57 protein-coding genes and 1 pseudogene (2 of these 58 cut by a window edge) are annotated in these 55,476 nt (G+C 71.6%); 42 read left to right on the forward strand and 16 right to left on the reverse strand.

All coding sequences use genetic code 11. The annotated features are described in order from the left end of the window. The 8 genes from OG371_RS18175 to OG371_RS18210 all read left to right on the forward strand — a co-directional run. Window positions 1–247, forward strand: the 3' end of a protein-coding gene (locus OG371_RS18175; protein ID WP_329070755.1) for a thioesterase family protein. Its footprint begins 584 nt before the window's first position; 247 of the gene's 831 nt are visible here — the last part of the coding sequence; its start codon lies beyond the left edge, outside the window; its stop codon occupies window positions 245–247. A gap of 23 nt (window positions 248–270) precedes the next feature. Further along, window positions 271–1,086, forward strand: a complete 816-nt coding sequence (proC, locus tag OG371_RS18180) for a pyrroline-5-carboxylate reductase (protein ID WP_329070757.1) — start codon at window positions 271–273, stop codon at window positions 1,084–1,086. 103 nt (window positions 1,087–1,189) lie between these two features. Continuing rightward, entirely contained in the window at window positions 1,190–3,025 is a 1,836-nt protein-coding gene (locus OG371_RS18185) for a plasmid pRiA4b ORF-3 family protein (protein WP_329070759.1), read from the forward strand. Window positions 3,026–3,286: 261 nt separating this feature from the next. Continuing rightward, window positions 3,287–3,502 (forward strand): helix-turn-helix domain-containing protein, encoded by a 216-nt coding sequence (locus OG371_RS18190; RefSeq protein ID WP_037353555.1) that lies wholly within the window; start codon window positions 3,287–3,289, stop codon window positions 3,500–3,502. A 237-nt stretch (window positions 3,503–3,739) separates the two neighbouring features. Then, window positions 3,740–3,841 (forward strand): 30S ribosomal protein bS22, encoded by a 102-nt coding sequence (locus OG371_RS18195; protein WP_007030867.1) that lies wholly within the window; start codon window positions 3,740–3,742, stop codon window positions 3,839–3,841. Window positions 3,842–4,100: 259 nt separating this feature from the next. Then, window positions 4,101–5,147, forward strand: coding sequence for an NAD-dependent epimerase/dehydratase family protein (locus OG371_RS18200; protein ID WP_329070761.1), 1,047 nt, complete (start codon window positions 4,101–4,103; stop codon window positions 5,145–5,147). Further along, window positions 5,144–6,178: a lysophospholipid acyltransferase family protein gene (locus OG371_RS18205; RefSeq protein WP_329070763.1), complete on the forward strand. Its 1,035-nt coding sequence runs from the start codon at window positions 5,144–5,146 to the stop codon at window positions 6,176–6,178. Before OG371_RS18200 ends, OG371_RS18205 begins: the two co-directional genes overlap by 4 nt. A gap of 100 nt (window positions 6,179–6,278) precedes the next feature. Then, window positions 6,279–6,632, forward strand: a complete 354-nt coding sequence (locus OG371_RS18210; protein ID WP_329070765.1) for a hypothetical protein — start codon at window positions 6,279–6,281, stop codon at window positions 6,630–6,632. A gap of 7 nt (window positions 6,633–6,639) precedes the next feature. Here the strand turns inward: OG371_RS18210 and OG371_RS18215 are convergent, their stop codons facing one another. Continuing rightward, a complete protein-coding gene (locus OG371_RS18215) occupies window positions 6,640–7,533 on the reverse strand; it encodes an HAD family hydrolase (protein WP_177231444.1) in 894 nt (297 codons plus the stop codon). A gap of 172 nt (window positions 7,534–7,705) precedes the next feature. Between OG371_RS18215 and OG371_RS18220 the strand changes: the two are divergent. Continuing rightward, window positions 7,706–8,177, forward strand: a pseudogene (locus OG371_RS18220) (DinB family protein); the annotation flags it as partial. Window positions 8,178–8,198: 21 nt separating this feature from the next. Here the strand turns inward: OG371_RS18220 and OG371_RS18225 are convergent. Together OG371_RS18225 and OG371_RS18230 are read right to left on the reverse strand one after the other, a co-directional pair. After that, on the reverse strand, window positions 8,199–9,275 hold the full coding sequence (locus OG371_RS18225) for a DUF5667 domain-containing protein (protein ID WP_329070768.1): 1,077 nt from the start codon (window positions 9,273–9,275) through the stop codon (window positions 8,199–8,201). Window positions 9,276–9,384: 109 nt separating this feature from the next. Beyond that, a complete protein-coding gene (locus OG371_RS18230; protein ID WP_329070769.1) occupies window positions 9,385–10,080 on the reverse strand; it encodes a sigma-70 family RNA polymerase sigma factor in 696 nt (231 codons plus the stop codon). A 313-nt stretch (window positions 10,081–10,393) separates the two neighbouring features. Between OG371_RS18230 and OG371_RS18235 the strand changes: the two genes are divergently transcribed. The 3 genes from OG371_RS18235 (at window position 10,394) to OG371_RS18245 (ending at window position 13,928) form a co-directional block, all read left to right on the forward strand. Further along, complete coding sequence (locus tag OG371_RS18235; RefSeq protein ID WP_329070771.1) at window positions 10,394–11,887, forward strand: AMP-binding protein; 1,494 nt, start codon at window positions 10,394–10,396, stop codon at window positions 11,885–11,887. Between the two features lie 128 nt (window positions 11,888–12,015). After that, complete coding sequence (locus OG371_RS18240) at window positions 12,016–12,231, forward strand: glutaredoxin family protein (RefSeq protein WP_329073149.1); 216 nt, start codon at window positions 12,016–12,018, stop codon at window positions 12,229–12,231. 119 nt (window positions 12,232–12,350) lie between these two features. Beyond that, window positions 12,351–13,928: a molybdopterin-dependent oxidoreductase gene (locus tag OG371_RS18245; RefSeq protein ID WP_329070773.1), complete on the forward strand. Its 1,578-nt coding sequence runs from the start codon at window positions 12,351–12,353 to the stop codon at window positions 13,926–13,928. Here the strand turns inward: OG371_RS18245 and OG371_RS18250 are convergent. Next, entirely contained in the window at window positions 13,915–14,544 is a 630-nt protein-coding gene (locus OG371_RS18250; RefSeq protein WP_329070774.1) for a hypothetical protein, read from the reverse strand. The genes OG371_RS18245 and OG371_RS18250 overlap by 14 nt on opposite strands. A 750-nt stretch (window positions 14,545–15,294) precedes the next feature. Between OG371_RS18250 and OG371_RS18255 the strand changes: the two genes are divergently transcribed. The 12 genes from OG371_RS18255 to OG371_RS18310 all read left to right on the forward strand — a co-directional run bounded on the left by OG371_RS18255 (window position 15,295) and on the right by OG371_RS18310 (window position 26,902). Next, window positions 15,295–16,092, forward strand: coding sequence for a redox-sensing transcriptional repressor Rex (locus OG371_RS18255; RefSeq protein WP_329073151.1), 798 nt, complete (start codon window positions 15,295–15,297; stop codon window positions 16,090–16,092). Then, on the forward strand, window positions 16,092–17,405 hold the full coding sequence (locus OG371_RS18260; protein ID WP_329070776.1) for a glutamyl-tRNA reductase: 1,314 nt from the start codon (window positions 16,092–16,094) through the stop codon (window positions 17,403–17,405). Before OG371_RS18255 ends, OG371_RS18260 begins: the two co-directional genes overlap by 1 nt. A 3-nt stretch (window positions 17,406–17,408) precedes the next feature. Then, on the forward strand, window positions 17,409–18,356 hold the full coding sequence (gene hemC, locus OG371_RS18265) for a hydroxymethylbilane synthase (protein ID WP_329070779.1): 948 nt from the start codon (window positions 17,409–17,411) through the stop codon (window positions 18,354–18,356). Between the two features lie 85 nt (window positions 18,357–18,441). Next, on the forward strand, window positions 18,442–19,974 hold the full coding sequence (locus OG371_RS18270; RefSeq protein WP_329070781.1) for a bifunctional uroporphyrinogen-III C-methyltransferase/uroporphyrinogen-III synthase: 1,533 nt from the start codon (window positions 18,442–18,444) through the stop codon (window positions 19,972–19,974). Window positions 19,975–20,179: 205 nt separating this feature from the next. Beyond that, a complete protein-coding gene (hemB, locus tag OG371_RS18275) occupies window positions 20,180–21,151 on the forward strand; it encodes a porphobilinogen synthase (protein ID WP_329070783.1) in 972 nt (323 codons plus the stop codon). 76 nt (window positions 21,152–21,227) lie between these two features. Beyond that, window positions 21,228–22,121 carry a hypothetical protein gene (locus OG371_RS18280; protein WP_329070785.1) on the forward strand — a complete coding sequence of 298 codons (894 nt, stop codon included), beginning with the start codon at window positions 21,228–21,230 and terminating at the stop codon, window positions 22,119–22,121. Beyond that, window positions 22,118–22,570 (forward strand): hypothetical protein, encoded by a 453-nt coding sequence (locus OG371_RS18285; protein WP_329070787.1) that lies wholly within the window; start codon window positions 22,118–22,120, stop codon window positions 22,568–22,570. Before OG371_RS18280 ends, OG371_RS18285 begins: the two co-directional genes overlap by 4 nt. Before the next feature lie 58 nt (window positions 22,571–22,628). Beyond that, entirely contained in the window at window positions 22,629–22,967 is a 339-nt protein-coding gene (locus OG371_RS18290) for a hypothetical protein (RefSeq protein WP_329070789.1), read from the forward strand. Between the two features lie 85 nt (window positions 22,968–23,052). Further along, the gene (locus OG371_RS18295; RefSeq protein WP_329070791.1) at window positions 23,053–24,357 is read left to right on the forward strand and encodes an efflux RND transporter periplasmic adaptor subunit; all 1,305 of its coding nucleotides are present in this window, start codon (window positions 23,053–23,055) and stop codon (window positions 24,355–24,357) included. After that, a complete protein-coding gene (locus OG371_RS18300) occupies window positions 24,354–25,058 on the forward strand; it encodes an ABC transporter ATP-binding protein (protein ID WP_329070794.1) in 705 nt (234 codons plus the stop codon). Before OG371_RS18295 ends, OG371_RS18300 begins: the two co-directional genes overlap by 4 nt. Further along, window positions 25,055–26,257, forward strand: coding sequence for an ABC transporter permease (locus OG371_RS18305; RefSeq protein WP_329070796.1), 1,203 nt, complete (start codon window positions 25,055–25,057; stop codon window positions 26,255–26,257). The genes OG371_RS18300 and OG371_RS18305 overlap by 4 nt, the downstream gene beginning before the upstream one ends. A gap of 12 nt (window positions 26,258–26,269) precedes the next feature. Continuing rightward, a complete protein-coding gene (locus tag OG371_RS18310) occupies window positions 26,270–26,902 on the forward strand; it encodes a hypothetical protein (RefSeq protein ID WP_329070798.1) in 633 nt (210 codons plus the stop codon). Here the strand turns inward: OG371_RS18310 and OG371_RS18315 are convergent. Next, on the reverse strand, window positions 26,899–27,327 hold the full coding sequence (locus OG371_RS18315; protein WP_442876165.1) for a TspO/MBR family protein: 429 nt from the start codon (window positions 27,325–27,327) through the stop codon (window positions 26,899–26,901). The genes OG371_RS18310 and OG371_RS18315 overlap by 4 nt on opposite strands. Before the next feature lie 153 nt (window positions 27,328–27,480). On the opposite strand from OG371_RS18315, the gene hemL reads away from it, so the two are divergent. The 7 genes from hemL (at window position 27,481) to OG371_RS18350 (ending at window position 34,897) form a co-directional block, all read left to right on the forward strand. After that, window positions 27,481–28,785: a glutamate-1-semialdehyde 2,1-aminomutase gene (gene hemL / locus OG371_RS18320; protein ID WP_329070802.1), complete on the forward strand. Its 1,305-nt coding sequence runs from the start codon at window positions 27,481–27,483 to the stop codon at window positions 28,783–28,785. Continuing rightward, the gene (locus OG371_RS18325) at window positions 28,782–29,408 is read left to right on the forward strand and encodes a histidine phosphatase family protein (RefSeq protein ID WP_329070804.1); all 627 of its coding nucleotides are present in this window, start codon (window positions 28,782–28,784) and stop codon (window positions 29,406–29,408) included. Before hemL ends, OG371_RS18325 begins: the two co-directional genes overlap by 4 nt. Continuing rightward, the gene (locus OG371_RS18330; RefSeq protein ID WP_442876166.1) at window positions 29,408–29,986 is read left to right on the forward strand and encodes a TlpA family protein disulfide reductase; all 579 of its coding nucleotides are present in this window, start codon (window positions 29,408–29,410) and stop codon (window positions 29,984–29,986) included. The genes OG371_RS18325 and OG371_RS18330 overlap by 1 nt, the downstream gene beginning before the upstream one ends. Before the next feature lie 149 nt (window positions 29,987–30,135). Then, the gene (locus OG371_RS18335; RefSeq protein ID WP_329070808.1) at window positions 30,136–30,909 is read left to right on the forward strand and encodes a cytochrome c biogenesis CcdA family protein; all 774 of its coding nucleotides are present in this window, start codon (window positions 30,136–30,138) and stop codon (window positions 30,907–30,909) included. Then, window positions 30,906–32,513: a cytochrome c biogenesis protein ResB gene (gene resB / locus OG371_RS18340; protein WP_329070810.1), complete on the forward strand. Its 1,608-nt coding sequence runs from the start codon at window positions 30,906–30,908 to the stop codon at window positions 32,511–32,513. The genes OG371_RS18335 and resB overlap by 4 nt, the downstream gene beginning before the upstream one ends. A gap of 3 nt (window positions 32,514–32,516) precedes the next feature. After that, window positions 32,517–33,494, forward strand: a complete 978-nt coding sequence (gene ccsB / locus OG371_RS18345; RefSeq protein ID WP_329070812.1) for a c-type cytochrome biogenesis protein CcsB — start codon at window positions 32,517–32,519, stop codon at window positions 33,492–33,494. 89 nt (window positions 33,495–33,583) lie between these two features. Next, window positions 33,584–34,897, forward strand: a complete 1,314-nt coding sequence (locus OG371_RS18350; RefSeq protein ID WP_329070814.1) for a MinD/ParA family ATP-binding protein — start codon at window positions 33,584–33,586, stop codon at window positions 34,895–34,897. A gap of 81 nt (window positions 34,898–34,978) precedes the next feature. On the opposite strand, the gene OG371_RS18355 is transcribed toward OG371_RS18350, so the two are convergent. Both OG371_RS18355 and OG371_RS18360 read right to left on the reverse strand, forming a co-directional pair. Next, a complete protein-coding gene (locus OG371_RS18355) occupies window positions 34,979–35,164 on the reverse strand; it encodes a hypothetical protein (RefSeq protein ID WP_091618381.1) in 186 nt (61 codons plus the stop codon). A gap of 152 nt (window positions 35,165–35,316) precedes the next feature. Further along, complete coding sequence (locus tag OG371_RS18360) at window positions 35,317–35,529, reverse strand: BldC family transcriptional regulator (protein ID WP_033291096.1); 213 nt, start codon at window positions 35,527–35,529, stop codon at window positions 35,317–35,319. Between the two features lie 361 nt (window positions 35,530–35,890). On the opposite strand from OG371_RS18360, the gene OG371_RS18365 reads away from it, so the two are divergent. From OG371_RS18365 to OG371_RS18375, 3 genes are read left to right on the forward strand one after another with little or no spacing between them, the layout of a single operon-like run. Continuing rightward, on the forward strand, window positions 35,891–36,364 hold the full coding sequence (locus tag OG371_RS18365; protein WP_329070818.1) for an Lrp/AsnC family transcriptional regulator: 474 nt from the start codon (window positions 35,891–35,893) through the stop codon (window positions 36,362–36,364). Window positions 36,365–36,384: 20 nt separating this feature from the next. Continuing rightward, window positions 36,385–36,711: a DUF4229 domain-containing protein gene (locus tag OG371_RS18370; RefSeq protein WP_329073153.1), complete on the forward strand. Its 327-nt coding sequence runs from the start codon at window positions 36,385–36,387 to the stop codon at window positions 36,709–36,711. Beyond that, the gene (locus tag OG371_RS18375; RefSeq protein ID WP_329070820.1) at window positions 36,708–37,784 is read left to right on the forward strand and encodes a PLP-dependent cysteine synthase family protein; all 1,077 of its coding nucleotides are present in this window, start codon (window positions 36,708–36,710) and stop codon (window positions 37,782–37,784) included. The genes OG371_RS18370 and OG371_RS18375 overlap by 4 nt, the downstream gene beginning before the upstream one ends. On the opposite strand, the gene OG371_RS18380 is transcribed toward OG371_RS18375, so the two are convergent. From OG371_RS18380 to OG371_RS18395, 4 genes are all read right to left on the reverse strand, one after another. Next, a complete protein-coding gene (locus OG371_RS18380) occupies window positions 37,781–38,650 on the reverse strand; it encodes a 1,4-dihydroxy-2-naphthoate polyprenyltransferase (RefSeq protein ID WP_329070822.1) in 870 nt (289 codons plus the stop codon). The two genes, OG371_RS18375 and OG371_RS18380, sit on opposite strands and share 4 nt — an antisense overlap. Before the next feature lie 136 nt (window positions 38,651–38,786). Then, window positions 38,787–38,918 (reverse strand): hypothetical protein, encoded by a 132-nt coding sequence (locus OG371_RS18385; protein WP_329070824.1) that lies wholly within the window; start codon window positions 38,916–38,918, stop codon window positions 38,787–38,789. A gap of 52 nt (window positions 38,919–38,970) precedes the next feature. Further along, window positions 38,971–40,113, reverse strand: coding sequence for an o-succinylbenzoate--CoA ligase (gene menE / locus OG371_RS18390; protein ID WP_329070826.1), 1,143 nt, complete (start codon window positions 40,111–40,113; stop codon window positions 38,971–38,973). Window positions 40,114–40,186: 73 nt separating this feature from the next. Further along, window positions 40,187–41,110 carry a 1,4-dihydroxy-2-naphthoyl-CoA synthase gene (locus OG371_RS18395; RefSeq protein WP_329070828.1) on the reverse strand — a complete coding sequence of 308 codons (924 nt, stop codon included), beginning with the start codon at window positions 41,108–41,110 and terminating at the stop codon, window positions 40,187–40,189. A 66-nt stretch (window positions 41,111–41,176) separates the two neighbouring features. Here OG371_RS18395 and menD point away from each other — a divergent pair, with 66 nt between their 5' ends. Beyond that, window positions 41,177–42,850, forward strand: coding sequence for a 2-succinyl-5-enolpyruvyl-6-hydroxy-3-cyclohexene-1-carboxylic-acid synthase (gene menD / locus OG371_RS18400; protein WP_329070830.1), 1,674 nt, complete (start codon window positions 41,177–41,179; stop codon window positions 42,848–42,850). Window positions 42,851–42,869: 19 nt separating this feature from the next. Here the strand turns inward: menD and OG371_RS18405 are convergent, their stop codons facing one another. From OG371_RS18405 to OG371_RS18415, 3 genes are read right to left on the reverse strand one after another with little or no spacing between them, the layout of a single operon-like run. After that, window positions 42,870–43,523, reverse strand: coding sequence for a TetR/AcrR family transcriptional regulator (locus OG371_RS18405; protein ID WP_329070832.1), 654 nt, complete (start codon window positions 43,521–43,523; stop codon window positions 42,870–42,872). Window positions 43,524–43,560: 37 nt separating this feature from the next. Beyond that, window positions 43,561–45,942, reverse strand: coding sequence for a glycoside hydrolase family 3 protein (locus OG371_RS18410; protein ID WP_329070834.1), 2,382 nt, complete (start codon window positions 45,940–45,942; stop codon window positions 43,561–43,563). A 23-nt stretch (window positions 45,943–45,965) separates the two neighbouring features. After that, window positions 45,966–47,240, reverse strand: coding sequence for an MFS transporter (locus OG371_RS18415; protein WP_329070835.1), 1,275 nt, complete (start codon window positions 47,238–47,240; stop codon window positions 45,966–45,968). A 267-nt stretch (window positions 47,241–47,507) separates the two neighbouring features. Between OG371_RS18415 and OG371_RS18420 the strand changes: the two genes are divergently transcribed. Next, window positions 47,508–49,025 (forward strand): M1 family metallopeptidase, encoded by a 1,518-nt coding sequence (locus OG371_RS18420; RefSeq protein ID WP_329070837.1) that lies wholly within the window; start codon window positions 47,508–47,510, stop codon window positions 49,023–49,025. 64 nt (window positions 49,026–49,089) lie between these two features. Beyond that, entirely contained in the window at window positions 49,090–49,572 is a 483-nt protein-coding gene (locus OG371_RS18425; protein ID WP_329070839.1) for a DUF3592 domain-containing protein, read from the forward strand. A 13-nt stretch (window positions 49,573–49,585) separates the two neighbouring features. Here OG371_RS18425 and OG371_RS18430 read toward each other — a convergent pair whose 3' ends face one another. Then, the gene (locus OG371_RS18430; RefSeq protein ID WP_329070841.1) at window positions 49,586–50,422 is read right to left on the reverse strand and encodes an inositol monophosphatase family protein; all 837 of its coding nucleotides are present in this window, start codon (window positions 50,420–50,422) and stop codon (window positions 49,586–49,588) included. A 215-nt stretch (window positions 50,423–50,637) separates the two neighbouring features. On the opposite strand from OG371_RS18430, the gene OG371_RS18435 reads away from it, so the two are divergent. Together OG371_RS18435 and OG371_RS18440 are read left to right on the forward strand one after the other, a co-directional pair. After that, window positions 50,638–51,717, forward strand: a complete 1,080-nt coding sequence (locus OG371_RS18435; protein WP_329070843.1) for a glycosyltransferase family 4 protein — start codon at window positions 50,638–50,640, stop codon at window positions 51,715–51,717. A 3-nt stretch (window positions 51,718–51,720) separates the two neighbouring features. Next, entirely contained in the window at window positions 51,721–52,824 is a 1,104-nt protein-coding gene (locus OG371_RS18440) for a glycosyltransferase family 4 protein (protein ID WP_329070845.1), read from the forward strand. Window positions 52,825–52,865: 41 nt separating this feature from the next. Here the strand turns inward: OG371_RS18440 and OG371_RS18445 are convergent, their stop codons facing one another. Continuing rightward, complete coding sequence (locus OG371_RS18445; RefSeq protein ID WP_329070847.1) at window positions 52,866–53,327, reverse strand: MarR family winged helix-turn-helix transcriptional regulator; 462 nt, start codon at window positions 53,325–53,327, stop codon at window positions 52,866–52,868. An 80-nt stretch (window positions 53,328–53,407) separates the two neighbouring features. On the opposite strand from OG371_RS18445, the gene OG371_RS18450 reads away from it, so the two are divergent. The 3 genes in view from OG371_RS18450 to OG371_RS18460 are tightly spaced (at most 24 nt apart) and all read left to right on the forward strand, a layout consistent with a single transcriptional unit that may run on beyond the window. Beyond that, window positions 53,408–54,073 (forward strand): DUF4386 domain-containing protein, encoded by a 666-nt coding sequence (locus OG371_RS18450; RefSeq protein ID WP_329070849.1) that lies wholly within the window; start codon window positions 53,408–53,410, stop codon window positions 54,071–54,073. Between the two features lie 24 nt (window positions 54,074–54,097). Next, the gene (locus tag OG371_RS18455) at window positions 54,098–54,802 is read left to right on the forward strand and encodes a demethylmenaquinone methyltransferase (RefSeq protein WP_329070851.1); all 705 of its coding nucleotides are present in this window, start codon (window positions 54,098–54,100) and stop codon (window positions 54,800–54,802) included. Next, on the forward strand, window positions 54,799–55,476 hold the 5' portion of the coding sequence (locus OG371_RS18460) for a geranylgeranyl reductase family protein (RefSeq protein ID WP_329070853.1). Its footprint extends 612 nt past the window's final position; the window shows 678 of its 1,290 coding nt (coding positions 1–678); the start codon lies at window positions 54,799–54,801; the stop codon falls past the right edge of the window. The genes OG371_RS18455 and OG371_RS18460 overlap by 4 nt, the downstream gene beginning before the upstream one ends.

The raw sequence follows: 55,476 nt of genomic DNA on the forward strand, positions 1-55,476 counted from the left end.
CGCGCTGCTGGCCGGGGACCTCAACCCGCCCCTGGTCGCGAACCTCGGCCGGCTGGGCTGGGCGCCGACCGTCCAGCTCACCGCGCTGGTGCGCACGCGCCCGGCGCCGGGCTGGCTGCGGGTGGTCGTCGAATCCCGCTCGGTGAACGAGGCCTGGTTCGACTCCGACGCGACGGTCGTCGACGCGCAGGGCCGGCTCGTCGCCCAGACGCGCCAGCTGGCCCTCGCCCCGGCCCCGGGGCCCTGACGGCGGTTTGGCACGCTGGCGCCATGACGGTGATCGCGGTGCTGGGAGCTGGAAAGATCGGGGAGGCCCTGCTGTCGGGGCTGCTGCACGGCGGCCACGCGCCCGGGGACCTGCTCTTCATGGAGCGCTACCCGGCGCGGGCCGAGGAGCTGACGCAGCGGTACCCGGGGCTGCGCTCGGTCACCGTCGCCGACGCCGCCAAGCAGGCCGACGTCCTGGTGGTCGCCGTGAAACCGCAGGACATCGACCCGGTGCTGGACGTGCTGGCGCCGCTGCTCGGGCCGTCCTCGCTGGTCGTCTCGCTGTGCGCGGGGCTGCCGACGTCGCTGTACGAGCGGCGCCTCGCCGAGGGCGTGCCGGTGGTCCGGGTGATGCCGAACACGCCGATGCTGGTCGGCGAGGCCATGAGCGCGATCTCCGCGGGCCGGCACGCGACGGCCGGGCACCTGGCCGTGGTGAAGGAGCTGCTCGCGCACGTCGGCCAGGTCGTCGAGGTGCCCGAGGGCCAGCAGGATGCGGTGACGGCGCTGTCCGGCTCCGGCCCCGCGTACTTCTTCTTCCTGGTCGAGGCCATGATCGACGCCGGCATCCTGCTCGGCCTGCCGCGCGCGCTGGCGGGGCAGCTGATCATCCAGTCGGCCGTCGGGGCGGCCAAGATGCTGGCCGAGTCGGACGAGCACCCGGCGCTGCTGCGCGAGGCCGTCACCTCGCCCGCCGGCACGACCATCAACGCCATCCGCGAGCTGGAGAAACACGGCGTCCGCGCGGCCCTGCTCGACGCGATCGAAGCGGCCCGCGACCGGTCCCAGGAACTCGGCCGCGCGCACGACGAGCACTGACCCGCACCGACCCGGGCTGCTCCCGAGGCGGCCGCGTCGTGGCTGAGGGCTGTCACCAAGACCCCGCTGTGTGCCGTGCCACGAGGATTCGTACGGTGGCGATATGTCCTCTCGTACCGCAGCGCTTCCGGTGGAACCTGCGCCGCAACAGCTCGCGTTGGCAGCCCGGAGCTGCTCGATCCTCACGGCGGCGAGCACCTTGGCCGAATGGGTCGGGACCGGCCGCCCGGTCACCACGCGCGGAGTGCTCAAGCCCGCCGCCGCCGTCGAAGCCTGTGATCTGCTGGGCATCGAACTGTCCTCACGCAAGCCCCGCAGTGCGCTGGACATCAGCTCGCTGATGGTCGCGTGGACAGCGGCGGGCATTGCCGGGTTCATCGAGGTGGACCGGGCCCGGGCGGCGGCAAGGCCGCCGCTTCGGTCCTGGCTGGGCGGGACACCGGAGGAGGTACTGGTCATCTGGGCCCGGTGCGCGGCGGAGTTCCTCGGCCTGGCCGGTGAAGGCGGCGAGACCGACTTGGACGCTCTGGTCGTACTGGCATTCCTGCACCAGCACGAGGACGCGGTCTCGCTGGATGAGCTGGACGAGGCCGTTCTCCAGTACCTCGACGGCGGTGCACCGGACTGTTCTTGCCCGGACTGCACGTCGCTGCCCGCTGACCTGGCCGGGATGGAGGCGGTCGAGAACATAGTGGCGGTCCTGAACGAGTTCGGGATGGTCGTCCTGCGGGAGGACACCGCCGAGCTGACCCCGCTGGCCCGCTGGTTCACCGACGTCATGTTCCGCCAGAGTGCCCCGTCCGCCGATGTCGATGCGGGCGCGCTGGTCAATGTGTTGAGCGGGCTTCCGGACACGGTCGCCTCGCTGATGTGCCGTCCGTGGCTGGCCGCCCGTGCTCCGGTCGCAGCTGCCCGCGAGCTGCTCGCCTTCGGGCAAGCCGCCTCCGGGCCGCTGCGTCTCACCGCGTTCAGCCTGGCGCGCGAATGCGGCCCTGATGCGGCACCCGCGTGGCAGGAACTGGCGACGCTGAAGGGGGCCGGCGCCTACGCCAGGGTCTGGCTGGCCGAGCAGGAGAACGCCGAGCCTGCCGAGGCCGACCTGACGTGGATCTTCGTGGACACGGTGTCCAGCATGCTGGACGCGATGCCCGACGGCCTGCCCCCGGACCTGGTTTCCGCTCTGCTGCAGGCTCAAGGCGATGCCGAGCTTGCCGAGGTCTTGCCGCTGCTCGGCGACTGCGATCATCCGGGCGCCGCTCGGCTGGTCACCCTCCTGACCGCCCACCTGGCGAACCCGTTTCCCGGGCTGGGCGTTCCCGGGCTGGGTATGGCTCCCCTCAGCCGCCCGGTTCTGCCCGAGCGCCCCGAACGTGCCGATGCCCGCTTCCGGATCAAGGTCCAGCTGCGGGGCGTGACGAAACCGCCGGTATGGCGGCGCATGGAGGTGCCGGCCGCACTGAGCCTCGACCGGCTTCACGGGGTGATCCAGGCCGCCATGGGCTGGGGCGACAGCCACATGCACGCGTTCTCCGACGGGCAGTACGAATACGGGCTCCCCGACCCCGAACTGGGCCATCACGACGAACGGGAGGTGTATTTGTCCCAGCTGCTCGGCGGCGCCGGCGACCGGATCCAGTACGCCTACGATTTCGGTGACGGCTGGGAACACGACATCGTCCTGGAGCGGATCCTGCCGGCCGATCCTGGGGTGACCGGAGCGTTGTGCACGGGCGGCAAAGGGGCCTGCCCTCCTGAGGACTGCGGCGGCATCTGGGGTTACGAGCAGCTGAAGGACACACTGGCCGACCCCGCAGCCGAGGAGCACGACACCTTGCTCGACTGGCTGGGCCTGAAGTCGGGTGCCGATTTCGACGCCGGCGAGTTCTCGGTGGAGGAAGTCAATCAGCGGCTCGCCCACGGCGCCTCGGCGCGTCGCTGAAGCCCCGCTGAGTCGTCGGTCCGGACGAGAACCGGAGCGATGACTCACCAGGCCGAACCGTTCCACAGGAGCGGGCAAACCGCTCGTATCACCCGAATGCCCCACTCAGGGTGTGCGCTACGGCCCTGGTGAGGGCCCATCCCGGTGACAGGCGTCGCACTAGTCCCACCTGTCCCGCTACTCTCGTGAAGAGCACGTGCGTGTCGATACCACAGGTGGGGAAGCCTCGTGGCGCGACACGTGTCGAAGGACGCGGTAAACATGTCGCCGAACAAGAAGGAGGATTTGCCCGCCGTAGGGCAGGTCCAGTTTTTGACCGTCGCCGAAGTGGCCACGCTGATGCGGGTCTCGAAGATGACCGTCTACCGCTTGGTGCACTCGGGTGAGCTGCCCGCCGTACGCGTCGGGAAATCGTTCCGGGTGCCCGAGAAGGCAGTGCACGAGTATCTGCAGGGTGCCTACTTCGACGTGGGCTGATCGGTCGCCGGGCATGCGTAGCCAATCCGGCCAAAAGAAGGCGGTCGAGTGGTGACCGTCGGGCACAGCCGATTCGCCGTAGCTGTGGTCGGATTGGCGATGGCCAGCAGCAGAGTCATGCCCGCCGACCGGCCCGCGTCGGCACGCGGGTAACCTGGTAAACCGCTCGTGCCTGTGCGCTCCACCCGTTGGACGCTGCGCCGGGCAGCGTTACCGACGACGACCTAAGGAGCGCCCATGGGCTCTGTGATCAAGAAGCGCCGTAAGCGCATGTCCAAGAAGAAGCACCGCAAGCTTCTGCGCCGCACGCGAGTGCAGCGCCGTAAGGCCGGTAAGTGAGCCTTACGCTCACTGAACTGTCGTGGCCCGTCCAGCGTTTGGACGGGCCACGTCCATTTGGCGGGCCTTTTCCCCCGTTCGAGTGAGGCACGTGCCGCAATCCGGGCCTCCGGCGTTAATACCAGGTAAGACCTGGTCAGGGCACCCCTCATGGCCGGTAACATGGCCGGTGCGTCCGCGCGATGCTTCCAGTGAGTGCAGGTTCGCGCGCTCCGGGTGATCGCCCGCCCCCACGCTCCAGCCGCCCCCAGGGAGTCTCATGCCGTCGAACATCGTGCTCGTCACCGGGGTCGCCGGCGACCTGGGCGGAAAGCTGCTCGCCCGGCTCGGCAACAACCCCGGGTTCGAGCGGGTGATCGGCGTCGACACCGCCCCGCCGGCCAAATCGGTGCTGCAGCGCATGGGCAACGCCGAGTTCGTCCGCGCCGACATCCGGAACCCGCTGATCGCCAAGGTGATCAGCACCGCCGAGGTGGACACGGTGGTGCACACCTCGTGCACCGCGCACCCGGCCGGGCCGAGCCGGCGCGCGGCGGTCAAGGAAGTCAACGTCATCGGCACCATGCGGCTGCTGGCCGCGTGCCAGCGCTCGCCGCTGGTGCGCAAGCTCGTGGTCAAGTCCAGCGCGGCCGTGTACGGCGCGGGTGCGCGCTCGCAGGCCGTCTTCAGCGAGGACTCGGAGCTGATCCCGGCGTCGTCCAGCGGTTACGCCAAGGACGCCGTGGAGATGGAGGGTTACGTGCGCGGCCTGGCCCGGCGCCGTCCCGACATCACGGTCACGCTCTGCCGGTTCGCCAACATCATCGGCCCCGAGGTGGACACCGTGCTCTCGCGCTACTTCGCGCTGCCGGTGATCCCCACCGTCTTCGGCTACGACGCGCGGCTGCAGCTGCTGCACGCGTCGGACGCGCTGTCGGTGCTGGAGCTCTCGACGCTGGAGGACCATCCCGGCGTGTTCAACGTGGCGTCGGAGGGGGTGCTCACGCTCTCGCAGGCGATCCGCCGGGCGGGCCGGGTCGGGCTGCCCATGCCGAGCGCCGTGGTGCCGTCGGTGGGCAAGGTGCTGCGCGGGGCCCGCGTGGTCGACTTCTCCGCCGACCAGGTCCGGCTGCTGAACTTCGGCCGGGTGGTGGACACCACGAAACTCAAGCAGGAGTTCGGTTTCACGCCGCGCTGGACCACGCGTGAGGCGTTCGACGACTATGTCGCGGGCCGCGGCCTGCGCCCGGTGCTCGACGGCGGCCGGCTCGCCGGGCTGGCGGGCAAGGTGCTCGTGGCCGCCGCGACCGGGCAGGCGAGCCGATGAGCCGCGCGAGGGCCGAGAGTGAGGCGCACACCGTGAACGGTGCCCAGGCACAGGTGATCCCCCTGCACGGTCCCGGCCGGGAGAAGCCCGTGGCCGACGAGCCCGAGGCCGCCCCGTCGGCGGCCGAGCCGCGCGCGGACGCGCCCGTGGTGGCGTTCCCCTCGGCGCCTTCGCCCGCTGCCGCGGCCGAGGAGCCGTTGCCCGAAGCCCTGCTGACGGCGCTGGACTTCCTGCGCCACCGGCTGACCGGCGACTACTCCGTGGACGAGTTCGGCTTCGACGCGGAGCTGACCGACACCCTGGTGCTGCCGCCGTTGCGCGCGCTGTACGAGAAGTGGTTCCGGGTGGACACGCACGGCGTCGAGAACCTGCCGAAGACCGGCGGCGCGCTGCTGGTGTCCAACCACTCCGGCACGCTGCCGCTCGACGCGCTGATGACCGCCGTCGCGGTGCACGACGAGACCGGCGGGCGGCACCTGCGCGGCCTCGGTGCCGACCTGGTGTTCAAGCTGCCGCTGGTGGGCTCGTTCGCGCGCAAGGCGGGCCAGACGCTGGCCTGCAACGCCGACGCCGAGCGCCTGCTGACCGGCGGCGAGCTGGTGGGCGTCTGGCCGGAGGGCTTCAAGGGCGTCGGCAAGCCGTTCTCCGCGCGCTACAAGCTGCAGCGCTTCGGTCGCGGCGGCTTCGTGTCCGCGGCGATGCGCGCCGGCGTGCCGATCATCCCGGTGTCGGTCGTCGGCGCCGAGGAGACGTACCCGAAGCTGGGCGACATCCGGCTGCTCGCGCGCCTGTTCGGACTGCCGTACTTCCCGGTCACGCCGTTCTTCCCGCTGCTGGGCCCGCTCGGCGCCGTCCCACTGCCCACGAAGTGGAGCATCGAGTTCGGCGAGCCCATCCGCACCGACGAGTACGGCCCGGACGCCGTCGACGACCCGATGCTCGTTTTCACCGTCACGGACCAGGTGCGGGAGTCGATCCAGCAGACGCTGTACCGGCGGCTTTCGCAGCGCAAGAGCGTGTTCCGGGGCTGATTTCGGGGGGCTGGTTTCGAGGGCCTGAGTAGAACTGCGCGAGGTCTTCGGGTAGTCCTCCGGACGCGCCGGCGGCGGCGTGCCGGGCACAGTCGGGTTCATGCTGGACGACCCGATCACGACCACGCCCCGCTCCCCGGGCTGGGGCGGCTTCGTACTGGCCCTGACCCTGATTTCCTTGCTGGGGGCGGTGTTCTCGGCGGTTGTGGGCTTCGCCTCGGTGATGAGCAGCGACGGTTGCTTCAGCGGTGACACCCGCTTCATCTGCACCGGCGACGGTCAGCAGACGGTGTTCTGGCTGCCGTGGATCGGCTGGGCGTCGGCGATCATCGGTTCCTTGATCACCGCGGGGTGGGCGTCGAGGAAGGGCTGGGGGCCGTGGGCGGGCCTGCTCGTGGGCGCGCTGCTCTACGTCGTCGCCGCGCTGGTCGCGCGCGGCATCGTCAACGGCTGACTCGCGTTCAGCGCCGCCGGTAAGCCATTCCCGCGGCCACCGCGCCGGCCAGCGCGCCCGCGCCCAGCACGGACGGGACGCCGATCTTCGCGGCCTTGCGCCCGGTGCGGAAGTCGCGGATCTCCCAGCCGCGGGCGCGGGCGACGTCGCGCAGGCCGCTGTCCGGGTTGACCGCCACGGCGGTGCCGACGACCGAGAGCATCGGGACGTCGTTCTGGGAGTCGGAGTAGGCCGTGCAGCGCTTGAGGTTCAGGCCCTCGCGGGAGGCGAGCGCGCGCACGGCGTGGGCCTTCGCGCGGCCGTGCAGCATGTCGCCCACCAGGCGGCCGGTGTAGACGCCGTCCTTGGACTCCGCGACGGTGCCGAGCGCGCCGGTCAGGCCGAGGCGGCGGGAGATGATCGCCGCCAGCTCGATCGGAGTGGCGGTGACGAGCCAGACGCGCTGGCCGGCGTCCATGTGCATCTGGGCCAGCGCGCGGGTGCCGGACCAGATCTTGTCCGCCATCAGCTCGTCGTAGATCTCCTCGCTGATGGTGGTCAGCTCCTCCACCGTGCGACCGGCCACAAAGGACAGTGCGCGCTCGCGGTGGGACTTGATGTCCTCCTTGTTCTCCCGCCCGCCGAGCCGGAATTTCACCTGCTGCCAGACGAAACCGGCCAGATCGGAGGAGGTGAAGAACTTGCGGGCGGCGAGGCCGCGCGCGAAGTAGAAGATCGAGGCGCCCATCATCATCGTGTTGTCCACGTCGAAGAACGCGGCCGCGGTGAGGTCCGGCGGGGCGGGCGGCACCGGCGGCACCGCGTTGGCCGTCGCGGTGGCAGCCTCGGCCGACGCCTCGCCCGCGATCGTGGCGAGCCGTTCGAGCTCCTGACTCTTATCCTTGCCACGCCAAGCTGACACGCACCGCCTCCACGTTCGCCGCACGTCCCGGCGGCCGGAAACGGCCGGGCCCTGCTGCACAGGGTAGCGACCGGGCGACTCACCCGGTCGAGGTGTGGCGAGGCCCTCGGTCAAGGGTTGACGAGCGGGCTGCGGAGGTCGTTGCCGGGGCCCGCCGCGCGGCTGCTCGGGCATGCTCGTACTCGTGATCGACGATTTCGCGAAGGAGTACCTGCACAGCGACCTGCGAGAGATCCGCGAGGTGATGCTCCGGAAGCTCGACGGGCTGCCCGAGCACGACATCCGTCGACCACTGACCTCGTCCGGAACCAACCTCCTCGGGCTGGTCAAGCACCTGTCGGTGTGGGAGTCCCGGTACTTCGGCGAGGTCTTTGACCGACCGTTTCCCGAGCACGTCCCCCGATGGGACGACCTCGAACAGCGCGGCACCGACATGCGGGCGGCCGAGCACGAAACACGCGAGGAGATCACCGGCCGCTACCAGCGCGTCTGGGCGCACTCCGACGCGACGATCGCCGCGCTCGCCGGGCTACGTGCCCTGGTGGCCACGTCCGGACGTGATGCTGTTCAACGTCCTGGTCCACATGCTCACGGAGACCAGCCGGCACGCCGGGCACGCGGACATCCTGCGCGAACAGCTGGACGAACGTTGACGAGCGGCCCGCTCAGCCGATCACGATCGGGGGAAGGCCCGGCAGCAATGGCGGGATCGACACCAGCACCGGCGGCGGCGAGGTGGGCGTCGGCAGGCGGGGTGCGGACGGCGTCGGAATCGGCGGGGCGAACACCGGCGGCGGCGCCGCGCCACCAGTAGGCGTCGGCGTCGGCGCGGTTGGGACGGCCAGGTCCGGGGTGCCAGGTGTCGAGGTGTCAGTGCTCGGCGGCACCGTCTCCGAGGACGACGGCGGGGGCGAGGAAGGCTCGGGGGCCGGGGTGGCGCCGATCCGCGAAGGCTGTTGCTGAGTGCAAGCGCCCTTGGCAGGCAGCAGGCCCAGCTCGTCGGAGCTGCCCGTGGTGATCTCGTAGCAGTTGAGCCGCGAGACGAGCGCCGTCGTGCGTTCCTGGATGCGGGTGAGCAGGCCGCGGGCGCCGCTCAGGTCGGGGGCCGCGGCGGCCGGGACGTGGGACTGTTCGGCGGCCAGCAGGCTCGACTGGTCGCGCGCCCACGTCTTCAGGTCCGCGAGCTGACCGTGGTCGCCGCCGCTCGTGGCGAGGGCGGTGAGCTGGGTGACGCCGGCGCGGACGTCGGTGCCGAAGTCGTCCAGTGCGGTGCGGTAGGCCGACGGGGAGGCGTCGGTCATCCGGGCCAGCTCGGATACCCGGTCGGCCGCGAATTCCAGGTGTTTCTGGGCCTTGGCCTCGTCGCCGAAGGTGAAGGCGAGTGACGTCGCTTCTCCGGCCCGCTTGACGTCGTACAGCGTTTCGCCCGGGACCGCGTTCTTCGACAGCAGCAGCGTCAGGCCGACGAGGCCCAGCACCAGCGCGATGCTCGCGGCGGCCAGGTCGGCCATCCGCGGTCGCCAGCGCCGGCGGATGACGGGTTCGCCGAGCCGGCCTTCGATCTCCGCGCGGATGCGCTCGCGCGTGGCCGGGTCGGGCCCGCCGGCCGGGCCCAGCTCGCGCAGCGCGGCGACCACCGCCAGCTCGGCCGCGAACTCACCGTCACGCTGCGCCGGCGACGGATCGAGCGCGCGGTCGAACCGCTCGACCTCCACCCGTTCCCGCGAAAATCGCCCGGGCACGCCCACGGTGCTGCTCCGTCTCCCACGCGGCCGGCCCTGACTGCCGGTCTGCGTGGAGAAACGATTAAGAAGAGGCGAAAGTTACGGCTTCGTCAGGTGATGAAAAAAGTCAGCGCAACCCGGATGGCAGAAGTTGGGCCAGACGGCGCACCGCGCGGTGCTGCAGGGCCTTGATCGCGCCCTCGTTGCGCTGCATCACCTTGGCCGTCTCCGCCACCGACAGCCCCTGCAGGAACCGCAGCACGATGCACTCGCGCTGGTCCTCGCCCAGCTCGGCGACGCAGCGCAGCAGCTCGGTGCGCGTGGCGCCCGCGATGGCCTGCTGTTCCGGGCCGGCCTGGGCCGCGGGGCCGACGCTCGCGCCCGCCGCCGCGCCCGGCTCGGTCACCTCGCCGGTCACCACCTCGAGCCGGAACCGGCTGGACTTCACGTGGTCGAGGATCAGGTTGCGGGCGATCGTGACGAACCAGGCGCCGACGTCACGGCCCTGGTAGCTGACCGAGGTGATCCGCCGCAGCGCGCGCAGGAAGGTCTCGCTGGTGACGTCCTCGGCCAGGTCGCGGTCGCCGAGGCGGAACAGCGCGTAGCGGTAGACGACGTCGACGTACCGGTCGTAGAGGCTGCCGAACGCGGACGAGTCGCCCTCCTGGGCGGCGCGGACCAGCTCCCAGGCCTCGGCCTTGGCCACCTCGGCAGGGTCCGGCCCGGCGGCCGGGCGGGTCAGCGGGACCGCGGGCGGGCGGCCGAACACCCGTTCGGTGAACATCACGGCGGGCCCGCGCGGGGCGGTGGTCGGCAACGTCATCGGGCGGCACCTCCGGCGGTCCCGGCGGCCCGTGGCGAACCGGCCGGGCGAGCTCGACCCCCGAACCCCGAGCGAGCAGGGGCGTGCCGCCTCGCGTGTGCCACGACCTCGTGGACCAGCAAGTTCGTCACGACGACTCCCTCTCTCGCGTCACCCGGCAGTGATCAACGCCACCCGGCGACGCAGAGCAGCATACGTGTAGTTACCGCGAAGTAGGTAGAGGTCCCGGGTGACTGGAGGTGCGACGATCGCGCCGGGTCCCCATTACGGGTGACAAGATGACAAAAGAGCAACGGCACGAGAGGGGTCACGGGTGACCAACCAGAGCGGGGTCGCGCAGCTGCTCACACTGGCCGCTGAGCGCTGGGCCGGCGAGACCGCCGTCGTCGAGACGGGGACTGGCGCCACGTTCACCTGGCAGCAGCTCGACGAGACGGCGCACGCGCAGGCCCGGCGGCTGGTCGAGGCCGGGGTCGAGCCGGGCGACCGGGTCGCGGTGCGGCTGCCGACGTCGGCGGATTTCGCGGTGGCCCTCTACGCGGTGCTGCGGGCGGGCGCGATCGTCGTGCCGGTCTCGCCGCAGGCGCCCGAGCCGGAGCTGCGGCAATTGCTGGAGCACTGCGGCGCGCGGTTCGTCGTCCAGCGTGACGCCGAGGCCGATCTGCCCGACGGAGTGACCGGTCTCACGCCGCACGGCGACGCTCCGGGCGACCCGGTCGGCCGCGAGCGCGCGGGGGAGGACCTCGCCGTCGTCTCCTACACCTCGGGGACCACCGGGCCGCCGCGCGGCGTGATGCTTTCGCACCGCGCGCTGCTGGCCAACCTGGAGCAGCTCGCGCAGGTCGAGGGCGTGCTCGGACACGGCGACCGGGTGCTGGTGACCATCCCGCTCTTCCACGTTTACGGCCTCGGCCCCGGCCTGCTGCAGGCGACCTCCGTCGGCGCCACGCTGGTGCTGTCCGAGCGCTTCGAGCCGCAGCGGACGCTGGACGACTGCGCCGCGCACCGCGTGACGACCATCGCCGGCGTGCCCACGATGTACACCGAATTCGCCGCGCTCGGCCCGGACGAGCTCAAGCGCGGGCTCGCCACCGTGCGGCAGATGACGTCCGGCGCCGCGCCGCTGCACCCGCGGGTGCTGACCGCGATCCGCGAGGCGACCGAGCTCGACGTCTACGAGGGTTACGGCCTCACCGAGTGCGCGCCGGTGGTCACCTCGACGCTGGTCACGGGCTACCCGAAGCCCGGCTCGGTCGGCCGCCCGCTGCCCGGCGTCGAGCTGCGGCTGGTCGACAGCGACGGCACGGCCGCCGACATCCCGCTCGACCCGGACGACGCCGCCGACGTGTTCGAGGTGACCGGCGAGACCGGGCTGGTCTCGGTCCGCGGCGCGAACCTGTTCTCCGGCTACTGGCCCGACGGCCACCATGGCCCGGACGAGGAGGGCTGGTTCCGCACCGGCGACGTCGGCTACCTCGACTCCGACGGCGACCTGCACCTGGTCGACCGCGCCAACGACCTGATCATCGTCAACGGCTTCAACGTCTTCCCGCACGAGGTCGAGGAGGTCGTCTCGCTGCTACCCGAGGTGGCGGAGGTCGCCGTGGTCGGCGTCGTCGACGAGCGCAGCGGCGAAGCGGTGAAGGCCGTGGTGGTGCCGGAGTCGGGGGCGTCGCTGTCCGAGCAGCAGGTGGTGGACCAGTGCGTGGCGCACCTGGCCGGGTACAAGGTGCCGCACTCGGTGGAATTCGCCGAGACGCTGCCGCATTCGGCCACCGGGAAGCTGCGGCGGCTCAAGCTCCGCTGAGTCGTGCCCGGTCGCCGTCCGCCGGTGCCCCAACGCCGTCAAGGCCTCCTTACCCGCGTGGCAAGCGGGTAAGGAGGCCTTGACGGACTTCCCGGTCCTAGACTCGGGTTGTGCACCAGGTGACCGTGATGACCCGCGCCGGCTGCCACCTGTGCGAGGTGGCGGAGGCGGACGTCGAGCGCATCTGCGGCGAGCTGGGCGTGGCGTGGGAGACCGCGGACGTCGACAGCGACCCGGAGTGGCGCGCCGAGTACGGCGACCAGGTGCCGGTGATCCTGGTCGACGGCGCCGAGCACGGCTATTGGCGCGTCGAGGAGGAGCGGTTGCGCAAGGTGCTGGCTTGAGCGCAACCAGGGCTCGTGAGTGGCTATGACGGTTAGAACCGGCATGAACACTCACGAGGTAACCAAGCCGTAAGAGTTCGGGGCCACATGGACACCGCGACCCTGCCGAAGATGGTGGAGTGAGCGCGTTGAAGGAAATCCCGGTCCAGGTGAAGCCACCCGAGCCTCGGCGGCTGTCGCTGCCGGTGGCCACGTTGATCGGATTGGCCGCCCTCGTCACGGCGTTGGGCGTCGGGCATCTGATCGCCGCCTTCGTCGGCTACAACGCCTCGCCGTTCGTGGCGGTCGCGGACTTCGTCATCGCGCACAGCCCGCATCCCGTGGTGGTGTGGGCGGAGCAGACGCTGGGGACGGCGGACAAGACCGTCCTGAAGATCGGCCTGGCCGTGGTGCTGGTGCTGTTCGCGGTGCTCGCGGGCCAGCTGTCACGGCGCAAGCCGCTGGCCGGGCAGGTGCTCGTCGGGCTGCTCGGCATCGCCGGGGTCGCCGCGGTCTACGAGCGCACGGACGTCGGGCAGCTCGCCCTGCTGGCCCCGGTCGTCGCGCTGGTGGCTTCGCTGCTGGTGTTCGGCTGGCTGCACCGGTACGCGCTGCCGCCGGCGTTCGACGAGTCGCGCGCGCCGCAAGGGCCGACGCGCCGGCAGGTGCTGGTTCGCGGCGCCGGGGTCGCTGCGGGCGCGGGGGTCGCCGCCATCGCCGGGCAGGCCATCTCGAGTTCGGGCGACGCCGAGGCTTCACGAGCCGCTGTCGGCCCCCTGATCCCTTCGCGCAAGGCCCCGCCGCTGCCGGCGGACGCGGACTTCCAGAAGCTCGGCTCACCGCCGTTCATCACGCCGAACGCGGACTTCTACCGGATCGACACGGCGTTCGTGGTGCCGCAGGTGCGCACCGAGGACTGGAGCCTGAAGATCCACGGGCTGGTCGACCGCGAGGTCACGTTCTCCTACGCCGACATCCGCTCGCGCCCGCTGGTGGAGCGCGAGGTCACCCTGACCTGCGTGTCCAACGAGGTGGGCGGGAACCTGATCTCGACGGCCAAGTTCATCGGCGTCGACCTGGTCGACCTGCTCGACCAGGCGGGCGTGCGCCAGAGCGCGGAGCAGATGTACGCGACCAGCGTGGACGGCTTCACCTGCAGCACCCCGGCGAACGTCGCCCTCGACCCGAAGCGCGGCGCCATGCTGGCCATCGGCATGAACGGCGAGCCGCTGCCGGTCGAGCACGGTTTCCCGGCTCGCGTGGTCATCCCCGGCCTGTACGGCTACGTCTCCGCCACGAAATGGGTCACCGACCTGGAGTTCGCGAAGTGGGACGCGCGCCAGTCGTACTGGCTGGAGCGCGGCTGGGCCGAGCAGGCGCCGATCAAGACGGAGTCACGGATCGACTCGCCCAGCGGCTTCGCCTCGGTGACCGCGGGAAAGGTCCGGGTCGCGGGCACGGCGTGGGCGCAGCACGTCGGCATCGCCAAGGTCGAAGTACGCGTGGACCAGGGCCCGTGGCAGCAGGCGATCCTGTCCGCCGAGGTGAACAAGGACACCTGGCGGATGTGGTGGGCCGAGGTGGAAGTGCCCTCGGGCACGCACTCGGTGACCGTCCGCGCCACGGACCAGTCGGGTTACACGCAGACCGACCAGATCGCCGACCCGGTGCCGAACGGCGCGTCCGGCTGGCACTCGGTCTCGCTCAACGCCCACTGACTCCGGCCAGCAGCGGCACCAGCTGCTCGAGGTCGGCCAGGGCCGGGTCGATGCGCTGCGGGTCGAACCGGCCGCTGTCCCAGGTCTCGAGGATCCCGTCGCGCACCCGGACCTGACGGCCGTGGCGGACCAGCCACTGCTGCATCGCGGGGCTGACCGGCCCGCGGGTGACCCACTGCTGGTCGAAGCCCTCGTCGCCGGTGCCGGCGCGCTTGAACCCGGCGTCCCGGACGAACTGGCCGATCGGGCCGCGCGGCTCGGCGTAGACGTCGAGGGCGGGGAACGGCAGCCGGATGCCGGTCACCTGCATGAACTTCCGCCGCGCCTGGCTGCTCGAGCGCCGGTGGACCCAGCTGTACTCGAACGACTGCACGTGCAGGTTCCCCCGCTGTCCCTCGATCGAGTGCCAGGTCCTCGGGCGGGTCTGGACCATGTGGAACGGCTCCCCGTGGCAGTGGCCCAGCCACTCCAGGTCCCGCTCGGTGTAGACCCACCCGCGCTGGGTCGCGAACGCCTCGAACGACGCCTTGTTCCGCTGGTAGCGGCGCACGTACCAGAACGCGTAACCGCCGATGAGCAGCGGTGCGAGCACGTACCAGATCCAGTGGGTGGCCATGGGGCGCGAATACCTCCGGGAAGTGGGCAGGGCCCGGACGATCTTGCCTGGCCCGGCGCCGCCGATCGGCCGGGACCTGCGCTGTGTCACCTGATCGGACGCCCTGGGCATTCCCGGCATCCGCGGCACCGACCGCTCGACGCGGGGAATGTGCCCCTCGTCATGTCGGTGACCAGTGACTTTGTGCGTGCGTTCACAAGTGGACTACCGTAGGGACATCGCCCCCGCGTGGCCCGGACATCGAACCGGACGTGAGCCGTGGGGTCAAGAGTTTGTTCGTACGGGCCGCAGGCCGGTGCCCGGAGAGATGTGCAGAGCAGCCGACGAGGAGTGGCCAGCGTGGTGACAGAGCGGGGACGGCACGGCGATGCCGAGCCGGCAGCCACCCCGCCCCGCCGGGCCCCCCGGCGCAGTGCGCGCGGCGACGCCGCCGGAGCCGCGGACGAAGCCGGTGCGTCTGCCGGGAACGGAAACGGGCGCGCTGCCGCCGAAGGATCCACTGGCGCACACGCAAAAACCAGCTCTCGTGCCGCTGCCGGGAACGGCGGCGGTGCTGTCGGGAACGGCACCGGCCGTGCCGCAGCCGGGACCGGTGGCCGTGCCGCCGCCGGGAACGGCGCCGACGCCAATGGCAACGGCCGTCCCGCCGCCGAAGGCGCTCGCCGCACCGGCGCCCGCCGTACCGCGGCCCGTAACGGGTCCGCCCGCAACGGCCGTGCCCCCGACGCCGACAACGCCCCGACCGCCGAGATGCCCGCCGTGCCCGCCGAGGGCGAGGACACCGTGGTCCGCGCGAAGTCGATCCCCGAAGCTGCCGTCGCACGGCTCGCGGTCTACCTGCGGGTGCTGTCCGGGATGGCGGAGCAGGGGCTGACCACCGTCTCCAGCGAGGAGCTGTCCGCGGCCGCCGGGGTCAACTCGGCGAAGCTGCGCAAAGACCTGTCCTACCTGGGCTCCTACGGCACCCGAGGCGTCGGCTACGAGGTGCAGGTGCTGGTCAGTCAGATCGAGCGCATCCTCGGGCTGACCCGGCAGCACAAGGTCGCCGTGGTCGGTATCGGTAACTTGGGCCACGCATTGGCCAACTACGGCGGTTTCCCCGGCCGGGGCTTCCCGGTCGAGGCGCTGTTCGACCTCGACCCGGACCTGATCGGGGTGCCCGTAGGGGGCCTGCCGGTCTCGCACCTCGAGGACATCCCGCGGGTCTGCGCCGAGCGCCAGATCTCGATCGGGATCATCGCCACCCCGCCGACCGCCGCGCAGTCGGTGTGCGACCGGCTGGTCGCGGGCGGGGTGCAGTGCATTCTCAACTTCGCGCCGGTGGTGCTCCAGGTGCCCTCGTACATCGAGGTCCGCAAGGTCGACCTCGCGGTGGAGTTGCAGATCCTCTCGTTCCACGTGGCTCGCCGGGCCGACATCGCCGAGGCCGCACTGGAAAACCAGGGAAAACCCGGGTTACCGGGCACCGGGCTGCCGGTCGACAATGGCAACGGCAACGGACACAAAGGCGCCGGGACTGACGGCGGTCGCGGAATGGTGGTGCGCTGATGAGCGTGTTGGCGGTCGGGCTTTCCCATCGCAGCGCGGAGCTGAGCACACTCGAGCGGGCCGCGGTGCCCGCCGGCGAGCTGGTGAAGCTGCTGCACGACCTGCAGCAGGCCGAGCACGTCAGCGAAGCGATGCTGGTGTCCACGTGCAACCGCATCGAGGTCTACGCGGTGGTCGAGACCTTCCACGGCGGCGTCAACGACGTCTCCGACGTGCTCGCCCGCCAGGCCGGCATGGAGCCGGCGGAGCTGTACGACAGCCTGTACGTGCACTACGCGGGCGCGGCCGTCGAGCACCTGTTCTCCGTCACCTCGGGCCTGGACTCGATGGTGGTCGGCGAGACGCAGATCCTCGGCCAGGTCCGCGCGGCGTACGCCACCGCGCGTGAGGCCGGCACCGTCGGCCGCACGCTGCACGAGCTGATCCAGACCACGCTGCGCGTCGGCAAGCGCGTGCACTCCGAGACCGGGCTGGACAAGCTGGGCGCGTCGGTCGTGTCCGAGGCGCTGGCCGCCGCGGGCGAGCTGGCGGGGAAGCACGCGCTGATCGTGGGCGCGGGCTCGATGGGCGCGCTCACCGCTTCGCACCTGCGCAAGGCGGGCATCGGCCGGATCACCGTGGCCAACCGCACCGAGGCGAACGCCATCCGGCTGGCCGAGAAGGTCACCGAGCAGGGTGTGCCCGCCCAGTCCGTGCCGCTGTCCGGTGTCGCCGCCGCGGTCGCCGAAGCCGACGTCGTCGTGTGCTGCACCGGCGCGCAGAACGCCGTTTTCGCCCCCGAGCACGTGCCCGCCCGCGCGGGCCGCCCGCTGGTCGTGTGCGACCTGGGCCTGCCCAAGGACGTCGACCCCGAGGTCGCCCACCTGGCCGGGGTCGCCGTCGTCGACCTGGAGACGATCCAGCGCCGCATGCGCGAGGCCGGCGCGCCGACCACCGAACGCCAGAAGGCCAAGGCCGACGGCATCGTGCTGGACGAGGTGCGTGACTACCTGGCCGGCCAGCGCCGCGCCGAGGTCACCCCCACGGTCACCGCGCTGCGCCGCCGCGCTGCCGACGTGGTGGACGCGGAGCTGCTCCGCCTGGACAACCGGCTGCCGGAGCTCGACAGCCAGGTTCGCGAAGAGGTCGGCCGCACGGTGCGCCGTGTGGTCGACAAGCTGCTGCACGCACCGACCGTGCGGGTCAAGCAGCTGGCCGCCGAGACGGCCGATACCGACTACGCCAACGCGCTGCGTGAGCTGTTCTGTCTCGACCCGCAGGCCCCCGCGGCCATGGCGAGTCCGACCGCGCCGCCAGAGAACGAGAAGAAGTAGTACGTGAGCAGAGTCATTCGCATCGGCACGCGGGGCAGCAAGCTCGCCCTCGCGCAGACCGGGACCATGGCCGACGCGCTGCGCGCGACCGGCGTCGAGGTCGAGATCGTCCCCATCAAGACCCCGGGGGACCTGTCCGACAAGCCGATCCCGCAGGTCGGCGTCGGCGTGTTCACCTCCTCGCTGCGGGAAGCCTTGCAGCGCAAGGAAATCGACCTGATCGTGCACTCCTTGAAGGACCTGCCGACGACGCCGGAGCCCGGTCTCGTGGTCGCCGCCATCCCGCTGCGCGCCGACCCGCGCGACGCGTTGATCGCGCGTGACGGCCTCACTTTGGGTGAGCTGCCGCCGGGCGCCACGGTGGGCACGGGCTCGCTGCGGCGCACCGCTCAGCTGCGCGCGCTCGGCCTCGGTTTGGAAATCGTGCCGATCCGAGGCAATATCGACACCCGCATGCGCAAGGTGACCGACGGAGTGCTCGACGCCGTGGTGCTCGCGCGTGCCGGACTGGCCCGGATCGGCCGGGACGGGGAGATCACCGAGACCCTCGACCCGATCCAGATGCTGCCCGCCCCCGCGCAGGGGGCGCTGGCGCTGGAGTGCCGGGCCGCCGACGTGGACGTCGAGCACCTGCTCGCGTCCACTTTGGACGACGAGGGCACGCGGGCCGCGGTGACGGCCGAACGGGCCATGATGGCCGCGCTCGAGGCGGGGTGCAGCTCGCCGGTCGGCGCGCTCGCCGAGATCGTCGAGGACTTCGACGCCGAGGGCGCGGTCGTGGAACGCATCTCGCTGCGCGGCACCGCGGCCGCCGAGGGCGAGAACGGTGCGGTCGACATGGTGCGGGCCATCGCACTCGCCGACCGCAGCGAAGCCGAGCAGCTGGGCCGGACACTGGCCGCCGAGCTGCTCGACCTGGGAGCCGGCGCCCTGTCCGGCCCCGCCCAGTGACCCCCGCGTCACCGACCCGAACGACCAGCACCACACACCTGCGGCCAACGACGCACCCGGCTGCCTAAGAGGAGAATTTGCAGAGATGACCCCCGCTCGCAAGACCACAGGGCGTGTCGCCTTCGTGGGCTCGGGCCCCGGTGACGCCGGACTGCTCACCGTCCGCGCCCAGGAGCTGCTCGCCAAGGCCGAGGTCGTGGTGACCGACCCGGACGTGCCGGCCGGCGTGCTCGCGTTCGCCGCGCCCGGCGCCGAGGTACGGCCCGCCGTCGGCGAGCCCGCCGACGTCGCCAAGGACCTGACCGCCGAGGCCAAGGCCGGCCGGCTCGCGCTGCGCCTGGTCGCCGGCGACCCGCTGACCAGCGCCGCCGTGGTGGCCGAGGTGCAGGCCGTGGCCCGCACGTCCGCCGTGTTCGACGTCGTGCCCGGTGTCTCGCCCGGTGCCGCAGTCCCCGCGTACGCCGGGGTGGCGCTCGGTGGCACGCACACCGAGGTCGACGTCCGCGGCGAGGTCGACTGGGGCGCGCTCGCCGTCGTCCCCGGCCCGCTCGTGCTGCACGCGACCTCGCAGCACCTCGCCGAGGCCGCCAGCCGGCTGACCGAGAAGGGGCTGTCCCCCAGCACCCCGGTCGCCGTCACCGCGAACGGCACCATCAACACCCAGCGCACGCTCGACACCACGCTGAGCTCGCTCGCGAACGACGCCGGCGAGCTGGTCGGCCCGCTGATCGTGACCGTCGGCCAGGCCGCCGGGCAGCGCTCGAAGCTGTCCTGGTGGGAGTCGCGCGCGCTGTACGGCTGGAAGGTGCTGGTGCCGCGCACCAAGGAGCAGGCCGGCGAGATGGCCGAGCGCCTGCGCGGCCACGGCGCGACCTCGCACGAGGTGCCCACCATCTCCGTCGAGCCGCCGCGCAGCCCGGCGCAGATGGAGCGCTCGGTGAAGGGCCTGGTCGACGGCCGTTACCAGTGGATCGTGTTCACCTCCACCAACGCGGTGCGCGCGGTGTGGGAGAAGTTCGAGGAGTTCGGCCTCGACGCGCGGGCCTTCTCGGGCGTGAAGATCGCCTGCGTCGGCCAGTCGACGGCGGAGAAGGTGCGCTCGTTCGGCATCATCCCCGAGCTGGTGCCCGAGGGCGAGCAGTCCTCGGAGGGCCTGCTGGCCGAGTTCCCGCCGTACGACGACGTGCTCGACCCGGTCGACCGCGTGCTGCTGCCGCGCGCCGACATCGCCACCGAGACCCTTTCGGCCGGCCTGCGCGACCGCGGCTGGGAGATCGACGACGTGACGGCGTACCGGACCGTCCGCGCCGCCCCGCCGCCCGCCGAGACCCGCGAGATGATCAAGACCGGCGGTTTCGACGCGGTCTGCTTCACCTCGTCCTCGACCGTGCGGAACCTGGTCGGCATCGCCGGCAAGCCGCACACCCGCACGCTGGTCGCGTGCATCGGCCCGAAGACCGCGGAAACCGCCGTGGAGTTCGGGCTGCGGGTCGACGTCCAGCCGGAGAAGGCCGACGTCCCGCACCTGGTCGACGCACTGGCCGAGCACGCCGCCCGGCTCCGCGCGGAGGGCGCCCTGCCGCCGCCGCGCAAGGCGAAGCGCGCTCGTCGCAGCTGACGCGTCTTGTGTCGAAGGCCCTTTCCCGCTGGGGGAAGGGCCTTCGGCGCGTTCAGGCCGGGTTGTCCAGCGTCCCGGTGACCTGGGGTCGACGTCCTTGTCGCACAACGGTTGCGCGTCCTGGCCGGGATCGGCGCCGGGTTTGCCGACGGCCGGCGCAGGGCAGAAGAAAAGCGCGTCCAGCTGCCGGAGTACCGTGGACGGGGTGTTCCCCGAGCATCGACCCCGCAGGCTCCGTACCACGCCGGCCATGCGCAGGCTGGTCGGTGAAACGACGCTTCGCCCGCGTCAGCTGATCCTCCCCATGTTCGTCGCCGAGGGGCTCGACGCGCCGCGGCCGATTTCGAGCATGCCCGGCGTGGTGCAGCACACGCGGGACACCCTGCGGAAGGCGGCGGTCGACGCCGTCAACGCGGGGGTCGGCGGGCTCATGCTGTTCGGCATCCCCAAGGTGCGTGACTCCGAGGGCTCGGGCGCGATCGACGAGAACGGCATCCTCAACGTCGCCCTGCGCGATCTGCGCAGCGAACTCGGCGACTCCACCGTGCTCATGGCCGACACCTGCCTAGACGAGTTCACCGACCACGGTCACTGCGGCGTGCTCGACGCGGACGGCGCGGTGGACAACGACGCGACCCTGCGCTTGTACGCCGAGATGGCCGTCGCGCAGGTGGAAGCGGGCGCGCACGTGCTCGGGCCCAGCGGGATGATGGACGGCCAGGTCGGCGTCATCCGCCGCGCGCTCGACGAGGTGGGCCACACCGACGCCACGATCCTGGCGTACGCGGCGAAGTTCGCGAGCGCGTTCTACGGCCCGTTCCGCGAGGCCGTCGACTCCCAGCTCAAGGGCGACCGCAAGACCTACCAGCAGGACCCCGGCAACGTCCGCGAGGCGCTGCGCGAGATCGAGCTGGACCTCGCCGAGGGCGCGGACATGGTCATGGTCAAGCCCGCTCTGTCCTATTTGGACGTCATCAAGGCGGCGGCCGACATCTCGCCGGTTCCCGTTGCGGCGTACAACATCTCAGGCGAGTACGCGATGGTCGAGGCGGCCGCGGCGAACGGCTGGCTGGACCGCGAGCGGACCGTGCTCGAGGTGCTCACGTCCATCCGCCGTGCCGGGGCGGACCTGATCCTCACCTACTGGGCCGCCGAGGCCGCGGCCTGGCTCGACTGAGCACTCCGCCGCGTTGCACTGGCACCACTGAGACCAGGCGGCTGACCTGGGCCGCAGGCTGGGCTAGAGTCCTCGGGTGGCCGAGAAGGACGAGAACACCGCCAGCTCCGAAGCGACCCCCGGACTGACCTCCGACCGGGTTCCCGCGCCCGAACCGGCCAAACCCGGTGACGGACCCGAGCCAGGCGCGGCGGCCGAGTCCGCCGCCGCCGACTCCACCTCCGGCAACGGGGCCAGCGCCGCCGAGCCAGGCGCCGCAGCCGAAGCGCCCGCGGACAAGCCCGGCGCTGCTGCAGAGTCCGGCTCCGGCAACGAGGCCAGTGCCGCCGCCGGGTCCGGCAAGACGGCGGGGTCCGGCAATGGAGCCAGTGCCGCGGCCGAGTCCGGCAAGGCAGCGGGGTCCTGGAAGTGGGCCAAGCCCGGCGCCGTGCCCAAGCAGACCGAGACCCCCGGCCAGTTCTCCGATCGCCTCCGGGCCCAGGGCCGCTCGCCTGATCCGGTGCTGCCGGGCCAGTCCGCGCCCGTGGTGAACCCGCCCACGCCGGTCAAGGTTTCGTTCTGGCTGTGGATCGCGGCCGGGGTGGTGGTCATCATCGGCCAGGCCTACACCCTGCTGATCAAGGACCAGCTGATCACCGAGCTGGTCAAGCAGAACCAGCAGGGCACCGGCCAGAAAGTGGCGCCGGACCAGATCGCGTCGGGCACCAACACGCTGGTGTGGCTGCTGCTGATCGGCGCGGTGGTGTTCGCGGTGCTGCTGGGGCTGTTCGCGTGGAAGGCGCGGGAGGGCACGCGTTCGGCGCGCTCGGTGCTGACCGGGCTGGCCATCGTCTGCGTGCTGTTCCAGATCGTCATCTTCTACAACTTCTTCACGCTCATCGCGGCGTTTGTACTGCTGATCGCGCTGGTGCTGATGTACCTGCCGAGCGTGGCGAGCTACTTCCCGAAGGTCGGCAAGAAGCTCCCGTGACCAGGACGCTGTACTCCGAGGCCGGCGTCGGCTGGCTGGCGCTGGTCTGGGGGCCGCTGTTCGCGCTCCTGGGCGCGCTGGCGGAGCTGGCCACGGGCGGCCCGGTGCACACCGTCGCGTGGATCATGATCGCGATCGGCCTGTGCGCGCTGACCTTGCCGTGGGTGTACGCGCGGCGGCGGTTCCTCTCGCTCGAGGTGACCACGCGGGGACTGCGGCAGGGTCGGGAACAACTGGAGGCGGTCCGCATCGCCGCGGTGACCGACGTCGGCACCCCCGTCGGCGCGCGGGTGCTGGGCGGCGGCTGGACGGTGCCGCGCAAGTACGACGAGCTGCCCGTGAAACTCGACGACGGCACGGTGGTGCTGGCCTGGGCCCGTGACGTCGAGGCGCTGCAGGCCGCGCTGTCCGAGCTCGCCGAGGCCAACCAACCGAAGAAGGACTCGTGAGTGTTCATGACGGTTAGAACCGGCATGAACACTCACGAGTCATGAGAGGCTTGCACGCGTGATCGACCTACCCCAGCCGACGGGCCGAGAGCTCTGGCCACCCGAGGAACCGGAGACGCCCGCGCGGCTCAACGAGCCCTGGCGCGCGTTCGTCGCGCTCGGCGAAGTGGTCGTGGCCGCTTTGCTGCTGTGGGCGGCGTTCGCGCTGTGGCATTCGGGAGTCGTCACGGTCGTCACCACGGCCGGGGACGGCGCGCGATTGACTTCGCAGCGGGTTTTCGGCGGGCCGATCGCGGGTGCGCTCGGCGTCGGCACGGTGGCCGCGGTCGTGGTGGTGGACGCGGTTCGTCAGCTGCTGCTCGCGGTGCGTGCGCGCCGCCGCAAGAAGAAGGACTGACCTCGCAACTCGAGACGGCCGATACACAGGTCCCGCACAGGGAACCAACAGCTGACTGCTAACCATCGGCACCAGTGTTTCCCGCATGACACGTACCCGCACATGGGTGATCAACGGCGCGCTGGTGGTGCTGCTCGGCGGGGCCGCCTTCGGGATCTACCAGGCCTTCACGCCCGCGGCCAACACCGCTCAGGCGCAGAGCCGGACCACCCCGGTACGGCTGGCGAACGTCACGCAGACCGTGTCGGCCGCCGGCACGGTCGCCAGCAACTACACCGGCGCGGCGAACTTCGCCACGTCCGGCAAGGTCACCAGCATCGGCGTGAAGGTCGGCGACGTGGTGAGCGCCGGGCAGCAGCTCGCCACCATCGACGCCACGCAGGCGGACAAACAGCTTCAGGTCGCGAAGGCGAACCTCGGCGTGGCGGAGGACAACCTCACCGCCGGGGAAAACGCGCCGGCGACCACGTCCACCTCGAGCGGCCAAGGCCAGGGACAGAGCCAAAGCCAGAGCGCGGCGAACACCCAGGACACCGTCGCCTCGTTGCAGGCCAAGGTGGATCAGGCCCAGCTCGACGTCGACACCGCGCAGTCGGCGGTCGACGCCACCGTGCTCACCGCGCCCGGCGCGGGCACGGTCACCGCGGTCAACGGCACCGTCGGCCAGCAGGCCGGCAGCGGCTCGTCCGGCAGCGGGCAGAGTTCGGCCGGCGCATCCGGCTCATCGGGTGGAAGCCAGCAGTCCGGCGCGGCCAGCTCTTCGGCGTCGTCCTCGTCCTCGTCGTCCAGCAGCAGCGGGTTCATCGACATCACGGACATGAGCAACCTGGTGGTGGACACCTCCATCGCCGAGATCGACGTCAGCAAGGTGAAGGCGGGCCAGAAGGCCACGGTGACGCTGAACGCGACGCCGGACCAGCCCGTGCAGGCCGCCGTCGCGGAGGTCGACCTCACCCCGACCACCAGCGGCAGCGTCGTCTCCTACGGCGCCCGGCTCACGCTGACCAACCCGCCGGCCGGGTTGCGGCCCGGGCAGTCGGCGAGCGTGGTGGTCACCGTCGCCGAGGCCGACAACGTGCTCAGCGTGCCCGCGGCCGCCGTGACCACCGCCGGTTCCACCAGCGTGGTCACCGTGGTGCAGAACGGGCAGGACGTCAGCCGCCAGGTCGAGCTCGGCGTGCGCGGTGAGTCCACAGTGGAGATCAAGTCCGGGCTCAACGAGGGCGACAGCGTGGTGCTGACCGCCGCGTCGCCCACCGCCACCACCGGAGCGGGCGGCCAGCGAGGCGGAACCGGTGCTACTGGCGGTTTCGGCGGGACCGGCGGCTTCGGGGGCACCGGCGGCACGGGCGGGCTCGGCGGCACCGGCGGCACCAGGGGACGCGGATGAAGCCTGTGATCGCGGTCTCCGGACTGCGTAAGACGTACGGCTCCGGTGAGACGGCGGTGCACGCGCTGCGCGGCGTCAACCTCGTGGTGCAGCCGGGGGAGTACGTGGCCATCATGGGCGCGTCCGGCTCCGGCAAGTCCACCCTGCTGAACATGCTCGGCTGCCTCGACATGCCGACAGCCGGCGGTTACCGGCTCGACGGCTTCAGCGTCGCCGACCTCAACGAACGTCAGCTTGCCTTGCTGCGCAACCGAAAGATCGGCTTCATCTTCCAGTCGTTCAACCTCGTGCCGCGCACCAACGCGCTGTCCAATGTGGAGCTTCCCTTGGTCTACAGCGGACTGCGCCGCGGCCCGCGCCGGCACCGTGCGCTCGCCGCGCTGGAGCTGGTGGGGCTGTCCGACCGCGCGAAGCACCTGCCGAACGAGCTGTCCGGCGGGCAGCAGCAGCGGGTCGCCGTCGCACGGGCGCTGGTCACCGGGCCCGCGCTGCTGCTCGCCGACGAGCCCACCGGCAACCTGGACCGCGCCAGCACCGCGGACGTGCTCGGGGTGTTCGACCGGATCAACGCCCAGGGCCGCACCATCGTCGTGATCACGCACGAGGACGAGGTCGCCAAGCACGCGCACCGGGTGGTCCGGGTGAGCGACGGGCTGATCGTCTCGGACGAGGTCCGCCGCCGGGTCGGAGCCCTCGCGTGAACGTCTTCGAGGTGCTGCGGTTCGCCGTCCGCGGCCTGACCGCCAACAAACTGCGCTCGACGCTGACCACCCTCGGCATCACGATCGGCGTCGCCTCGGTGATCCTGCTGGTGGCCGTGGGCAACGGCGCGTCGGCGGCGATCGCGGCGAGCATCCAGGGGCTGGGCACCGACGTGGTCAACGTGTCGCCGGTCCGCGGCGGCGGGCAGGGCAGCGAGACCCGGCCGCTGACGGTGCAGGACGCGCACGCGCTCGTCGACCCGGTCGGCGCGCCCGACGTGAAGGCCGCCTCGCCGGTCGTGAACACCACGGCGACCGCGACGTACGGGCAGACGTCGTACGACATCTCCAGCGTCACCGGCACCGAGCCGGCCTACTTCACCACCACGAACCGCGCGGTCGCCGACGGCGCGCTGTTCACCGCCGACGACGTCACGCAGGCCCGCAAGGTGGTGGTGCTCGGCCCGACCACCGCGCAGTCGATCTTCGGCACCGCCGAGCCGGTCGGGAAGAACGTGCTGCTCAACAGCATCCAGTTCACCGTGATCGGGGTGCTGCAGTCGAAGGGCAGCACCGGGCTGCAGAACGCCGACGACGTCGCCATCGCGCCGATCAGCTCGGTGCAGAACTCCCTGGCGGGCTACGGCAATCTGAGCCAGATCGCCGTGCAGGCCACCTCGGCCGACTCCGTTTCGCTGGCGCAGGCCGAGATCACGGCCATCCTCAACGCGCGCCACGGCATCCAGCTCGGCGGCACCGCGGACTACCAGATCCAGAACTCCGAGCAGCTGCTCGCGACCCGGACCTCGGCCACCGAGACGTTCACCGTGCTGCTCGGCGCGGTCGCCGCGATCTCGCTGCTGGTGGGCGGCATCGGCGTCACGAACATCATGCTGGTCACGGTGACCGAGCGGATCCGCGAGATCGGCATCCGCAAGGCGATCGGCGCGCCGCGCTCGGCGATCCTCGGCCAGTTCCTCGCCGAGGCGACCATGCTGAGTCTGTTCGGCGGGCTGCTGGGCGTGGTGATCGGCGTGGTCGGCAGCCAGTTCAGCTTCGCCGGCATCAACCCCGTGGTGGTGCCCTCGTCGATCGTGCTCGCGTTCGCCGTGTCCGCGCTGATCGGCCTCTTCTTCGGCAGTTTCCCGGCGAACCGGGCCTCGCGCTTGCGGCCCATCGACGCCCTCCGGCACGAGTAGGAGCTCCCCAGCATGTCTTCGTCCACCCAGCCCGCACCGCCGGCCGACGAGCCGCCCGTCGACGAGCCCACGGCCGAGTTCCTGCCGGTGACGGCCGAGCTCTCGCCCGAGGAGATCGTGGCGACCCCCGCCGTGGCGGGCGACCTGAACCAGGAGATGAAGCGGGTCGCGAAGCCGTTCGGCAAGACCACGCTGGTTTTGGCCGGGCTGCTGGTGATCGCGCTGTCCTTCGCCGGTGGCGCCTGGACGCACTCGGCGCTCGGCTCGTCTTCCGCCACTGCTCGTACCGGAGGCACGGCCGGTGGCGCGCGCGGCACCGGTGCGGGAACGGGCACCGGCACGGGTACTGGTACCGGCGCGGGTCAGCCGAGCGCGGGCCAGGGCTTCGGCGCGGGCGGCGCTCGCGGCGCGGCCGGACGCGGCACGGTCGGCACCGTCGAGAAGGTCGACGGCACCACCGTGACGCTTAAAACGACGCAGGGCACCGACGTCACAGTGTCCACTTCGGACTCCACGACCGTCGGGCTGACCCAGCCGGGCAAGCTCAGCGACCTCAAGCCGGGCGCGACGGTGACCGTCCAGGGCCGTGCGGGCACCGACGGAACGGTGGCCGCGCAGACGATCGTGCAGCAGCCGGCGCGCTAGCGGACGTCGTTCAGTGCGATCACCGCGACGTTCAGCGCCGTGGCGTAGAAAAGCCAGATCAGGTACGGCAGGAGCAGCACCGCGCCCAGCTTCGAGCGGCGGTAGAACAGGCCGATCGTCATCAGCACGGTGAAGTCCAGCAGCACGATGTCGACGAGCGCGAGCCGGCTGGAGCCGCCGGCGAAGAACAGCGGCGTCCAGAGCAGGTTCAGCAGCAGGCCGATGCCGTACGCGGCGAAGCCCCGCGTCTCGCCGTCGGTGCGCCAGTAGGTCCAGCCGGCCAGTGCGATCAGCACGTACAGCACTGTCCACACCGGACCGAACACGCTCGCCGGCGCGGCCCAGGACGGCTGGGCGAGCCGGTTGTAGACCTCCGTCGCCGAGGTCGCGGCCAGCCCGGCGACGACGGCGACCACGGCGACCATCCCGAAGAACACCAGCAGGACCAGCCACGGGTTGCGCTGGGGGGTGGGCGCGGTCACGTCTCCTCCTCGGTCCCGCAAGGCGATCCGGGCCAGCTTACGAGGGCAGACCGGCCCGCGCCCGGCCGTGAGCACCGGATTTGCGAGACTGGGTGGGTGAGCACTGGCACCGAGCAGTCCAAGGTTTGGTTCGAACGCGCGAAGGCGGCCGTCCCGGGCGGGGTGAACTCGCCGGTGCGGGCGTTCAACTCGGTCGGCGGCACCCCGCGCTTCATGGTCCGCGGCGAGGGCCCCCACCTGTGGGACGCCGACGGCAACCGCTATGTCGACCTCGTCTCGTCCTGGGGCCCGATGATCCTCGGGCACGCGCACCCGCAGGTGGTCGAAGCCGCGCGCGCGGCCGCCGCCCACGGGCTGTCCTTCGGCACGCCGACCATCGGTGAGGTCGAGCTGGCCGAGGAGATCATCGGCCGGGTCGAGCCCGTCGAGCAGGTGCGGCTGGTGAACTCCGGCACCGAGGCGACGATGAGCGCCATCCGGCTGGCGCGCGGCTTCACCGGCCGGGCGAAGATCGTGAAGTTCGCCGGCTGTTACCACGGGCACGTCGACGCGCTGCTGGCTCAGGCCGGCTCCGGCGTGGCCACGCTCGGGCTGCCGACCTCGCCCGGCGTCACCGGCGCGCAGGCCGCGGACACGCTGGTGCTGCCGTACAACGACCTCGACGCGGTCCGGCAGTCCTTTGTGGAGAACGAGGGGCAGATCGCCGCGGTGATCACCGAGGCGGCCGCGGGCAACATGGGCGCGATCGCCCCGGATGCCGGGTTCAACGCGGGCCTGCGGGAGCTCACCCGCGAGCACGGCGCGCTGCTGATCATGGACGAGGTGATGACGGGCTTCCGCGTCTCGCGCGCGGGCTGGTACGGCCTCGAAGGCGTGGCCGGCGACCTGTACACCTTCGGCAAGGTGATGTCCGGCGGGCTGCCCGCCGCGGCGTTCGGCGGCCGCGCCGACGTGATGGCGAAGCTCGCTCCCGGCGGCCCCGTCTACCAGGCCGGGACGCTGTCCGGGAACCCCGTGGCCGTCGCCGCCGGCCTCACCACGCTGCGCCTGGCGGACGACGCCGTGTACGCGAAGCTGGACGCGAACGCGAAGCGGCTCGGCGGTCTCTTCGACGCGGCGCTGACCGAAGCGGGCGTGAAGCACGTTGTGCAGTACGCGGGCAACCTCGTCAGCGTGTTCTTCGCCGACGCCCCCGTGCGCGACTACCCGGGCGCGCAGGCCAGTGAGACCTGGCGTTTCCCGGGCTTCTTCCACGCGCTGCTCGACGGAGGCGTGTACGCCCCGCCCAGCGCGTACGAGGCCTGGTTCGTGAACGCGGCGATGGACGACGATGCGTTCGGCGTCATCGAAGCGGCGCTCCCGGCCGCGGCCCGCGCGGCGGCCGAGGCGGTGCAGTCGTGACCACCGTCGTCCACGTGCTGCGGCACGGCGAAGTGCACAACCCGGACAAGATCCTCTACGGCCGCCTGCCGCACTTCCGGCTGTCGGAGCGCGGGCAGCGGCAGGCGCTGACCGTCGCGGAAGCCGTGGCGGGCCACGACCTGGCGTACGTCGTCGCGTCGCCGCTGCAGCGCGCGCAGGAGACCGCCGCGCCGATCGCCGCCGCGCACCGGCTCGACATCGCGACCGACGGGGACCTGATCGAAGCGGGCAACGTCTTCGAGGGCCAGCGCGTGGCCGTCGGCGACGGCGCGCTGCGGCAGCCGAAAGCGTGGCCGCACCTGATCAACCCGTTCCGGCCGTCGTGGGGCGAGCCGTACGTGGAGATCGCGCACCGGATGCTCGGCGCGGTTTACCGCGCGCGCGACGAGGCGGAGGGCCGCGAGGCGTTGTGCGTCTCGCACCAGCTGCCGATCTGGACGCTGCGGCGGTTTCTCGAAGGCAAGCGGCTGTGGCACGACCCGCGCCAGCGGCAGTGCTCGCTGGCTTCGCTGACCAGCCTGGTCTTCGACGGCGAGGCGCTGGTGGAGATCGTCTACAGCGAGCCGGCCGGCACCACCGACCCGAAGGTGACGGGCGCATGATCAAGCGAGTGCCCGCGCTGCTGCTCGCCGCCGCGCTGCTCCTGGCGGGCTGCTCGGCCGGCAAGGACGCGGTGGTCACCGGCGGGACCTTCACCTTCGTCTCGCCCGGCGGCCAGATCGACATCACGTACCCGCAGGCGCAGCGGCAGAAGTCGCCGACGTTGTCCGGCGACGACCTGATGAACGAGGGCAAGCAGCTCTCGCTCGACGACTTCCCCGGCAAGCCCATGGTGATCAACCTGTGGGGCCAGTGGTGCGGCCCGTGCCGCGCCGAGGCGCCGGACCTGGAGAACGCCAGCAAGCAGATGACGCCGCTGGGCGCGCAGCTGATCGGGCTCGACGTGCGCGACCCGTCCCGTCAGGTGGCCCAGGACTTCGTGCGGGACCGGCAGATCACCTACCCGTCCATCTGGGACCCGTCCGGGCGCGTGCTGCTCCAGCTGGCCGGATACCCGCGCAACATCATCCCGTCGACGATCGTGCTGGACCGCCAGCACCGGGTCGCGGCGGTGTTCCTGCGCCCGGTGCTCGTCACCGACCTGATGCCCACGGTGCAGCGGCTGCTGGCCGAGAAATGACTCGTGAGTGTTTATGACGGTTCTAACCGGCATAGCCACTCACGAGCAGTTCAGGGCGGTGGGGACTTAGGTCCCGTTCGGGTGTGGCCAAGGTCCTGTGAACCGGCCCCGCCCGGCTCACGGGAAGCTCACTGCCTACTCTCAACACCGTGAACTCCGTGTCCGAGCTGGCGATCTCCGGACCGCTGCTGCTCGCCGCGGGGGTGGCGCTGGTGGCGGGCGCGATCTCGTTCGCCTCGCCCTGCGTGGTGCCGCTCGTGCCCGGGTACCTGGCGTACCTCGCGGCGCTCGTCGGTGCCGACGCCCCCGCCGTGCGCGCCGACGAGGAACGCAAGAAGGGCCGCTACGCCGTGGTCGGCGCCGCCGGCCTGTTCGTGCTCGGGTTCACCGTGGTGTTCGTCGCCACGCTGGGCACGCTCGTCTGGCTCGCCGACACCCTGCTGATCAACCAGGACCTGTTGCAGCGCGTCGGCGGCGTGCTGACGATCGCCATGGCGCTGGTCTTCCTCGGCTGGATTCCCGGCCTGCAACGGGAAGTCCGCTCGCACCGCGTGCCGGGCGGCGGCCTCTGGGGCGCGCCGATCCTCGGCGCCGTCTTCGGGCTCGGCTGGACGCCGTGCATCGGGCCGACGCTCTCGGCCGTGACCAGCCTCGCCAGCGCGACCGGCGGCGCGGCCGCCCGCGGCTACCTGCTGGTGCTCGTCTACTGCATCGGGCTCGGCGTGCCGTTCCTGCTGATCGCGGTCGGCGCCCGCTGGGCCGTGCGCGCCACCGACTGGCTCCGCCGCAACGGCCGCCGCGTGCAGGTGGTCGGCGGGGCGCTGCTGCTGGCCGTCGGGATCCTCCTGGTCACCGGGCTCTGGGGAGACGTCATGGGCTGGCTCCGCAATTCCGTCGCCTCCAACCTCGAGCTGCCACTGTGACCACCACCGAAGCCCCGCCGACGAACCCCCAGCGCCCGTACCGGCCCTCGGCCGCCAAGCAGGTGCTCGCCTTCCTGCGCAACACCTGGCGCGGCCTGACCTCCATGCGGACCGCGCTGGTGCTGCTGTTCCTGCTGGCGCTGGCCGCGCTGCCCGGCGCGCTGCTGCCGCAGCGGCGGCTCAACCTCGGCAAGGTCGAGGACTACATCTCCGCCCACGGCTGGTGGGGCACGCTGCTGGACAAGCTGGAGTTCTACGACGTCTACTCCAGCGTCTGGTTCTCGGCGATCTACATCCTGCTGATGATCTCGCTGATCGGCTGCCTCACGCCGCGCAGCTTCGACTACATCCGGCAGATGCGCGCCCGGCCGGTGCTCACCCCCAAGAACCTCGCTCGGATGCCGCACCACCGCATCGCGCGTACGGCGCGCAAGCCCGAAGCGATCCGTGAGGACGTCCGCAAGCAGCTTTCGGGCTGGCGCCGGATCGAGCGCGAAGAGGAAGACGGCGGGTACAGCATTTCCGCCGAGCGCGGCTACCTTCGCGAGACCGGCAACCTGCTGTTCCACTTCGGCATGCTGGGCCTGATCATCTTCTTCGCGCTCGGCAAGCTCTACATGTACGAGGGCCAGGTCATCGTCCAGGCCGACGGCAGCCAGTTCTGCAACTCCGGCATCTACAACTACGACTCGTTCCAGGCAGGCCTGCGCATCGACGGCACCGACCTGGACCCGTTCTGCGTCAAGGTGAACGACTTCACCGCGCGCTACACGCCGAGCGGCGAGGCCGACTACTACCACTCGAACATCCAGTACCAGGCGGGCGCGGACCTGCAGTCCGGCACCTGGCGGCCGTACAACCTCCAGGTCAACGACCCGCTGCGGGTCGTGGGCGACCGGGTTTACCTGCTGGGCAACGGTTATTCGCCGACGTTCACCATCACCTTCCCGGACGGCCAGACCCGCACGCAGAACACGCAGTGGCGGCCGACCGACCAGACCACGATGCTGTCCGAGGGCGCGACGAAGTTCGACCAGCCGGGCATCACCGACGAGGCCCAGCGCCGCACCCGGCAGATCGCCGTGACCGGGGTGCTCGCGCCGACCTCGTTCGTGCACGGCGGGGTGCTCACCTCCACCGCGCCGCAGCTGAAGAACCCGATGGTCGCGGTCGACGTGATGCGCGGCGACCTCGGCCTCGACGCGGGCCGCGGCCAGTCGGTGTTCGAAGTGGACCCCACGCGGGTGGCCGACGGGCGGCTCAAGCAGGTCGCGCGGCAGAACCTGGCCGTGGGCCAGGAGATCAAGCTCGCCGACGGCACCCGCGTCCGCTTCGACGGCGTCGGGACCTGGGTCAACCTCCAGATCTCGCACGACCCGACGCAGGTCTACGTGCTCGCGTTCGCGATCGTGATGTTCGCCGGGCTGGGCGGATCGCTGCTGGTCAAGCGGCGGCGGGTGTGGGTCCGGGTGCGGCCGGGCGACGAGGGCTCGCCGGGTACCGTCATCGAGGTCGCCGGGCTGGCCCGCACCGACCAGGCCGGGTACGGCGAAGAATTCCAGCGGATCAGCGAACGGCTGGTCACGGGCAGGAAGGGCAGCTGAGGCATGCAGGTCAACGAGACTCTGTCGCAGTACAGCGACTGGTTGTACACCACCACGGTGGCGATCTACGTGCTCGCGCTGTGCTTCTCGCTGTTCGAGCAGGCCTTCGGGGCGAAGGGCCGTCGCGCCGCCGAGCGCAGCGCGCAGCGTTCGCTGGTCGGGGCCGGCGCGCCGGTGGTCGAGGACGCGGACGTCCCGGCCGAGCCGGAGGCGCCGCGCGAGATCGGCCGTCCCGAGCGGATCGGCCGCATGGGCGTTTCGCTGCTGGTGCTGGGCGCCCTGCTCCAGCTTTCGGCCATCGTGCTGCGCGGTTTCGCGGTGCACCGCGCGCCGTGGGGCAACATGTACGAGTACGGCATGACGGTCACCTTCGTGACCGTGGTCGCCTGGCTCGTGGTGATCCGGAAGTTCCCGGTCCGCCACCTCACCGGCTTCCTGCTGCTGCCCGTCGTGATCCTGATGTTCATCAACGGCACGCTGCTGTACACCGTCGCCGCCCCGGTGGTGCCCGCGCTGCAGTCGTACTGGCTCTACATCCACGTTTCGGCCGCGATCATCGGCTCCGGCGTGTTCCTGGTGCCGGGCGTCGCGAGCGTGCTCTACCTGTTCCGCACCGCGAACGACAAGAACCCGCAGCGGTTCCCGAAGTTCGGGCCGAAGCTGCCGCCCGCCGACGTGCTCGACCGGATCGCCTACCGCGCGACGATCATCGCGTTCCCCGTGTTCACCTTCGGCGTGCTGTGCGGCGCGGTGTGGGCCGAGGCGGCGTGGGGCCGGTTCTGGGGCTGGGACCCGAAGGAGACGGTCGCCTTCATCGCCTGGGTGGTCTACGCGGCGTACCTGCACTCCCGCGCCACCGCGGGCTGGCGCGGGCAGCGCGCCGCGGTGATCAACGTGGTCGGCTTCGCCGTGACGATCTTCAACCTGTTCTTCATCAACCTGGTTACTGCCGGACTGCACTCCTACGCCGGGGTGAACTGAGCGGGGGTCCGCGCGTTTCGCTGCGGTAGCGGCGACTAACGTCGACACTGGGGGCAGCAGCAGTCGGCGTACGCGGGAGGTTTTCAGCGGTGACCGGACCCAGTGAAGAGGCTGCCACCGGGCAGTCCGACCAGGCCCAGGAGCCCGCGGCCGAGCTGTTCTCCGAGGAACGCACAGACTCGACGCCGCACCCGAACTCGGACGCGTTCGAAGTGCAGCCCACGCAGGTCGTCGCCTCGCCCAACCCGAACTCGGGCCCGTACGCGACGCCGCAGCCCACGGCGCAGCCGGGTTACCCGGCGGGCCAGTACGACCAGAACCTGCCGCCGCTCCAGCCACAGCAGCCGTACACGGGATATCCGCAGCAGCAGGCCGCTCCGCAGCAGCCTGGCCCCGGCGCTGGTCCGCAGCAGCCCGTCGGCCCTGGCCAGGCTGGTCCCGGCCTGCCGCAGCCGGGCGGGCGCCCGGGCCCGAACGGACCGGACGACCTGGCCACCGCCCACCTGGTCAAGCAGGCCAAGCGGACCCCGCAGTCGGGCTGGCGCAAGGCGCTGTACCTGGGCACCGGCAAGCTGGTGAACCCGGGGGAGAGCCCGGCCGACCGGCGTCGCCGGGAGCTGATCGCGCGGGTCAACCAGCCGCTGCGCGGGTGCTACAAGATCGCGATGCTGAGCCTCAAGGGCGGCGTCGGCAAGACCACCACGACGACCACGCTGGGCTCGACGTTCGCCTCACTGCGCGGCGACCGCGTGGTGGCCGTGGACGCGAACCCGGACCGCGGCACGCTTTCGCAGAAGATCGCCATCGAGACCACCGCGACGGTGCGCCACCTGCTGCGCGACGCCGGGAAGATCACCCGCTACAGCGACGTCCGCTCGTACACCTCGCAGGGCTCGAGCCGGCTGGAGATCCTGGCCAGCGAGCAGGACCCGGCCGTGTCGGAGGCCTTCTCGGAGGACGACTACCGGCGCACGGTGAACCTGCTGGAGCACTTCTACAACATCGTGCTCACCGACTGCGGCACCGGCCTGATGCACTCGGCGATGAAGGGTGTCCTGGACGCCGCGGACGCGCTCGTGGTCGTCTCGTCCGGCTCCGTCGACGGCGCCCGCAGCGCCTCGGCCACGCTCGACTGGCTCGAGGCCCACGGCTACGGCGACCTGGTGAAACGCTCCGTGGTGGTGATCAACTCGGTGCGCCCGAAGGGCAGCTCGGTCGACCTGGACAAGCTCTCGGCCCACTTCGGCGCGAAGGTCCGGGCCGTCTGCCGCGTGCCGTTCGACCCGCACCTGGAAGAGGGCGCGGAGATCGAGCTGGAACGCCTGGCCGCCGGCACCCGGCTCTCGCTGCTGGAACTGGCCGCCACCGTCGCGGACGGATTCGGCGGGCAGCAGTACCGCTGAGCCGCCCAGCCTCGATTCCACGCACCGAACACCGCATTGGGGCGCTACGTGGGGTGAGCCGGGCTTGTCAACCGGCGGGGGTCAGGCGTCGTCCTCGTCAGTGGGGCGTTTGCGCTGCTGCTCACCGAGCTTGCGCAGGAAGTCCGGGTCGTCGTCCGGGGCGAGGGTGGGGCGGCGCTGGGGCACGCCGATGCGCTGCGCCCCGAAGGCCCGCCACAACAGAACGGCGATGGTGATCGCGCCCACCGCTGCGAGCAGAGGAATCATGCCCGGGTCCTTCCGTCGCAAGGCCTTGCCGGGCCCCAGGTTAGCCCGAATTCCGGAATCAGGGGTGAACCCGGGTACGACGAAGGGTCGTGACCGGGAGAAGGTGCCGGAAGACACCGTCTGCCACTCACGACCCTTCAGCCCGTGGTCGCTCAGACCTTGCGGGCGGGTTCGCTCGCGTCGGTGGTGAGCTCGGCCAGCAGCTCGTTCACCTCCGACTCACGGAACCTGCGGTGCCCGCCCGGGGTCCGGATCGAGCCGATCCGGCCCGCGGTGGCCCACCGGGTGACCGTTTTCGGGTCCACTCGGAACAGAGCGGCCACCTCACCGGGGGTGAGCAACCTTCCGCCCATCGTCGCGGTCATTTTCCGCCTCCTTAACGACCTACTTGCTATACCGGAGGCATCGGGCCTTTCGCCCGTCGCGCCGGGTAAGCCAACACGGCAATCGTGGCACTTCACCCGTCGGGTACTCGAACGGTTGTCCACGAGTAAAGAGCCCTTAAAGTGCAAAAGGGACATAACCTCGGACCTCGTTCGGCGACTCGTGAATCTTTCACCTTGACTCTGACCTGCGCTTTTGCATCTCGCTCCCGGCGTGAAAGGGTAAAGCCGGACCAAAGGCGCCGCGGCCGCGTGGCCGGCTGGCGCCCTGGCTGTGACGCACGAGACACCGGCGGCTTTACCGCGGCCGCAGGCCGGGCGGGCGGCGCAGCATAATGAGCCGGTGGATCAGCTGGACCGAAAGATCATCGCGGCGTTGCGGGTCAACGGCCGGGCCACCTACGCCGACCTGGGCCGATCCGTGGGGCTGTCCGCGTCGTCGGTGCACGAGCGCGTCGGCAAGCTGGAGGCGGCGGGGGTGATCACCGGCTACCACGCCACGGTCGACCCGAGCACCGTCGGCCTCGGCGTCAGCGCGCTGGTGGGCATCCATCCCACCGACACCGCCACGGACGAGGACGTGGCCGCCGCGCTCGGCGAGCTGGCCGAGGTGGAGAGCTGTTACGCCGTGGCCGGGGACGAGGCGTTTGTGGTCAAGGTGCGGGTGCCGACGGTGGACGAGCTGGAGCACACGCTCGGCCGGCTGCGCCGCATTCCCGGGGTCGGGCGCACCAACACCACCGTGGTGCTTTCGACCCGTTTCGAGAGCCGCCCGAACAACGCGGGCCTGGACGAGGACGGCGCGCCAGGGGCGTAGCCTGCCTTGATGTGAGCGAAATGCAGGAACGCGCTGATCATCTGCCTCGTGACCTGACGATCTACATCGTCGCGCGCTTCGCGCTGGTGGCCGTTGTGGCCTGGGTGTTGTCGCTGGTCGGGGTGCCGCTGCTGGTCGCACTGCTGATCGGGCTCGTCGTGGGCCTGCCGGTCGGGCTGCTGGTCTTCCGCTCGCTGAACGCGCGCGTGACCGCCGGGCTGGCCAAGCGCAACGAGTCCCGCGCCCGCGCCCGCGCCGCCCTGCGCGCGCAGCTGCGCGGTGACACCGGCGTTGACAACATCAGCGCCGACAACATCGGCATCGAGTCCGATCACCGGACCGCATGAGCAAGCTCCACAGCCGCGCTTGGGTGCGTGAGGCCGTCCGGATCATCGAGGCCGACGCGAACCGCAGCGCCGATACCCACCTGCACGTTTTCCCGCTGCCCCCGGAATGGGGCGTGGACCTCTACCTCAAGGACGAGTCCGTCCACCCGACCGGCTCGCTCAAGCACCGGCTGGCCCGCTCGTTGCTGCTGTACGGGCTGGTGAACGGCCAGATCGGCCAGAACACCGTGCTGATCGAGGCGTCCAGCGGCTCGACCGCGGTCTCGGAGGCGTACTTCGCCCGGATGCTCGGCCTGCGGTTCGTGACCGTGGTGCCGCGGCGGACGAGTAAGGAGAAGATCGCCCTCATCGAGTTCTACGGCGGCGAGTGCCACTACGTCGACCGCGCGCCGGACATGTACTCCGAGGCCGAGCGCCTGGCCGCCGAGTGCGGCGGGCACTACCTCGACCAGTTCACCTACGCCGAGCGCGCGACGGACTGGCGCGGCAACAACAACATCGCCGAATCGGTGTACGCGCAGATGCGGGCCGAGCGGCACCCGGTGCCGAGCTGGATCGTGGTCGGCGCGGGCACCGGCGGCACGAGCGCGACCTTCGGCCGGTACGTGCGCTACAAGCGGCACACCACCAAGATCGGCGTGGTGGACCCGGAGAACTCGTCGTTCTTCGGCGCCTGGGAGACCGGCGCGCTGGACTACGCGACGGGCATGCCGTCACGGATCGAGGGCATCGGGCGGCCGCGGGTCGAGCCGTCGTTCGTGCCCGGCGTGATCGACGAGATGTTCCAGGTCCCCGACGCGGGCTCGCTGGCCGCGATCCGGCTGCTGCGCGACCACACCGGCCACTGGGCAGGCGGCTCGACCGGGACCAACCTGTACGGCGCGTTCGTGCTCATCTCGCGCATGATCGCCGAGGGCCAGGCCGGCTCGGTCGTCACACTCCTGTGCGACGGCGGCGAGCGCTACGCCAACACCTACTACTCCGACGAATGGCTCGCCGAGCAGGACATCGACATCACGCCGTACCGCGCGAAGTTCGACGAGTTCCTGCTCAGCGGCAAGTTCGAAGGCTAAAAGCTCAGCGCGACGGCGCTCAGCACGGCCCACGCGAGCATCGCCAGCCCGGTGTCGCGCAGGGCTGGGATGAGGGCGCGGCCGTGCTGCCCGCCGCCGACGGCCTTGACCGACTTGAGCAGCATCGGCGCGGTGATCAGCGTGATCAGCACCAGCGGGTGCCAGATCCCGAGCAGCACGCTGACCACGTACGGCACGGCCACCAGCGTCAGGTACATCCGGCGGGTGCCCTGGTCGCCGAGGCGGGTGGCGAGGGTGCGCTTGCCCGACTCGAGGTCGGTGGGGATGTCACGCAGGTTGTTGGCCGTGAGCACGCCCATGGAGAAGCAGCCGACGGCGACGGCGCAGCCCAGCGCGGCCCAGCTGACGCGACCGGCCTGCACGTACGCGGTGCCCAGCACCGCCGCGAGGCCGAAGAAGACGAAGACCGCGATCTCGCCGAAACCGTAGTAGCCGTAAGGCTTTTTGCCGCCCGTGTAGAACCAGGCGCCGAGGATGCAGAGCGCGCCCATCACGAGCAGCCACCAGTGACCCGTGAGCACGACCAGCGCCAGGCCCAGTACGCCGGCCAGACCGAGGCAGCCCAGGGCGGCCCGGAGCACGGCCTTCGGCGCCGCGGTGCCGGACCCGACCAGCCGCAGCGGGCCGACGCGGTTCTCGTCGGTGCCGCGGACGCCGTCGGAGTAGTCGTTGGCGAAGTTCACGCCGATGATCAAGGACAGCGCGACGAACAGGGCGAGCAGCGAGCGCCACCACGAGAACGCGTCCAGCGCGATCGCGGCCCCCACGCCGGCGACCACCGGGGCGATCGCGTTGGGCAGCGTCCGCGGGCGGGCGCCTTCGATCCATTCACTCACTGTCGCCATGAGAGTTATTCAACTCCATGGGGTTTTTCAGCCGGTCAATACTGTGCTGGTCGTTACTGATCCGACTACAGCTACGGCGGATAGGGTTCCGGCGAGCAGGTCGGCTGCGGCCCGTGTCCGCCTACTTCCGGTCGGATCAGTAACCTGGGCCGACCTGCCAGGTGAGGGTCCCGCTCTGGGGCTCCTCCGCCGCCGCGGCCCCGGCGGCGACCACCAGGCCCAGCACAACACCGACGGTGGCGACAACCGCTTTCGTCCATCTCGTCATGCCCGTCAGCCAAACGCGAATACCGGCGCGCTGTCAACGATTCACCGGGATTTCAGGTCGCGAGCAGGGCCCTGACGGCGCCGCGGTCGATTTTGCCGGGCCCGCGCAGGGGCAGCTCCGCGGCGAACTCCAGGCGTTTCGGCGTCGCGGCCGGGCCCAGCTCGGCCCGGACGGCCGCGCGCAGGCCGGAGCTGTCGGCCACGCCTTCGGTGACGACCAGCGCGACCACCGCCTCGCCCCACTCCGGATCCGGGAGGCCGACGACGCACGCGTCGCGTACCCCGGGCTGGCCGCCGAGCACCCGTTCGACCGCCGCGGCCGACACCTTCACGCCGCCGGTGTTGATCACGTCGTCCGCGCGGCCCAGCACCTCGACCCGGCCGTCGGCGTGGATCCGGCCACGGTCGGAGGTGCGGAACCAGCCGTCGGCGAACGACTCGGCGGTCAGCTCCGGCGCGAGCCGGTAGCCGTGGGCCAGCACTTCGCCGGAGATGCGGATGCGGTCGTCGGCGTCGAGTTGCACGTGGACGCCGTCGAGGGGGACGCCGTCGTAAACGCAGCCGCTGGCCGTCTCGCTCATGCCGTACGCGGGCATGATCCGTACGCCCGCTTCAGCCGCGCGCGTACGCAGCTTCGGCGACGTCGCGGCCGCGCCCAGCACGATGGCGTCGAAGGCGCGCGCGGCTTCGAGACCGGCCCCGCCGTCGTCGAGCAGCCGGACGAGCTGAGTCGGAACCAGCGCGGTGTACGTCGGGCCTGACGCGGCGAGCACCGGGGCGGCGGCCGCGGCGAAGTCGTCCGGGCGGAAGCCGTCGCCGACGAGGTACGCCGGTCGTGTGCCCGCCAGCCGCGCGCGGACCAGCACCTGCAGGCCACCGATGTAGTGCGCGGGCGTCGCCAGCAGCCAGTGGCCAGGGCCGCCGAGCCGGTCGTGCGTCGCGCGCGCCGAAGCAGTCAGCGCGGACGGCGAGAGCAGCACGCCCTTCGGCGCCCCGGTGGACCCGGATGTGGCGATCACCACCGCCGTCCCCGGCTCGGCCGGCGTGTCGGGGGCCATCCCCGCCAGCAGCGCGGGCGCCGACGGGTCGGCGGCGTTCAGCGGCAGCACCGCCTCGCCGCCGTCCAGCGCCGACGCCACCGCGGCGTCCAGCGCGGCGACCGCGTCCGCGCTCCCGTCGAGCCACACCACACGCACGAGCGAACCTCCAGCAGGTCAGGACTCGTGAGTGTTTGTGACGGTTAGAACCGGCATAAACACTCACGAGGGGTCAGTAGTAGTACGGGTAGGCGGCCCAGTCCGGGTCCCGCTTCTCCAGGAACGCGTCGCGGCCCTCCACGGCCTCGTCCTGCATGTACGCCAGACGGGTGGTTTCGCCGGCGAAGAGCTGCTGGCCGACCAGGCCGTCGTCGATCGCGTTGAAGGCGTACTTCAGCATCCGCTGCGCGGTCGGCGACTTGCCGAGGATCGCCCAGCCCCACTCCAGCGCCTCGGCCTCCAGCTCGGCGTGCGGGACCACGGCGTTCACCGCGCCCATCGCGTGCATCTGCTCGGCGGTGTAGTCGCGGCCCAGGAAGAAGATCTCGCGGGCGAACTTCTGCCCTACCTGCCGCGCGAGGTAGGCGGAGCCGAAACCGCCGTCGAACGAGCCGACGTCGGCATCGGTCTGCTTGAACCGGGCGTGCTCGGCCGAGGCCAGGGTGAGATCGCACACCACGTGCAGCGAGTGCCCGCCGCCCGCGGCCCAGCCCGGCACCACCGCGAGCACCGGTTTCGGCATGAACCGGATCAGGCGCTGGACCTCGAGGATGTGCAGCCGGCCGGCTCGCGCCGGGTCCACCGTGTCAGAGGTCTCCCCGCTCGCGTACTGATACCCGGACCTTCCGCGAATACGCTGGTCACCGCCGGAACAGAAGGCCCACCCCCCGTCCTTCGGCGACGGGCCGTTCCCGGTGAGCAGCACACAGCCGACGTCGGAGCTCATCCGCGCGTGGTCAAGGGCGCGGTAGAGCTCGTCGACGGTGTGCGGCCGGAAGGCGTTGCGGACCTCGGGCCGGTCGAACGCGACTCGGACCACCCGTTTGCCGGAGCGGCTTTCGGTGGAGCGGTGGTAGGTGATGTCGGTGAAGTCGAAACCTTCGACCTCGGTCCACGCGGCCGGATCGAACAGCTCGGAAACTCGGGCGTCATCCACGTTTGGGAGAATAGGACCTGTGGACACTCTTGCTGCGCTTGATGCCGCCTCCGCCGGGGCGCGCCGGTGAACCCGTCCACCGCGCAAGCCCGGGTGATCGTCGACGAGCTCGTCCGCAACACCGTCTCCCACGTGGTCCTGTGCCCCGGCTCGCGTAACGCGCCGCTGGCGATCGCGCTGTACGACGCGGCCGCGGCCGGGCGGCTCCAGCTGCACGTCCGGATCGACGAGCGCGGCGCCGCCTTCCTCGCCCTCGGCATCGCCGCGCGCACCGGCCGTCCCGCGGCCGTGGTGTGCACCTCCGGCACCGCGGCGGCGAACTTCCACCCCGCCGTGCTCGAGGCCGACCGCGCCGGCGTGCCGCTGATCGTGCTGACCGCCGACCGGCCGCCGGAGCTGCGCGCGGCCGGCGCGAGCCAGGTGATCGACCAGTACCAGCTGTACGGCAACGCCGTGCGCTACTTCGACGAGCTGGCCGTGGCCGAGCGCCGGGCCGGCCAGAACTCCTACTGGCGCAGCCAGATCTGCCGCGCGTGGAACGCCGCGTACGGCGAGTGGCGCTGCGGGCCGGTGCACCTGAACATCCCGTTCCGCGAGCCGCTGGTGCCGGATTTCGTCGACGAGGCGTGGTACGAGTCACTGGAGGGCCGCCCGGACGGCGAGCGCTGGACGGAGCTGCCGGACTTCGGCGCGCTGCCCTCCTTTGTGGTCCCCTCGGCACGGCACGGCCTGGTGATCGCCTGCGACACCGGCGTGCAGGCGGCCAGCGAGTGGGCCGAACAGCACGGCTGGCCGGTGGTTTCGGAGACCGGCGGCCTCGGCCTGTCCGGCTCGACCGCGATCCCGGCCGGCGCGTGGCTGCTGGGCGTTGAGGAGTTCATCAGCAAGCACCGGCCGGAGCAGGTGCTCTGCCTCGGCCGTCCGACGGTGTTCCGGCAGGTCCAGCAGGTGCTGTCCGATCCGTCGGTGGAGGTGCTGCTGGTGCGCCCGGACTCCGACTGGCCCGCGCCCGCGCACAACGTCCGGCAGGTCGGCCAGTGGTTCGCCGAGCCGACGAAACCCGCCGACCCGGAGTGGCTCGCGAGCTGGCAGCGCGCCGACGCGGCCGCCACCGGCGCCGTCACCGAGGCACTGGCGGGCGAGCCGTGGCCGAGCGGCCTGCGGGTGGCGACCGAGCTGGTGGACGCCCTGCCCGACGGCGCGCTGCTGGTGGTCGGCTCCTCCAACCCGACGCGCGACGTCGCGCTGGCCGGCCGGCTGCGCCCGGACGTGCTGGTGCACCGCAACCGCGGCGTCGCGGGCATCGACGGCACGGTGTCCACGGCCATCGGCGCCGCGATGGTGCACCGCGCGCCGTCGTACGCGCTGCTGGGCGACCTGACCTTCCTGCACGACGCGAGCGGCCTGCTCACCGGACCCACGGAGCAACGCCCGGACCTGACCATCGTGGTCCTCAACGACGACGGCGGCGGCATCTTTTCGTTGCTGGAACAGGGCGCGCCGGAGTACAACGCGAGCTTCGAACGCGTCTTCGGCACCCCGCACGGCGCCGACCTGGGCGCGCTGTGCGCGGGCTACCGGGTGCCCCACGTCGTCGCCGAGACGATCACGGAGTTCCGCGCCGCGCTGAAGCCCCAGCCGGGCCTGCGGGTCGTCGAGGTCCGCGTCGACCGGACCCGCCACCGCGACCTGCACGCCCGGCTCCGCTCAGCGGTCGCGGCGGCGGTCGGCTCGGCCTGACCGGCTCGGTAGGGCTGGTTCAGCTTCCTTGGACGTCAGGCCCGGTGCCCCACTGGGCGCGCAACATGGCCACGTGCGCGGCGAAATCGCTCACCATGGAGACCCGGGCGGGCTGCAGCAGCCACTGTTGCTGCAGCCCGTCGAGTACCGCGATCGTCATGTGCACCAAGCTCGCGATCGGCGCCTCCGGGTCGACTTCGCCCTGGGCCTGGCCGGTCCGCAAGGCGTCGGTCAGCCAGGACTCGATGCCGTCGTAGTGGTCGCGGACCCATTGGTGCGCCGGGTGTCCCGGTTCGATCGCCTCCCCGGAGAGCCGGACGAACAGGCTCACCAGCTGGGGCCGCGTCGAGTTGCGGGCGACCAGGGACCCGAGGGCGTCGAACGCGGCCCAGCCCAGTGGGGGTTCGCCGTTGTTGCTCATGAAGCGGCCGTCTTCGGCGTCGCGCTCCTCCAGGACGGCCGAGAGCAGCGCGGCCTTGCTCGGGAAGTGGTGCAGGAGACCGGATTGGGACAACCCGGTCTTCGCCGCCACCTGCGCGATCGACGTGCCCTTGAACCCGCTCACCGCGAACAGCTCCAACGCGGCGTGCAGGGCCTTCGACCGCGAGGCCTCACCCGCCAGGTCGCCGCGCGACTTCACCGGCGCGGTGCGGTATCGGGGTGGGAAGGACATTCGTGCTCCTCGTTCGCGGTCGCAGCCGGCGCTGCGGTCAGGGGCCAACCGGCAGCGTAATCCGGACGTCGCCGAGGCCGCGGGCGATCAGCACCTCGCCGCGGGCCGGCAGCGGGTGCCAGCCGCCGTCACGCCAGATCCGCTGCACCCGCGGATCACACGGGACGTCGACCCGCGCGCTCTGCCCCGGTTCCAGCCGCACGCCCACCCACCCGATCAGCCGCACCGGTTCGCCGTCGGGGCGCAGGTAGACCTGGACCACCTCACGGCCGGCCCGGGAGCCGCTGTTCGCGACCTCGACCCGTACCGATCTGATGGCTTCGGCCGCGGTGAGTTCGGCGGCCCCGTAGGTCCACTCGGTGTAGCCGAGGCCGTGGCCGAACCAGAACAACGGCTCGCCCGACCAGCCGCGGTAGCCGGTCGCCACGTCGTCGGTGTAGGGCAGCTCGCCGTCGACGGGCACGGTGGACCAGGCCGGCCCGTCGCCGTCGCGGGCCGGGAACGTGGTCACCAGCCGCCCGGCCGGCTCGACCTCGCCGGTGAGCGCGGCCGCGACGGCCGCCCCGGACTCCTGACCGGGCAAGCCGGCCCACAAGACGGCGTCGACCTGTTCGCGCCACGGCATGAGCACCGGCGTCGCCGCGTTCACCACGACCACCGTGCGGCGGGCGACCGCCGCGACGGCCGCGACGAGCGCGTCCTGTTCTCCGGGCAGGGCCAGGGTTTCCTTGTCCGAGCCCTCGGTTTCCTGTTCCTGGCTCAGCCCGACGACGACCACCGCCACGTCGGCCTCGCGGGCCGCGTGCGCCGCCGCGCTGATCGCGGCCGCCGCGGGCAGCGGCGCCGGCCGCACGATCAGCCCCAGCACCCGCATGCCCGGCTCGCCGGGGGTGGTCGCGGTGATGATCGCGCCCGGTTCGAGATCGGCGGTCACGGTGCGGGCCGGCGGGTGCAGCACGCCGCCGCCCGGGCCGTCCGGCGCCGCCAGCTCGAACCGCTCCTGGTGCCCCGGCGCGGTGAACGTCCACTCGCCGGCCCCGCGGACCCCGACCTGCATCCGGGCCGGTCCGCCGAGGACGACCTGCGCGGTCAGCTCGATGCTCGCCACGTCGTCGAGTGCGGTGCCGAAGCCGACCGCGGTCTCCGCCCAGTCCAGGTGCCTGGAGACGAGCAGCGTGCCGGAAGCGTCGCGCGCGACAAGCCGGACGCCCTCCTCGCCGGTCTCCGGATCCCGCACGGTGCCCGGCGCGGCGACGGGCGGATCCTGGCGGACCTCAACTCCGTCCACAATAGACACTTGATCGAGTACGGCGGTGAGGCCGTCCGCGATGCTGACCACGTGCGGCGGCCGGACCTGGGCCGAGCCGCCGCCCTGGGCGATGGTCTCGGTGGCGTGCCGGCCGATGACCACCACCCGGCCCGGGTTCTCCAGCGGCAGCACCGAATTCCGGTTGACCAGCACGGTCATGCCACCAGCGGCGAGGTCACGCAGCTGCCGGCGTCGCGCCGGGCTGTCCGGCGCGGGCAGTCCGGACGGCGGCTCGCGGCGCGGGCCGAACGCGCCCACCCGGCCGGCGAGCCGGAGCAGCCGCCGCAGGTGTTCGTCCACAACGGACTCCCGGACCGCGCCTTCGCGCACCGCTTCGACCAGCGCCGTCCCCCACGGCCCCGCCGGCCCGGGCATGACCAGGTCCAGCCCGCCGTTCGCGCTGGCCGCGGTGGACGTCGTGGCGAACCAGTCCGACATGACCAGCCCGTCGTACGCCCACTCGCCCTTGAGGACGCCTTCGATCAACGGCGCGTGCTCGGTGCCGGTGATCCCGTTGATCCGGTTGTACGAAGCCATGACCGCCCACGGATCGGCCTCGGCCACGGTCATCTCGAACGGCAGCAGGTACACCTCGCGCAGCGCCCGCTCGGACACCACGGAGTTCATCGTGTTGCGCTCGGTCTCGGACTCGTTGGCCAGGAAGTGCTTGGGGGTGGCGGCGATTCCCCGCTCCTGCATGGCCTTCACGTACGCGGTGGCGAGCGCGCCGGTGAGCAGCGGGTCTTCGCTGAACGCCTCGAACAGCCGGCCGCCGAGCGGGCTCCGGTGCAGGTTGATGGTCGGGCCGAGCACCACGTGCACGCCCTGCGCGGCCGCCTCTTCCGCAAGCAGCGCACCGACTTCGGCGGCCACGGCGGTGTCCCAGTGCTGCGCCAGCAGGGTCGCGTTCGGCAGCAGGCAGGTGACGCGGCCGCCGGCGAACTCGCTGCCGCGGACGCCGGTGGGGCCGTCGGAGAGCACGACCTCGCCGAGTTCGATGGCCGGTTCGGGATACAGCGCGAACAGGGCGGCGCCGGTCAGCAGCCGGACCTTCGCGGGCAGGTCGAGGACGCCGAGGGCCTTCTCGATCCGGTTTTCCAGGTCGTTCATGGGTTCCTTTCCGGGGCGCGGCATCAGCGCACCGACTTGATCGGCAGGACGGCCACCGCGCCGACGACGCAGACCGCGGCCGCGACGCCGAGCAGGAGCGAGTAGTTGTTGCCGCCGCCGATCCCGATCAGCGCGGCGCCGACCGCCGGGGCCAGCGCCTGCGGTCCGGCGTTGGCGATGTTGAGCACGCCGAGGTCCTTCGCCGAGTCGTCCGGGTTGGGCAGCACGTCGATCACCAGCGCGAGGTCGACGCCCATGTAGATGCCGTACCCGGCGCCCAGCACCACTTCGCCCACGTAGAACGCGCCGATCGTCTCCGCCTGCAGCAGCAGGATCAGCCCGACGCCGAACAGCAGGGTCGACGCGGCGACGAACACCTTGCGCCGCCGCAGTTTGTCGGACAGCCAGCCGGCGGCCTGCCCGGTCAGCGCCACCATGATCGTGTACAGCAGCACCCCGGTCGCCATCACCGCGGTGGCGTCCGCCAGGGACAGCGCGAGCTCGTGCTGCATGTACAGCAGCCGGTAGGTGGTGAACAGGAACGAGGCCAGGATGATCATGAACCGGGAAACCCAGGCCCAGGCGAAATCCGGGTGCTTGCGCGGGCTGACCCAGAACGTCTTCAGCGCCGTGCGCAGGCCCTCGGACGGCGGGCGCCGGGGGAGCCGCCGGTCGGGCAGCACGATCGCGAACAGCGTGGTGAGCGCGAACCCGACGAGGCCGGGCACGAGGAACAGCAGCAGCAGGTGCGCGCCGAGGAACTGTGCGGCGTAAGCGGATCCGAGCATGCCGACCTGCTGCATGACGCCGAGCAGGCCGCTCACTTTCCCGCGCTGGACGGACGGCACCTGATCGGCGACCGTCGCCATCAGCGCGGCGAGGGCGGCGTTCGCCAGCGCCTGCGCGACGAACCAGGCGGCGGCGATCACGAAGAGGTTGCCGGCCAGCCCGATCACGGCCAGGCAGACCGTGAGCCCGAGCGAGCCGGTGACCAGCCACGGGCGCCGGCGGCCGAACCGCCCGGTGGTGCGGTCGCTGATCCGGCCGAAGACGGGGTTGGCGAGGAACGCCGCGACCGCGCCGGCGCTGCTGACCGTGCCGAGGGCGGCGACCGCGTCGTCCGGGCCGACGAGGGACTGGACCTTGATCGCGAGGCTGGCCAGAACCGGCGTCAGCAGCGCGAAGAACAACCCCACCTGCGCGAGCGCCATGGTCGCGACGACCCTCGGCGGTGCCTTGCGAGTGGGCGGGGGGATCAGCACGTCGCCTTGCGTGGCGGCGGAAGCTGTCGTGGCCATGATCGCCTCCTTGCGACCTCGGCAGTGAGGAGGCCATGACAGCACGCGACCGACCGAGTGCTCGGTCGGTAGATCGAAGAGAAATATATTCGTGATTCATTAGTGATAACCAGCCGACGGCTGCGAGCGGCGATCGGCTCGGCCGGACCCGCGTGTCAACCGCTTACCGGCGCCGTTCCAGCCGGTAAGAACCTTCCTTCGGCTGTATCTCGGGCACCGGTGACCTGGCTAGGTTCGAGCGCGCTGATCACCTTTGGGAGGAATCACATGCGTTCCAGAACTCGCGCCGGGCTCGGTGTGCTCGCCGCCGGCGTGGCCTCGGTGCTGCTGGCGAACGTCGCGGGCGCGGCCCCCGCGCCGGGCGCGCCGGGCGTCGGCGACCCGTACTACCCGAACGCCGGCAACGGCGGCACCGACGTGCTGCACTACGACATCCGGCTCAGCTACCAGCCGGCCACCGACGTGCTGTCCGGCACGACCACGCTGCTGCTCACCGCGACCCAGGACCTCTCCCGGTTCGACCTGGACTTCGCGCTCAAGGCCTCCAGCGTGCTGGTCGGCAACCGGCCCGCGCAGTTCACCAACCAGAACGGCGACGGCGAGCTGGTGATCACCCCCGCCGCGCCGCTGGCCAAGGGGCAGACCACCACCGTCGTCGTCGCCTACTCCGACACCCCGTCCACGGCGAAGATCGGCACCCTCAACGCGTGGAAGAAGGGCTCGTTCGGCGCGCTCGGCGTCGACGAGCCGCAGAGCGCCGCGTGGTGGTTCCCGTCCAACGACCACCCCACCGACAAGGCGACCTACGACGTCTCGGTCGAGGCGCCGGACGGCAACTCCGTGGTGTCGAACGGGAATCTCGTGCGCAAGAGGCAGAGCCGCGCCGGCTGGACGCGCTGGAACTGGCGCAGCACCAAGCCGCAGGCCACCTACCTGACCTCCCTGGTGATCGGCCCGTACGAGGTGAACCAGTCGACGACGCCGGACGGCAAGCCGTTCATCACCGCGTACGGCTCGGACCTCGGCGACTCGCTGTACGCCGCGAAGGCCAGCGTCGAGCGCACGCCGGAGGTCGACGCGTTCCTGGCGTCGCAGTTCGGCCCGTTCCCGTTCGAGGCCGAGGGCGGCGTGGTGACCAGCGGCATCACCTTCTCGCTGGAGAACCAGACGCGGCCCACCTACGGCCTGAAGAACTTCCTGGCCGGCTCCAACACCACGCTGATCGCGCACGAGAACGCGCACCAGTGGTTCGGCGACAACGTCTCGCTCGGCAAGTGGAGCGACATCTGGCTGAACGAGGGCTTCGCCTCCTACGCCGAGTACCTCTGGTCCGAGCACGAGGGCGAGGGCACCACGGCGGAGCTGGCGCAGTACGCGTACGACTCCTACCCGGCCGACTCCCCGTTCTGGCAGGTCCTGCCGGGCGACCCGGGTGAGGCGAACCAGTTCGACGGCGCGGTTTACGACCGTGGCGCGATGGCGTTGCAGGCCCTGCGCACGACGGTCGGCGACGACGCGTTCTTCACCACCCTGAAGCAGTGGCAGGTGCTCAAGGGCGGCAAGTCGGGCGTGATCCCGGAGTTCGAGGCGCTGGCCGAGAAGGTCTCGGGCAAGCCGCTGCAGGACTTCTTCCAGACCTGGCTGTTCACCAAGGGCAAGCCGGCGACCGGGCCGAACGGGACCGCGGCGAAGGCCTTCACGAGCAAGATCGCCCAGGCCAAGCCGAAGTCGTACGACCAGATCCGGGCCAACCACCAGTCGCTGGCCGCGGCCGGCGAACGCTGACCCTGTGGAGTGGCTACGCCGGTTCCCCCCGGCGTAGCCACTCTTACGAGTTAAACTCCCGAGCGTGACGGCAAGGAACGAGCGGGCGAGGCGGATCGGGTGGTTCGCCGTCCTCGGCCTCGCCGCACTGCTCACCGTGATGTGCGTGAGCCTGCTGTTCGCCGCGATCCGCAACGACAACGCGATCCAGTCGCACCTCGGCACGGCCAACGCCACGGTCGAGTCGGTCGCCTTCGACCGCACGATCATCCAGTACGGGACGCCGGACGGCATCGTGCACAGCCCGGCGAACGGCGTGCTCTACCCGTCCGGGCTGTCGGCGGGCCAGCTCGTGCAGATCGAGTACGACGCGACGGACCCGGACCTGGCCCGGGTCGCCGGCCGCTCGGCCGTGCTGACCCTGCTGCCGCTGGGCACGACCATCCTGTTCACCTGGCTGATCGCGGGCCCGCTGCTGTGGTGGCTGCGCCGCCTGATCAAGCGCGACCGCGCCGCCCACCCGGCGCCCGCGGCCACCGGCACCCCCGAGGTGCCGGTCTCCTCCTGAACCGGGCCGGTTCTCAGGCGACGGTCGCCGTCTCCTGCCACCAGCCGAGCACCTCGTCGGCGACGCCCGGCGCGGCGACCAGCAGCCCGTCCGCCGGCAGCGCGGTGTCCTCGCCGTGTTTGTCGAGCACCACGGCGCCGGCCTCGATGGCCAGCGCGACCGAGCCCGCGACGTCCCACTCGTGGTAGCTGTGCAGCACCGCCGCGGCCGCGTGGCCCAGCGCGACCTGTGCGATCGACAGCGCGGCCGAGCCCAGCACCCGCACACCCGCGTGCGCGGCCGCCGCGCGTTCGATGAACCCGCCCATGCCCGGCCACGGGCCCTTGCGCGCCAGCTCGGTGCAGACGATCGCGCCCGCCGTTACGCACCGGTCGGCCAGCTTGATCGGCTTGCCGTTCGCGCGGGCGCCGCGACCGCGCGCGGCGGCGTAGATCTGCGCGCGGTACGGGTCGGCGACCACGCCGACGACCGGGCCGGACGCGTCGACCAGCGCGAGGCTGTACGCGCACCAGGGGACCCCGGCGACGTAGTTGGCGGTGCCGTCCACGGAGTCGACGACCCAGCGGTACTCGGCGACGTCCGCGCCGTGGTCGGCGCCGAACTCGTGGCCCACCACCGGGATCCCGGGGAACTCGGCGGTCAGCACCCGGCGGGTGTGCCGTTCGAGGATGCGGTCGGTGTCGGTGACCCAGTCGAACGGGGAGTCCAGGGTCGAGGGGTGGGCGCCCCGGCCGGCGGTCGCGGTGATCACGTCGGTCGCGTCGTTGGCCAGCCGGCCGGCCACCTCGAGGGCCCTCGAGAGCAGCCCCGGCTCCACGGGCTTCGACGGCCTGGAGGACAAGAGGGTCATGCCTGCTTAGTCTGGGCGAGGCTGGTTTACGGGACACGACCTTGAGATGACATGTGGTGTCCGATCTGCCGACGGCGCGGCGCCCGGCCCGGCGCATTCGGAGTGTTCGGACACCGTTGGCTCATGTGTCACGCGGGATTGGCCCGGCCCGCGCGCTCCGGTGCGACAGTGGCCGGGTGCGAGTCGCCATAGTCACCGAAAGTTTCCTGCCCCAGGTGAACGGCGTAACGAACTCCGTGCTGCGGGTCGTCGAGCACCTGGCCGACCGCGCCCACGACGTGCTCGTGGTGGCGCCCGGTCCGGGCCCGGAGTCCTACCGCGGCGCCCCCGTCGTCCGCATTCCCGCCTTCGACGTGCCCGGGGTGCACTCACTGCCGATCGGCCTGCCGACGCGGACGGTGCTCACCGCGCTGGCCGGTTTCGCGCCGGACGTGGTGCACCTGGCGTCGCCGTTCGTGGTCGGCGCGCGCGGGCTGGCCGCGGCCAGACGGCTGCGCGTGCCCACGGTCGCCGTCTACCAGACCGACATCGCCGGGTTCGCCGCCGCGTACGGCTTCGGCATCGGTGCCCGCGCGGCCTGGCGCTGGGTCCGGCGCGTGCACTCGCGGGCAGACCGGACGCTCGCGCCGTCGTCCGACGCGGTGGAACAGCTGGAGCTGCACGGCGTGCCGCGGGTGCACCGCTGGGCCCGCGGCGTGGACATCGACCGGTTCTCGCCGTCGCACGCCGACCCCGCGCTGCGCGCCGAGCTGGCCCCGAACGGCGAGTTGCTGGTCGGTTTCGTCGGCCGGCTCGCGCCGGAGAAGGAGGTCGACCGGCTGATCGCGCTGGGCGACCTGCCGGGCGTGCGGCTGGTCGTGGTCGGCGACGGCCCGGAGCTGCCCGCGCTGCGCGAGCGCCTGCCGCGCGCGGCCTTCCTCGGCGCGAAGTACGGCGACGACCTCTCGGCCGCGTACGCCAGCCTGGACGTGTTCGTCCACACCGGACCGCACGAGACGTTCTGCCAGGCGGTGCAGGAGGCCATGGCGTCCGGCCTGCCGGTGCTCGCGCCCGCCGCGGGCGGCCCGAAGGACCTGGTGCTGCCCGGCCGCACGGGGTACCTGCTGCCGGCCGACCGCGCCGGCTTCGGTCCCGCGCTGATCGAAAAGGTGGACGCCCTGCGCGACCCGGCGCTGCGGGCGCGGCTGGGGGAGAAGGCCCGGAAAGTGGTGCTGGGCCGCACCTGGCCCGCGGTCTGCCACGAGCTCGTCGGGCACTACGAACAGGTGCGGGGCCAAGTCGCCCGTGCGGCCTGAGCCGTGCACATCGTCCAGCTGGCCAACTTCTACGGACCGCGCTCCGGCGGGCTGCGCACGGCGCTGCACCACCTCGGCGCGGGGTACGTCGCCAGCGGGCACCGGGTCACGCTGGTCGTGCCGGGCACGCGCTACTCCGTCGAGAGCCTGCCCACGGGGGTGTGCCGGTATTCGCTGCCCGCGCCGCGCATCCCCGGCACCGGCGGCTACCGGGCGGTCGACCCGCACCGGGTCCGGGCCGAGCTGCGCCGGCTGGAGCCGGACCGGCTGGAGGTCTCGGACCGGCTGACGCTGCGCGGGATGGGCACCTGGGCGCGCCGCCACGGCGTGCCCAGCACGGTCATCTCGCACGAGCGGCTCGACCGGCTGCTGGAGCAGTTCCTGCTGCCGGAATCGATGGCGCGCGCGGTCGCGGACGCCGCCAACCGCCGGATGGCGGCCAGCTACGACACGGTCGTCTGCACCACCGCGTTCGCCCGCGCGGAGTTCGACCGGATCGCCGTGCCGAACGTCCGGCGGGTGCCGCTGGGCGTCGACCTGGCCACCTTCGCGCCGTCCATGCGGGACGACGGCTGGCGGCACACCCTGACCGGCGCGGCCGACGCGTTGCTGGTCCACTGTGGACGGCTGTCGCCGGAGAAACACGTGGAGCGCAGCGTCGACACCGTCGCGGAGCTGACCGAATCGGGCTTCCGGGTCCGGCTGGTGATCGCCGGCGACGGCCCGCGGCGGCGCGCGCTGGAACGCCGGGCGCGCGGGCTGCCCGTGACGTTCCTGGGTTTCCTGTCCGGCCGCGCGGAGGTTGCGCGGCTGCTGGCCAGCGCGGACGTTTCGCTGGCGCCGGGGCCGCACGAGACGTTCGGGCTGGCCGCGCTGGAGGCACTGGCGTCGGGGACGCCCGTGGTGGTCTCGGCGTCTTCGGCGCTGCGCGAGATCGTCGGCCCGGGCTGCGGCGCCGCGGTCGACGACTTCGCGCCTGCTTTCGCTACGGCGGTGACTGGGCTGCTGGACAGTCCGGAGGATCAACGGCGGGCGGCGGCCCGGGCTCGGGCGGAGGAGTTCGCGTGGCCGGAGTCGGTGCGGGGGATGTTGGCGGCCCACGGTTAAGGCTCGTGAGTGCCTATGCCGGTTCTAACCGTCATGAACACTCACGAGTCGCGGTAGCCGGGATGGACTCCCGGCGCCAGGCCCTGCTTCTCGGCGACCCGGCTGAGCAGGTCGAACAGCGTCGCGCGCTCCTCGGCGGACAGGGCTGACGTGAGGTCGTCCTCGTGCGCCATCCCCACCTCGGCCAGCGAGCGCATCGCCTTTTTCCCGGCGTCACTGAGGAAAACCGCGTAGAGGCGCCGGTCCTGCGGGTTGCGGCGGCGCTCGATCAGGCCGCGTTGCTCGAGCCCGTCGACCAGCGCGACCAGCCGGGTCGGCGGCGTGCCCAGCTCGGCGGCCAGCGTCTGCTGGCTCTCGCCGGGCCGCCGCGCGATGACCCGGAGCAGTCCGGTCTGCGGCGGCGTCAGGTCCAGCTCCGCGATGCGCTCGGTGAACCGCCGGGCGGCGTGCGCGCCGAGCTGGGCCAGCAGGAACGCGCTGCCGGTGCGAGGAGTCCCTTCCATGGCCGAAACCATATCTCTTGACAATCGATTACACCAGTGTAATCGTTCTAGTAGTGAAACTAATTGACCAGGAGGTTCTCATGACAACCACCACGCAGACCCGACAGCAGGGCGGACCGCCGCTGCTCGTTCCCGCGCTGGCGTTCGGGGTGCTGACCATCGCGTCGGGCGCCCTCGGCGCGGCCGGGACCCGGCCGGACTCCAGCCCGGCCGACGTGGTCGCGTACGACCTCGGGCACCAGGGCCTGCTGAACCTCCTGGCGCTCGTGGTGTTCGGCGCGTCGATCCCGCTGGCCATCTGGTCCGCGACGGTCTACCGGCGGCTGCGCAGGCTCGGCGTCACCGCGCCGGGAGCGGTGATCGGGCTGACCGGGGGCGTGCTGGCGTCGGCCTCGCTCGCGCTCAGCGGGCTCGTCACGTGGACGGCGGCGCAGACGGCGGACCCGGCGGTGCCCGCCCTGTCCCGCGCGCTGACCAGCCTCGCGTTCGCCACCGGCGCTGCCGGTTTTGTCGTCCCGCTCGCGCTGCTGATCGCCGGGATCGCCGTGCCCGCCCTGTTCCTCGGCCTGCTGCCACGCTGGGTGTCGATCGCGGGGCTGGTCATTGCGGCCGCCGCGGTGCTGGCGACCTTCACGCTGCTGACCCCGGCGCTGAACCCGCTGATCCCGGTCGGCCGGTTCGGCGGCCTGATCTGGCTGGTGCTGGTCAGCGTCCTGCTTCCGCAGAACCGGCACCAGGTCCGCTGAACGACGGTGTCTAGAGTTCAGGACATGCCACGCGCCAGCTTGGACAAGGATCCGCACGAGGTCGCCGCGATGTTCGACGGCGTCGCGTCCGGCTACGACCGGGCCAACTCGTTCATGACGTTCGGCTTCGACCGGCGCTGGCGCACCACCACCGCGCGGGTGCTGGACGCCAAGCACGGGGAGAAGGTGCTCGACCTCGCCGCCGGCACCGGCGTCTCCACCGTGGAGTACGCCCGCGGCGGCGCCTGGTGCCTGGCCGCGGACTTCTCCGTCGGCATGCTGCGGGCGGGCCTGCACCGCAAGGTCCCGATGGTCGCGGCCGACGCGCTGCACCTGCCGTTCGCCGACGATTCCTTCGACGCGGTCACGATTTCGCTGGCGCTGCGCAACTTCGTGGACACCAAGGCGGCGCTGGTCGAGATCGCCCGCGTGGTCAAGCCGGGCGGGCGGCTGGTGATCTGCGAGGTGTCGACGCCCACATTCGCGCCGATCCGGTTCTTCTACCGCCGGTTCGTGCTCAAGCTGCTCACCTGGGTCGGCAGCCGGTCCTCGACGAACCCCGAGGCCTACTCCTACCTGGCCGAATCCATGCTGGCCTGGCCGGACCAGCGGGCGCTGGGGGAGATCATCGCGAGCGCCGGCTGGACCGAGGTGGAGTGGCTGAACCTCACGTTCGGCGTCGTCGCCATTCATCGGGCGAAGAAGCCTTCTCTAAACTCGGCGGTATGAGCCCTCGTCGTAACCCGGACCACGATGCCGAAGTGATCGTGGTCGGCGCCGGACCGGCCGGATCCACCGCGGCCACCTACCTCGCGCGCGCGGGCGTCGACGTGCTGCTGCTGGAGAAGACCGAGTTCCCGCGGGAGAAGGTCTGCGGCGACGGGCTGACCCCGCGCGGGGTCAAGCAGCTGATCGACTTGGGCATCGACACCAGCGAGGACGCGGGCTGGGTGCACAGCCGCGGCCTGCGCATCCTCACCGGCGACCTGACGCTGGAACTCGACTGGCCGGACCTCACCAGCTACCCGCCGTACGGCGTCGCCCGCACCCGCCAGGACTTCGACGACCTGCTCGCGAAGACCGCGGTGAAGGCCGGCGCGCGACTGTACGAGCGCACCAGCGTCACCGGCGCGATCACCAACTCCTCCGGGCGCGTTGTGGGCGTCGAGGCGAAGGTGGGCCCCGAGAAGACGCCGGTCAGCTACCGGGCGCCGCTGGTGCTGGCCTGCGACGGCGTCTCCGCGCGGCTCGCGCTGAGCGTCGGCATCGACAAGAACGAGAAGCGCCCGATGGGCGTCGCCGTGCGCCGGTACTACAAGAGCCCGCGCCACGACGACCCGTTCATCGAGGGCCACCTCGAGCTGTGGGACCGCTCGGACCCGCGCGACCCGAAGCTGCTGCCC

Origin of the sequence: Amycolatopsis sp. NBC_01480 (assembly GCF_036227205.1) — a bacterium.
Lineage (GTDB): Bacteria > Actinomycetota > Actinomycetes > Mycobacteriales > Pseudonocardiaceae > Amycolatopsis.

Bases quoted from the DNA above. Each gene is read 5' to 3' on its own strand.
- proC (WP_329070757.1), top strand. From the start codon at position 271: ATGACGGTGATCGCGGTGCTGGGAGCTGGAAAGATCGGGGAGGCCCTG.
- OG371_RS18430 (WP_329070841.1), bottom strand. From the start codon at position 50,422: ATGACCCTCTTGTCCTCCAGGCCGTCGAAGCCCGTGGAGCCGGGGCTG.
- OG371_RS18405 (WP_329070832.1), bottom strand. From the start codon at position 43,523: ATGTCCTTCCCACCCCGATACCGCACCGCGCCGGTGAAGTCGCGCGGC.
- OG371_RS18210 (WP_329070765.1), top strand. From the start codon at position 6,279: ATGCTGGACGACCCGATCACGACCACGCCCCGCTCCCCGGGCTGGGGC.
- OG371_RS18230 (WP_329070769.1), bottom strand. From the start codon at position 10,080: ATGACGTTGCCGACCACCGCCCCGCGCGGGCCCGCCGTGATGTTCACC.
- OG371_RS18185 (WP_329070759.1), top strand. From the start codon at position 1,190: ATGTCCTCTCGTACCGCAGCGCTTCCGGTGGAACCTGCGCCGCAACAG.
- OG371_RS18420 (WP_329070837.1), top strand. From the start codon at position 47,508: ATGCGTTCCAGAACTCGCGCCGGGCTCGGTGTGCTCGCCGCCGGCGTG.
- OG371_RS18410 (WP_329070834.1), bottom strand. From the start codon at position 45,942: ATGAACGACCTGGAAAACCGGATCGAGAAGGCCCTCGGCGTCCTCGAC.
- OG371_RS18360 (WP_033291096.1), bottom strand. From the start codon at position 35,529: ATGACCGCGACGATGGGCGGAAGGTTGCTCACCCCCGGTGAGGTGGCC.
- OG371_RS18385 (WP_329070824.1), bottom strand. From the start codon at position 38,918: ATGACGAGATGGACGAAAGCGGTTGTCGCCACCGTCGGTGTTGTGCTG.
- OG371_RS18300 (WP_329070794.1), top strand. From the start codon at position 24,354: ATGAAGCCTGTGATCGCGGTCTCCGGACTGCGTAAGACGTACGGCTCC.
- OG371_RS18370 (WP_329073153.1), top strand. From the start codon at position 36,385: ATGCAGGAACGCGCTGATCATCTGCCTCGTGACCTGACGATCTACATC.
- OG371_RS18250 (WP_329070774.1), bottom strand. From the start codon at position 14,544: ATGGCCACCCACTGGATCTGGTACGTGCTCGCACCGCTGCTCATCGGC.
- OG371_RS18200 (WP_329070761.1), top strand. From the start codon at position 4,101: ATGCCGTCGAACATCGTGCTCGTCACCGGGGTCGCCGGCGACCTGGGC.
- OG371_RS18260 (WP_329070776.1), top strand. From the start codon at position 16,092: ATGAGCGTGTTGGCGGTCGGGCTTTCCCATCGCAGCGCGGAGCTGAGC.
- OG371_RS18295 (WP_329070791.1), top strand. From the start codon at position 23,053: ATGACACGTACCCGCACATGGGTGATCAACGGCGCGCTGGTGGTGCTG.
- OG371_RS18310 (WP_329070798.1), top strand. From the start codon at position 26,270: ATGTCTTCGTCCACCCAGCCCGCACCGCCGGCCGACGAGCCGCCCGTC.
- OG371_RS18240 (WP_329073149.1), top strand. From the start codon at position 12,016: ATGACCCGCGCCGGCTGCCACCTGTGCGAGGTGGCGGAGGCGGACGTC.
- OG371_RS18380 (WP_329070822.1), bottom strand. From the start codon at position 38,650: ATGGCGACAGTGAGTGAATGGATCGAAGGCGCCCGCCCGCGGACGCTG.
- OG371_RS18190 (WP_037353555.1), top strand. From the start codon at position 3,287: ATGTCGCCGAACAAGAAGGAGGATTTGCCCGCCGTAGGGCAGGTCCAG.
- OG371_RS18205 (WP_329070763.1), top strand. From the start codon at position 5,144: ATGAGCCGCGCGAGGGCCGAGAGTGAGGCGCACACCGTGAACGGTGCC.
- OG371_RS18455 (WP_329070851.1), top strand. From the start codon at position 54,098: ATGCCACGCGCCAGCTTGGACAAGGATCCGCACGAGGTCGCCGCGATG.
- OG371_RS18450 (WP_329070849.1), top strand. From the start codon at position 53,408: ATGACAACCACCACGCAGACCCGACAGCAGGGCGGACCGCCGCTGCTC.
- OG371_RS18195 (WP_007030867.1), top strand. From the start codon at position 3,740: ATGGGCTCTGTGATCAAGAAGCGCCGTAAGCGCATGTCCAAGAAGAAG.
- OG371_RS18255 (WP_329073151.1), top strand. From the start codon at position 15,295: ATGCCCGCCGTGCCCGCCGAGGGCGAGGACACCGTGGTCCGCGCGAAG.
- OG371_RS18270 (WP_329070781.1), top strand. From the start codon at position 18,442: ATGACCCCCGCTCGCAAGACCACAGGGCGTGTCGCCTTCGTGGGCTCG.
- OG371_RS18415 (WP_329070835.1), bottom strand. From the start codon at position 47,240: ATGGCCACGACAGCTTCCGCCGCCACGCAAGGCGACGTGCTGATCCCC.
- OG371_RS18375 (WP_329070820.1), top strand. From the start codon at position 36,708: ATGAGCAAGCTCCACAGCCGCGCTTGGGTGCGTGAGGCCGTCCGGATC.
- ccsB (WP_329070812.1), top strand. From the start codon at position 32,517: ATGCAGGTCAACGAGACTCTGTCGCAGTACAGCGACTGGTTGTACACC.
- OG371_RS18445 (WP_329070847.1), bottom strand. From the start codon at position 53,327: ATGGAAGGGACTCCTCGCACCGGCAGCGCGTTCCTGCTGGCCCAGCTC.
- OG371_RS18355 (WP_091618381.1), bottom strand. From the start codon at position 35,164: ATGATTCCTCTGCTCGCAGCGGTGGGCGCGATCACCATCGCCGTTCTG.
- OG371_RS18315 (WP_442876165.1), bottom strand. From the start codon at position 27,327: ATGGTCGCCGTGGTCGCCGTCGTCGCCGGGCTGGCCGCGACCTCGGCG.